This is a genomic window from Ensifer sp. B1-9 (assembly GCF_050474445.1).
In the GTDB taxonomy this organism is placed as follows: Bacteria; Pseudomonadota; Alphaproteobacteria; order Rhizobiales; family Rhizobiaceae; genus Ensifer.
Genome location: NZ_JBCHVG010000001.1, coordinates 54,604 through 111,100, shown reverse-complemented (window position 1 = coordinate 111,100; position 56,497 = coordinate 54,604). Strand labels below are relative to the sequence as shown.

Annotated in this window: 50 protein-coding genes (2 of these 50 running past the window's edge); 24 read left to right on the top strand and 26 right to left on the bottom strand. The window is 64.6% G+C overall.

Going from position 1 to position 56,497, the window contains the following annotated elements:
• The 14 genes from ACQ5BM_RS00525 to ACQ5BM_RS00460 form a co-directional block, all read right to left on the bottom strand.
• A protein-coding gene (locus ACQ5BM_RS00525; protein WP_429806490.1) for a TIGR01459 family HAD-type hydrolase crosses the window boundary here: on the bottom strand, positions 1 to 768 show its 5' portion. The gene continues 78 nt to the left of window position 1, outside the view; the window shows 768 of its 846 coding nt (coding positions 1–768); its start codon is at positions 766 to 768; its stop codon lies beyond the left edge, outside the window.
• Entirely contained in the window at positions 765 to 2,051 is a 1,287-nt protein-coding gene (locus tag ACQ5BM_RS00520) for an FGGY-family carbohydrate kinase (RefSeq protein WP_429806488.1), read from the bottom strand. The genes ACQ5BM_RS00525 and ACQ5BM_RS00520 overlap by 4 nt, the downstream gene beginning before the upstream one ends.
• Positions 2,048 to 3,100, bottom strand: a complete 1,053-nt coding sequence (locus ACQ5BM_RS00515; protein WP_429806486.1) for a class II aldolase/adducin family protein — start codon at positions 3,098 to 3,100, stop codon at positions 2,048 to 2,050. Before ACQ5BM_RS00515 ends, ACQ5BM_RS00520 begins: the two co-directional genes overlap by 4 nt.
• Positions 3,101 to 3,112: 12 nt before the next feature.
• Complete coding sequence (locus ACQ5BM_RS00510; RefSeq protein ID WP_429806484.1) at positions 3,113 to 4,627, bottom strand: glycerol-3-phosphate dehydrogenase; 1,515 nt, start codon at positions 4,625 to 4,627, stop codon at positions 3,113 to 3,115.
• A 30-nt stretch (positions 4,628 to 4,657) separates the two neighbouring features.
• Complete coding sequence (locus ACQ5BM_RS00505; RefSeq protein ID WP_429806482.1) at positions 4,658 to 5,320, bottom strand: class II aldolase/adducin family protein; 663 nt, start codon at positions 5,318 to 5,320, stop codon at positions 4,658 to 4,660.
• A 64-nt stretch (positions 5,321 to 5,384) separates the two neighbouring features.
• Complete coding sequence (locus tag ACQ5BM_RS00500) at positions 5,385 to 6,422, bottom strand: 2-hydroxyacid dehydrogenase (RefSeq protein ID WP_429806480.1); 1,038 nt, start codon at positions 6,420 to 6,422, stop codon at positions 5,385 to 5,387.
• The gene (locus ACQ5BM_RS00495; protein ID WP_429806478.1) at positions 6,419 to 7,996 is read right to left on the bottom strand and encodes an FGGY-family carbohydrate kinase; all 1,578 of its coding nucleotides are present in this window, start codon (positions 7,994 to 7,996) and stop codon (positions 6,419 to 6,421) included. Before ACQ5BM_RS00495 ends, ACQ5BM_RS00500 begins: the two co-directional genes overlap by 4 nt.
• Entirely contained in the window at positions 7,996 to 9,120 is a 1,125-nt protein-coding gene (locus ACQ5BM_RS00490) for an ABC transporter ATP-binding protein (protein WP_429806476.1), read from the bottom strand. Before ACQ5BM_RS00490 ends, ACQ5BM_RS00495 begins: the two co-directional genes overlap by 1 nt.
• Complete coding sequence (locus tag ACQ5BM_RS00485; RefSeq protein WP_429806474.1) at positions 9,117 to 10,235, bottom strand: ABC transporter ATP-binding protein; 1,119 nt, start codon at positions 10,233 to 10,235, stop codon at positions 9,117 to 9,119. Before ACQ5BM_RS00485 ends, ACQ5BM_RS00490 begins: the two co-directional genes overlap by 4 nt.
• A gap of 3 nt (positions 10,236 to 10,238) precedes the next feature.
• A complete protein-coding gene (locus ACQ5BM_RS00480) occupies positions 10,239 to 11,096 on the bottom strand; it encodes a carbohydrate ABC transporter permease (RefSeq protein ID WP_173517254.1) in 858 nt (285 codons plus the stop codon).
• Positions 11,097 to 11,106: 10 nt separating this feature from the next.
• A complete protein-coding gene (locus tag ACQ5BM_RS00475) occupies positions 11,107 to 12,030 on the bottom strand; it encodes a carbohydrate ABC transporter permease (RefSeq protein WP_429806471.1) in 924 nt (307 codons plus the stop codon).
• 325 nt (positions 12,031 to 12,355) lie between these two features.
• Positions 12,356 to 13,798 carry an extracellular solute-binding protein gene (locus ACQ5BM_RS00470; protein WP_429806469.1) on the bottom strand — a complete coding sequence of 481 codons (1,443 nt, stop codon included), beginning with the start codon at positions 13,796 to 13,798 and terminating at the stop codon, positions 12,356 to 12,358.
• Positions 13,799 to 13,919: 121 nt separating this feature from the next.
• A complete protein-coding gene (locus ACQ5BM_RS00465) occupies positions 13,920 to 14,888 on the bottom strand; it encodes a sugar-binding transcriptional regulator (RefSeq protein ID WP_429806467.1) in 969 nt (322 codons plus the stop codon).
• A gap of 274 nt (positions 14,889 to 15,162) precedes the next feature.
• Complete coding sequence (locus tag ACQ5BM_RS00460) at positions 15,163 to 15,933, bottom strand: helix-turn-helix transcriptional regulator (protein ID WP_429807638.1); 771 nt, start codon at positions 15,931 to 15,933, stop codon at positions 15,163 to 15,165.
• 220 nt (positions 15,934 to 16,153) lie between these two features.
• On the opposite strand from ACQ5BM_RS00460, the gene ACQ5BM_RS00455 reads away from it, so the two are divergent.
• The 5 genes from ACQ5BM_RS00455 (at position 16,154) to ACQ5BM_RS00435 (ending at position 21,197) form a co-directional block, all read left to right on the top strand.
• A complete protein-coding gene (locus tag ACQ5BM_RS00455) occupies positions 16,154 to 17,236 on the top strand; it encodes an ABC transporter ATP-binding protein (RefSeq protein ID WP_429806465.1) in 1,083 nt (360 codons plus the stop codon).
• Between the two features lie 66 nt (positions 17,237 to 17,302).
• Positions 17,303 to 18,463: a polyamine ABC transporter substrate-binding protein gene (locus ACQ5BM_RS00450; RefSeq protein ID WP_429806464.1), complete on the top strand. Its 1,161-nt coding sequence runs from the start codon at positions 17,303 to 17,305 to the stop codon at positions 18,461 to 18,463.
• A gap of 283 nt (positions 18,464 to 18,746) precedes the next feature.
• The gene (locus ACQ5BM_RS00445) at positions 18,747 to 19,613 is read left to right on the top strand and encodes an ABC transporter permease (protein WP_429806462.1); all 867 of its coding nucleotides are present in this window, start codon (positions 18,747 to 18,749) and stop codon (positions 19,611 to 19,613) included.
• Positions 19,613 to 20,431 (top strand): ABC transporter permease, encoded by an 819-nt coding sequence (locus tag ACQ5BM_RS00440; protein ID WP_429806460.1) that lies wholly within the window; start codon positions 19,613 to 19,615, stop codon positions 20,429 to 20,431. Before ACQ5BM_RS00445 ends, ACQ5BM_RS00440 begins: the two co-directional genes overlap by 1 nt.
• A gap of 4 nt (positions 20,432 to 20,435) precedes the next feature.
• Entirely contained in the window at positions 20,436 to 21,197 is a 762-nt protein-coding gene (locus ACQ5BM_RS00435) for an SDR family NAD(P)-dependent oxidoreductase (RefSeq protein ID WP_429806458.1), read from the top strand.
• A gap of 91 nt (positions 21,198 to 21,288) precedes the next feature.
• Here ACQ5BM_RS00435 and ACQ5BM_RS00430 read toward each other — a convergent pair whose 3' ends face one another.
• Together ACQ5BM_RS00430 and ACQ5BM_RS00425 are read right to left on the bottom strand one after the other, a co-directional pair.
• Positions 21,289 to 22,095, bottom strand: a complete 807-nt coding sequence (locus ACQ5BM_RS00430; protein ID WP_429806457.1) for a class I SAM-dependent methyltransferase — start codon at positions 22,093 to 22,095, stop codon at positions 21,289 to 21,291.
• 122 nt (positions 22,096 to 22,217) lie between these two features.
• Positions 22,218 to 23,846: a winged helix-turn-helix domain-containing tetratricopeptide repeat protein gene (locus tag ACQ5BM_RS00425; protein WP_429806455.1), complete on the bottom strand. Its 1,629-nt coding sequence runs from the start codon at positions 23,844 to 23,846 to the stop codon at positions 22,218 to 22,220.
• Between the two features lie 71 nt (positions 23,847 to 23,917).
• Between ACQ5BM_RS00425 and ACQ5BM_RS00420 the strand changes: the two genes are divergently transcribed.
• A complete protein-coding gene (locus ACQ5BM_RS00420) occupies positions 23,918 to 24,361 on the top strand; it encodes a cupin domain-containing protein (RefSeq protein WP_429806453.1) in 444 nt (147 codons plus the stop codon).
• A gap of 34 nt (positions 24,362 to 24,395) precedes the next feature.
• On the opposite strand, the gene ACQ5BM_RS00415 is transcribed toward ACQ5BM_RS00420, so the two are convergent.
• From ACQ5BM_RS00415 to ACQ5BM_RS00390, 6 genes are all read right to left on the bottom strand, one after another.
• A complete protein-coding gene (locus tag ACQ5BM_RS00415; protein ID WP_429806451.1) occupies positions 24,396 to 26,054 on the bottom strand; it encodes a urocanate hydratase in 1,659 nt (552 codons plus the stop codon).
• A gap of 162 nt (positions 26,055 to 26,216) precedes the next feature.
• Positions 26,217 to 26,546: a TfoX/Sxy family protein gene (locus ACQ5BM_RS00410; protein ID WP_429806449.1), complete on the bottom strand. Its 330-nt coding sequence runs from the start codon at positions 26,544 to 26,546 to the stop codon at positions 26,217 to 26,219.
• Positions 26,547 to 26,559: 13 nt separating this feature from the next.
• Positions 26,560 to 27,654 carry a DUF917 domain-containing protein gene (locus ACQ5BM_RS00405; RefSeq protein WP_429806448.1) on the bottom strand — a complete coding sequence of 365 codons (1,095 nt, stop codon included), beginning with the start codon at positions 27,652 to 27,654 and terminating at the stop codon, positions 26,560 to 26,562.
• Position 27,655: 1 nt separating this feature from the next.
• Positions 27,656 to 28,921 carry a Zn-dependent hydrolase gene (locus tag ACQ5BM_RS00400; protein WP_429806446.1) on the bottom strand — a complete coding sequence of 422 codons (1,266 nt, stop codon included), beginning with the start codon at positions 28,919 to 28,921 and terminating at the stop codon, positions 27,656 to 27,658.
• Positions 28,921 to 30,300 (bottom strand): dihydroorotase, encoded by a 1,380-nt coding sequence (locus ACQ5BM_RS00395; protein WP_429806444.1) that lies wholly within the window; start codon positions 30,298 to 30,300, stop codon positions 28,921 to 28,923. The genes ACQ5BM_RS00400 and ACQ5BM_RS00395 overlap by 1 nt, the downstream gene beginning before the upstream one ends.
• A gap of 29 nt (positions 30,301 to 30,329) precedes the next feature.
• Complete coding sequence (locus ACQ5BM_RS00390; protein WP_429806442.1) at positions 30,330 to 31,868, bottom strand: aromatic amino acid lyase; 1,539 nt, start codon at positions 31,866 to 31,868, stop codon at positions 30,330 to 30,332.
• Between the two features lie 276 nt (positions 31,869 to 32,144).
• On the opposite strand from ACQ5BM_RS00390, the gene ACQ5BM_RS00385 reads away from it, so the two are divergent.
• Positions 32,145 to 33,377, top strand: a complete 1,233-nt coding sequence (locus ACQ5BM_RS00385) for a LysR family transcriptional regulator (protein WP_429806441.1) — start codon at positions 32,145 to 32,147, stop codon at positions 33,375 to 33,377.
• 48 nt (positions 33,378 to 33,425) lie between these two features.
• On the opposite strand, the gene ACQ5BM_RS00380 is transcribed toward ACQ5BM_RS00385, so the two are convergent.
• Positions 33,426 to 34,397: a GlxA family transcriptional regulator gene (locus ACQ5BM_RS00380; protein ID WP_429806439.1), complete on the bottom strand. Its 972-nt coding sequence runs from the start codon at positions 34,395 to 34,397 to the stop codon at positions 33,426 to 33,428.
• Positions 34,398 to 34,505: 108 nt separating this feature from the next.
• Here ACQ5BM_RS00380 and ACQ5BM_RS00375 point away from each other — a divergent pair, with 108 nt between their 5' ends.
• The 9 genes from ACQ5BM_RS00375 (at position 34,506) to ACQ5BM_RS00335 (ending at position 46,823) form a co-directional block, all read left to right on the top strand.
• Complete coding sequence (locus ACQ5BM_RS00375) at positions 34,506 to 35,408, top strand: 3-keto-5-aminohexanoate cleavage protein (protein WP_429806438.1); 903 nt, start codon at positions 34,506 to 34,508, stop codon at positions 35,406 to 35,408.
• A gap of 185 nt (positions 35,409 to 35,593) precedes the next feature.
• On the top strand, positions 35,594 to 37,087 hold the full coding sequence (locus ACQ5BM_RS00370) for a carnitine 3-dehydrogenase (RefSeq protein WP_429806436.1): 1,494 nt from the start codon (positions 35,594 to 35,596) through the stop codon (positions 37,085 to 37,087).
• Between the two features lie 140 nt (positions 37,088 to 37,227).
• Positions 37,228 to 38,388 carry an acyl-CoA dehydrogenase family protein gene (locus ACQ5BM_RS00365; RefSeq protein WP_429806434.1) on the top strand — a complete coding sequence of 387 codons (1,161 nt, stop codon included), beginning with the start codon at positions 37,228 to 37,230 and terminating at the stop codon, positions 38,386 to 38,388.
• Between the two features lie 63 nt (positions 38,389 to 38,451).
• Complete coding sequence (locus tag ACQ5BM_RS00360; RefSeq protein WP_429806433.1) at positions 38,452 to 40,509, top strand: acetate--CoA ligase family protein; 2,058 nt, start codon at positions 38,452 to 38,454, stop codon at positions 40,507 to 40,509.
• A gap of 3 nt (positions 40,510 to 40,512) precedes the next feature.
• Positions 40,513 to 41,295, top strand: coding sequence for a carnitinyl-CoA dehydratase (locus ACQ5BM_RS00355; RefSeq protein ID WP_429806431.1), 783 nt, complete (start codon positions 40,513 to 40,515; stop codon positions 41,293 to 41,295).
• Between the two features lie 378 nt (positions 41,296 to 41,673).
• Complete coding sequence (locus ACQ5BM_RS00350; protein ID WP_429806430.1) at positions 41,674 to 43,263, top strand: ABC transporter substrate-binding protein; 1,590 nt, start codon at positions 41,674 to 41,676, stop codon at positions 43,261 to 43,263.
• The gene (locus tag ACQ5BM_RS00345; RefSeq protein ID WP_429806428.1) at positions 43,260 to 44,375 is read left to right on the top strand and encodes an ABC transporter permease; all 1,116 of its coding nucleotides are present in this window, start codon (positions 43,260 to 43,262) and stop codon (positions 44,373 to 44,375) included. The genes ACQ5BM_RS00350 and ACQ5BM_RS00345 overlap by 4 nt, the downstream gene beginning before the upstream one ends.
• Entirely contained in the window at positions 44,372 to 45,199 is an 828-nt protein-coding gene (locus ACQ5BM_RS00340) for an ABC transporter permease (protein WP_429806427.1), read from the top strand. Before ACQ5BM_RS00345 ends, ACQ5BM_RS00340 begins: the two co-directional genes overlap by 4 nt.
• Entirely contained in the window at positions 45,192 to 46,823 is a 1,632-nt protein-coding gene (locus ACQ5BM_RS00335) for an ABC transporter ATP-binding protein (protein ID WP_429806426.1), read from the top strand. Before ACQ5BM_RS00340 ends, ACQ5BM_RS00335 begins: the two co-directional genes overlap by 8 nt.
• Before the next feature lie 151 nt (positions 46,824 to 46,974).
• Here ACQ5BM_RS00335 and ACQ5BM_RS00330 read toward each other — a convergent pair whose 3' ends face one another.
• Positions 46,975 to 47,232, bottom strand: a complete 258-nt coding sequence (locus tag ACQ5BM_RS00330; RefSeq protein WP_429806425.1) for a hypothetical protein — start codon at positions 47,230 to 47,232, stop codon at positions 46,975 to 46,977.
• Between the two features lie 148 nt (positions 47,233 to 47,380).
• Here ACQ5BM_RS00330 and ACQ5BM_RS00325 point away from each other — a divergent pair, with 148 nt between their 5' ends.
• Entirely contained in the window at positions 47,381 to 48,811 is a 1,431-nt protein-coding gene (locus tag ACQ5BM_RS00325) for a LuxR C-terminal-related transcriptional regulator (RefSeq protein WP_429806423.1), read from the top strand.
• Between the two features lie 54 nt (positions 48,812 to 48,865).
• Here ACQ5BM_RS00325 and ACQ5BM_RS00320 read toward each other — a convergent pair whose 3' ends face one another.
• Positions 48,866 to 49,207, bottom strand: coding sequence for a hypothetical protein (locus ACQ5BM_RS00320; protein ID WP_429806421.1), 342 nt, complete (start codon positions 49,205 to 49,207; stop codon positions 48,866 to 48,868).
• 57 nt (positions 49,208 to 49,264) lie between these two features.
• Positions 49,265 to 50,050: a helix-turn-helix domain-containing protein gene (locus ACQ5BM_RS00315; RefSeq protein ID WP_376741660.1), complete on the bottom strand. Its 786-nt coding sequence runs from the start codon at positions 50,048 to 50,050 to the stop codon at positions 49,265 to 49,267.
• A 271-nt stretch (positions 50,051 to 50,321) separates the two neighbouring features.
• Here ACQ5BM_RS00315 and ACQ5BM_RS00310 point away from each other — a divergent pair, with 271 nt between their 5' ends.
• The 7 genes from ACQ5BM_RS00310 to ACQ5BM_RS00280 form a co-directional block, all read left to right on the top strand.
• Positions 50,322 to 51,926 (top strand): ABC transporter substrate-binding protein, encoded by a 1,605-nt coding sequence (locus ACQ5BM_RS00310; protein ID WP_429806419.1) that lies wholly within the window; start codon positions 50,322 to 50,324, stop codon positions 51,924 to 51,926.
• A 129-nt stretch (positions 51,927 to 52,055) separates the two neighbouring features.
• Positions 52,056 to 54,050: a CocE/NonD family hydrolase gene (locus ACQ5BM_RS00305; protein ID WP_429806417.1), complete on the top strand. Its 1,995-nt coding sequence runs from the start codon at positions 52,056 to 52,058 to the stop codon at positions 54,048 to 54,050.
• Between the two features lie 118 nt (positions 54,051 to 54,168).
• On the top strand, positions 54,169 to 54,663 hold the full coding sequence (locus ACQ5BM_RS00300; RefSeq protein ID WP_429806415.1) for an HPP family protein: 495 nt from the start codon (positions 54,169 to 54,171) through the stop codon (positions 54,661 to 54,663).
• A complete protein-coding gene (locus ACQ5BM_RS00295) occupies positions 54,660 to 55,226 on the top strand; it encodes a TetR/AcrR family transcriptional regulator (protein ID WP_429806414.1) in 567 nt (188 codons plus the stop codon). The genes ACQ5BM_RS00300 and ACQ5BM_RS00295 overlap by 4 nt, the downstream gene beginning before the upstream one ends.
• Positions 55,227 to 55,404: 178 nt before the next feature.
• On the top strand, positions 55,405 to 55,869 hold the full coding sequence (locus ACQ5BM_RS00290; RefSeq protein WP_429806412.1) for an SRPBCC family protein: 465 nt from the start codon (positions 55,405 to 55,407) through the stop codon (positions 55,867 to 55,869).
• Positions 55,862 to 56,014 (top strand): hypothetical protein, encoded by a 153-nt coding sequence (locus ACQ5BM_RS00285; RefSeq protein ID WP_429806410.1) that lies wholly within the window; start codon positions 55,862 to 55,864, stop codon positions 56,012 to 56,014. The genes ACQ5BM_RS00290 and ACQ5BM_RS00285 overlap by 8 nt, the downstream gene beginning before the upstream one ends.
• Positions 56,015 to 56,122: 108 nt before the next feature.
• Positions 56,123 to 56,497, top strand: partial view of a GFA family protein gene (locus ACQ5BM_RS00280; protein WP_429806408.1) — the 5' portion only. Its footprint extends 45 nt past the window's final position; 375 of the gene's 420 nt are visible here — the first part of the coding sequence; the start codon lies at positions 56,123 to 56,125; the stop codon falls past the right edge of the window.

The window sequence follows — 56,497 nt, the reverse complement described above, 5'->3', positions numbered from 1 at the left end:
GGCGTGCGCCAGAATCCCCGTCGTCACCAGCACGGAATGGAGCCCTGCGCCCGCCGCACCGGCAATGTCATGCTCGATGCTGTCGCCAATGGCGCAGACCCGCGTTGGATCGGGATGGCCAAGGAAATCGAGCGCTGCCGCATAGATGTCGGCAAAGGGCTTGCCGATCCAGCGCACGCTGCCGCCAAGCTCCTCGTAGAGCTCGGCGATACGGCCGGCGCCGAAGGCCGTGCCCGTCTTCGTCAGCATCACCTTGTCGGGATTGGTGCAGAGACAGGGAACGCCGCGCTTCGCCGCCGGTGCCAGCAGCGCCTCGTAATGGGAAAGCGGATAGACGTCGCCCTCGCTCGCGGCCAGAAGCACGAAGTCGGCGTCCGCCCCGCTCGCCGTGCGTTCGAGGTCGAGCCCCGCCAGCGGCGAGAGGTCACCGTCGCGGCTGATGAGCAAACACTTGCGCCGCCCGCCGCCAGCACCCTCGCCTTCCCGCTTGAGGATCTGCCAGGCGACCTCACCGGAGGTCAGGAACCAGTCCCAGCTCCCGGCGACGAAGCCGAGATCGACGAGGCGGCGGTCGTTTTCTGCCGAGCGTTTGCCCGAGTTGGAGAGAATGATGATGCGTTTTCCGGCGTCCTTCAGCCGCACCAATGTTTCGGCCGCACCCGGATAGGGACCGCGGCCATCGCGCAGCACGCCGAACTGGTCGATCAGGAAGGCGTCGTAGCGCTCGGCAATGGCGCTTAGCCTGTCGATGGCTTGGGCTTCCGTCACAGCACACCTGCCTTTCTGGCACCGGCCAGCGCCAGCCGCGCCGTCCCGGCGGCGGCCTCCTCGGAGAGAACCGGCAGGAAAGGCACGCCGAGCTTGCGCGCCCGGATCGCCGTCCAGGCCGCATTCTTCGCACCGCCGCCGACGCTGCGCAGCGACCGGAGCGCCGGCCCGCCAAGTGAGGTCAACCGCCGATAGGCAAGGCTTTCGACCCCGGCGATGCCTTCGAAGATCGCCTTGAGAAAGGTCGCGTCATCGGCCGGCCGCGGGCTCATCCGCGGCCGAAAATCCGGATCCGCGACCGGGAAGCGCTCGCCCGGTTTCACCAGCGGATAATAGTCGAGCCCGGTGTCGACGGACGGATCGATCTCGGCCGAAAGCGCTGCGATCCGCTCCGGCGAGAAATGTTCGGCCAGCACCACGCCGCCGGTATTGGATGCCCCGCCGGCCAACCACATCTCGCCGATGCGGTGACTGTAAAGCCCATATTCCGGCGCAAACAGCGGGCGATCCGAGAGCATCTTCACCGTCAGTGTCGTGCCGAGCGCACTGACGCCGTCACCCGGCTGATCGGCGCCCGTTGCCAGGAACGAGGCGCATCCATCCGTGGTGCCGGCAACGACCACGAGATCGGCCGATAGGCCGAAAGCTTCGGCAGCCATGGGACCGATCGCCGCGACCGGCGCTCCGGCTGGCATCACATCGGGCAGCAGATCGACACGTGCGCCCGTGCTCTCGATCCACTTCGGCCACGACCGCGATACCGGATCGTAGCCGGTCTTCAGCGCGTTGTTCTCGTCGGAGACGTCATAAAGCCCGGTGAAATGTCCGGCGAGCCAATCGGCCTGATGGATCACCCGGAAAGTGCCGGGCACGGACTGAAAGGCGAGAAGCTTGGCAAGGCCGGATGTGGCGCCGTGGGCGGCACTTTCACGTGGCGCATGGGCAGAAACCGCATCGTGAAGAGCACGATCGGCAACCGGGTCGTTGTACATCATCGGCGTCGCCAGCGGCGCGCCACTCTGGTCGACCGGCAGCATCGTGCCCGAGGTGCCGTCGATCGCGAGAGCACGAACCGTTTGCCTGTCGATGCCGCCGAGCGTTTCTTCGAGTGCCGCCTGCACCGCCTTCCACCAGCCGAAGGGGTCGCGATGGTCGTCGGAATAGGACGAGAGCTTCGCCGCACCGGATGCGACGACGACGCCATTCGAAGCCATCGCGACGGCACGCGCACCCGAGGTGCCGATATCGATGCCGACGACGAGCTTGCGATCGTCGCCGCTCATTGCAGCACCTGCCCGGCGCGATTGAGCTGCTGGCGATACTTTTCCGCGTCCCAGCCGAGAAGCTCCGCGTTTTCCGCTTCCGTCAGGTAGCGCAGCCGCGCGTCTGCGGGAATGCGTGCCGTCACATCGGCAAGGCACCGCGCCATGGCGAGGGCTCCGGCGGAAATCTCCTTCTGCACCAGCACGCCCTTGCCGGGGAAAAGCAGGAGTGGCGGCAGGCTCTCGCCGGCCGCACGCCGCTTGGCCTCGATCGAAAGGGCAGTCTCGCCGGGAGCGGCCACCACGCCGCCCTTGCCGAGGAAGATCACATGGTCGGGATAAAGGCTGCCGCCGGCGGCAAGCCTGCAACTGTCGAGATCGGCCGCGACCGCATGCAGAGAAGCATCTTCCGGCAGCCGATAGTCGCTATCGACGGCAAGCCGCGAAAGCGCCGCGAGATCGGCGGTCGGCGCCTGTCGCCTCGGCCTGGTCAGACGGCGCGTGATGTCGCTCAAAAGGCTCGCCGCATCCGCCACGGTTTCGGCCGCGACGACGAGACCATGGTTGCCGAGGACCAGCACGGAAGTATTGTCCTGCAGGCGTTCGGCGATTGCCTTGGCAAGCGGCAGTCCCGGCCGGGCGTAGGGCACGAAGACATGCGGGAAACCGGCAAGCCGCTCGGCGGCAATCGCCGCCCCGTTCGTCTGCACCGCCGTCGCGATCGTTTCGACGCAATGCACGTGCACCACCACCTTCTGTGGCATCAGCGCATGGACCGTCGTTTCGATCGAGGGACGCAACCCCGAGGGGTTGCGCCCGGCAATGACGAAATCCTGGGCCTTCTCGGTCGCCGGGTCGTTGCGCTCCAGCGCATCGAGCAACGGATCAAGCGCCACCGGCACCATGACGTCGCGCTGGCGGGCATGCGTCAGCCATAGGCCCGAGGCCTTGATCCAGAGCGTGCCGCCCTCCTTGATCGAAGTGTTGCCACCCGCCCCCTGCACCAGCAGCGGGTCCGATCCGACGCGGGCCGACAGATCGAGAAGCGCTTCGAATTCCAGACTTCGCATCCCGGTTCTCCTTCAGGCCGCCGCCTGCTGACGCTCAAGCCAATGGGTGAAGGCCTGTCGCTCGGCCGGCGTCATGTGCAGGCCGTGTTTGGTCCGGCGGTCGAGAATGTCGTCCGCCGTCCGCGCCCATTCGTTTTCGATGAGGAAACGCGCCTCGCGCTCGCGAAGGTGCGGGCCGAAGGCAGGCCCGAGATCCTCGAGCGCGGACGCGCCGGCAAGCAACGCGTGCGTCCGCGTGCCGTAGAGCCGCGCATAGTGCTTGGCGAGGTCGGCCGGCAGCCAGCGGTAGCGTGCCTTGAGATCGCCCAAAAATTGCTCGAAATCGGCATCCGCCATGTCGCCGCCGGGCAGATGCGACTTCGCCGTCCAGGCCGGCCCCATCTTCGGGAAGAAGGGCTTCAGCCGCTCCAGCGCATGTTCGGAAAGCTTGCGGAAAGTCGTGATCTTGCCGCCGAAAACCGAGAGCAGCGGCGCCTGACCGTTGGCCGCATCGACCTCGAAAATATAGTCGCGGGTGACGGCCGAAGGATTTTCGGCATTGTCGTCATAAAGCGGCCGGACGCCGGAGAAGCTGTAGACGATATCGTCCGATGTGAGCTGCTGCTTGAAGTAGCGGTTCACTGACTTCAACAGATAGGCGATCTCGTTGTCGTCGGCGGCCACGTCCTCGGGCCGCCCTTCATAGGGGATATCGGTCGTGCCGATCAGCGCCAGATCGTTCTGATAGGGATTGATGAAGATCACCCGCTTGTCCGGGTTCTGCACGAGATAGGCCTGCCGCCCCTCCCAGAATTTCGGCACGACGATGTGGCTGCCCTTGACGAGGCGCACGCTGCGGCTCGAATTCAGCCCGCCGATGCGGCCGATGACGTCGTTGACCCAGGGGCCGGCGGTGTTGACGACGCAGCGCGCCTTCACCTCGGTCTTCACGCCCGTGCGCGTATCGGTCATTTCGATATGCCAGAGCCCGTCGCGCCGGCGGATGGCGCTGCAGGCGGTGCGCGTCAGCACCCGGGCGCCGCGGGCGCGGGCGTCGAGCGCGTTCAGGACGACGAGGCGCGCGTCATCCACCCAGCAGTCGGAATATTCGAACGCCTTGCGGTATTCGCGCTTGATCGGTGCGCCCTCGGGCGCGGTCGCAAGGTTGAGGCTGCGGGTTCCCGGCAGGCGCTTGCGGCCGCCGAGGTGGTCGTAGAGGAAGAGGCCGAGCCTTACCAACCAGGCCGGCCTGTCCGCCGGATTGTGCGGCAGCACGAAGCGCATCGGCCAGATGATGTGCGGCGCGGATTCCAGGAGCACTTCGCGCTCGATCAGCGCCTCGCGCACCAGGCGGAACTCGTAATATTCGAGATAGCGCAGGCCCCCATGCACGAGCTTGCCCGAGCGCGAGCTCGTCCCTTGCGCCAGATCGTCCTTCTCGCACAGGAGAACCGAGAGCCCCCGCCCGGCAGCATCACGCGCAATGCCCGCGCCATTGACGCCGCCGCCGACGACGAACAGATCATATACTCCGGTCTCGGGATTCACGTCGTCACTCCTTCGAATTCACGTCGCACCTCAGGCAGCCTTCGTCTTGTCCTGCAGGCCATAGGTGGAGAAGCCCTCGATCACGCCGGCGATTTCCGCTTCCGGCAGGACCACCGGGCCGCCGATCAAGAGCGTGTGGTAATATTGCTTGGCGATCGTCTCGAGCTCGACTGCCGCCCACATCGCCTTCTCCAGGCTGGCGCCGGTCGCGATCATGCCGTGATTTGCCATCAGGCACGCCGTACGGCCCTCAAGCGCCCGCAGCACGCTTTCGGACAGCGCCTTGGTGCCGTAGCGCTCGTAGTCGGCAACGCGTACGTCGTTGCCGCCGAAGGCAGCGATCATGTAGTGGCAGGCCGGGATCGGCTTGCGGGCAATCGCCAGAATGGTCGAATACATCGCATGGGTGTGGACGACGGCGCCAACCTCCGACCGAGCACGCAGGATATCGAGGTGGAACGGCCACTCGACCGAGGGTTTCTTCGGCCCTTGCCAAACGCCGTATTCGCCATCGATCGGCATGGCGGCGATCATGTCCGCCGTCATCTCGCCATAGGGAATGCCCGAGGGCGTCACCAGCATCGTGTCGCCGTGGCGCACACTGATATTGCCCGACGTGCCCTGGTTGAGGCCGATGGCGTTCATATGACGGCAATGGTCGACGATCGACTGGCGCAGTTCGTGTTCTTTCATGGCGAGTCCTCTTGGATTAGAGCGGGATGCGGGCGGAAAACCGCACACATTTCCTCATCCCGCTCTAGCAGGGATGAACCGGCGGCAAGCCGGCGATGTAGCGGCGGACTTCCTCGGCGGCCATTTCGGCGGCGAAGGTGACGGTGCGCACCGAGGCGCCGGCGATATGCGGTGTCAGCGTCACATTCGGAAGCTTGAGCAGCGGCCAATCCTCCGGCACCGGCTCCACCGCGAAGGTCTCCAGCATCGCCGCCGAGAGATGGCCGCTCACCAGGTTTTCGTAGAGCGCGTCATAGTCGCAGAGCGGTCCGCGCGCCGTGTTCACGAAGATCGCGCCCGGCTTCATCTTCGCAAAGGTATCGGCATTCATCATGTTCCGGGTCTCCTCGGTCACGCGCGGATGCAGCGTCACGAGGTCGGAACGCGAGAGAAGATCGTCGAGCGCCACCTGCTCGACGCCGGCGTTGAGATCGTCGGCGGAAAGCTGCACATAGGGATCGTGCACCAGCACCTTGGTGCCGAAGGCGCGCAGCAAGCGCACCACCTTGGTGCCGATATTGCCGTAACCGATGACGCCGACTGTCATTTCCGAGAGCTCGCGGCCGGTGCGGTCGGCCCGGTAGAGATCGCCGCGCCATTCGCCCCTGCGCAGAGCCTCGTGGCCCGTGCGGATCAGCCGGGTCTCGGCGAGGATGGCGCCGAGCGTGAATTCGGCAACCGCGCTTGCATTGCGGCCGGGCGTGTTGACGACGCGCACACCCGCATCGCGCGCCGCTCCCATGTCGATGTTGACGGGGCCGCCGCGCGAGACGGCGACGAGCTTCAGACCGGGCAGCGCCTGGAGCATTCCCCGGGACAGAGGCGCAAGCTGCGTCACCAGGATTTCGGCGTCACCGATGAATTCGACGATATCCTCGGGCTTGCCGAGATATTCCTTCAGCCCGTCCATGCCTTCGACGGCATAACCGTGCTCCATCGGCACGTCCGGCCAGGGCAGTTCGAGCGTGCGGATGTCATGGCCGTTGCCGGTCGCCTCGACGATCTTGTCGCGGAAGACGTCCGGCAGCATGAACCGGTCGCCGATAATGGCTATCTTCTTCATTTCGGTCTTTCCTGTTGATTTCCGGCGTCAGCACCTTGGGAGAGTGCGTGCCACACGGGTCTGAGCGCTGTTCGCGACTGCTGGTAGGCGGGGAAGAGTTCGTCAAAACGGCGGGCAAGCGCCGGATCGGCGGCTTCCGCCGGTCGCTGATAGGGGGTGACCCAATCTCCGAGGCAATCGGCCATCGTGGGATAGATGCCGAGCGAGACGGCGGCGATCATCGCAGCACCCGCTGCCCCCGCCTCTTCCCGCTCGCTCGTCTGGACACTGGCGCCGAGCGCCGCTCCGAGGATGCGGCGGAGCGAGGCGCTACGCGCGGCACCACCCGTCAGCCGGATGCGCGCCGGAAGCAGCCCCATCTCGGCGTAACAATCGCGCGCCGCCATGGCGAGCCCGTCGAAAACCGCCTTCACCATGTCGCCGAAACCGTGGGTTATCGAGAGCCCGACGAAGGACGCTCTCGCCGTCGCGTCGACGAACGGCCCGCGTTCGCCGGCGTCCGAGATATAGGGCTGGAAGATCAGCGGCGTGCCCTTGGCATCGGCCAGCCAGCCATCGACATGAGCCAGCAGTTCGCTCTTCGATTTTTCGACCCCCATGCCCTTCAGCAGCCCGGATGCGACCGACAGGATCCAGTCGATATTGAGCGTCGCCGCCATGTTCGACTGCATCTGCGCATAGGTGCCTGCTATCGGCATGCACATGGTGTAGCCGGTCAGATCCCGATTCAGCCGCACGTCGTCGGCGCCATTGGCGAGCCGCATGTGCATGCCCGTCGAGCCGATGATCGAGCAGCCGGTATCAGTACCGGGATCATAGAGCCCGGCGCCAAGCGCGGTGCAGACGACATCGACGTAGCCAAGCACAACAGGCGTGCCCTCCGTGAGGCCCGTGATCCTTGCCGCTTCCGCCGAGAGCAGGTGATGGGTCGAAGCACCATCGACGATCTCGGGCAGCACATGCTTCAGCTTTTCGAGGCCGAGGAAGACGATGACATCGTCGTTGTAGGTGCGGGTGCGGAAGTCGCCGAAGCTGAAATTGGCCTCGGACGGATCGGTCGCCCGTTTGCCGGTCAGCTTGAAATAGAGCCAGTCCTTGCAATGGAACGTCGTGGCGACGTCGTTCAACATCTCGGGCGCATGGTCGCTCATCCAGCGAAGCTGCGGCCCCTGCTGGCAGGCGGCAAGGCCCGCGCCGGTGCTTTGAAAGCGGGCGATATCGCCACTGTCGGCGCGAAGCCGCTCCACCGTCTCGCCGGCGCGCGCATCAAGCCACAGCCAGCCCTTGCCGACAGGCGCTCCCGCCTTGTCGATCATCCAGGTGCCATCTCCCTGACCGGTGACCGCGATGGCGGCAACGCGGCCGGGGAGGTTTTCGATCTTGTCCGAGAGCTGCTTCAGCGTCGTTGCCGCGTCCGCCCAGGTGCGCTCGAGATCCTGCACGCTGCCGGCGCGGCCGACGGCCTCATAGACGTTCGGCAGCGCCGCCATGGCGAGCTGACGGCCGCGAAGGTCGAAGGCCACCGACTTGATGACCGAGGTGCCCGCATCGATGCCGATGAGGATGTCTCGCATCAGGCAAGCTCCTGTCCATGGCTGATCGCCCGGCCGCTCTCGCCATCGAAGACATGCAGGCTCGACGGATCGAGATGGATGCCGATCGGCGCGCCGACATCGAGTTCGGTGCGGTCGTGCTCGACCAGCACCATGGTACCGCCGGCGAAATCCGCGGCGATATGGGTTTGATCACCGAGCCACTGGTTGACGGCGACACGGCCCGTCACGCCGTCGGCGCTGCGGCGGACCGAATAGGGCCGGATGCCGAGCACCACCTTCTGCCGCTTGACCAGCGCATCGCGCACCGCATGCGAGAAGTCGGAGGCCGGGTATTCGAGCCGCACGCCGTCCTTGAGGCCGAAGGCGACCTTGCTCTCCGAGCCGGAAACGCTGGCCTCGAACACATTCATCGGCGGCTCGCCGACGAAGGTGCCGGTGAAGAGATTGGCCGGACGCTCCTTGATCTTCTGCGGTGTGTCGAACTGCTGCAGCACGCCGCCTTCCATGACGGCGATGCGATCCGCGAGCGCATTGGCCTCGGTCTGGTCGTGGGTGACGAGGATCGCCGTCAGACCGCGCTCCTTGATGTAATGCTTGATCCGGCCGCGCAGCAGCGCCCGAAGCTGCGGCTCCAGTTGCCCCATCGGCTCGTCGAGCAGATGCAGGTTGGCATCGCGGATCAGTGCCCGGCCGAGCGAGGCGCGCTGCTGTTGGCCGCCGGAGATCGAGCTCGGATAGCGCCCGAGAATGTCCTCGATTTCGAGCAGCTTGGCGATGCTCGCCACCTTCTCGTCGACGACGCCCTGCGAAAGTTTCGACGCCTTCAGCGCGAAGGCGATGTTCTCGCGCACCGTCAGCGGCGGATAGAGCGAATAGCCCTCGAAGGCCATGGCGACGTTGCGGCGCACCGGCGGCAGGGTCTGGACCTCTTTGGCGGCAAGCGAGATCGTGCCGCGCGACACCGCCTCGAAGCCGGCGATCATCCGCAAGGTCGAGGTCTTGCCACAGCCGGACGAGCCGAGCAGCGCGATGATCTCGCCCTTCCTGACATCCATGTTCAGCTTCTTTACGGCGTGCACGCCGTAGTCGACGGGGCCGTAGAACTTGTCGACGTCCTTGATCAAAAGAGCGGTGTCGGTCATGCCGCTTCTCCATTGCGCTTGGCTGCCAGGTCGGCGCGCGGCAGCAGAACGCCGCTCGCCTTGTCGAAAAGAAAGGCCTGGGTGCCATTGACGGCAATATGGGCCGGGCCGGCGGTGGGACCAGGCGTACCGGCCGGGCGCGACACCAGGATTTCGCGACCGCGGACGGTCAGCGCCAAGGTCACGGTCTTTTCGTTGAGAGGCGTTTCCGCCTCCACCGTGACAGGGATGGCGCCGGGTGCCGCGGCGTCGACGAAGCTGATCGTTTCCGGACGCAAGCCGAGAACGCACTGCCTGCCGACGACATCGCCACCATAATCGGCCAGCCGTACCCGGACATTGGAAAGCTCGACGAAGACGCCCTCGCCGCTGCGCTGCGGCGTAACATCGAGCAGGTTGATGGTAGGGTCGCCGAAGAGCCGCGCAATCTCGATATCGGCGGGCGAGTTGTAGATCTCCTGCGGCGTGCCGACCTGGCGGATGCGGCCGGCGGCCATGACCGCGATCCGGTCGCCGAGCGCCATGGCCTCCTTGTAATCCTGGGTGACGTATACGACCGTTGCCCCTTCGGCGGCCAAGAGCCGCGGCAGCTCCAGCCGCATCTCGAAGCGGAGCTTGGCATCGACGTTGCGCAAGGGATCATCCAGCAGAAGCAGCGGCGGCGAGCCGACCAGAGCGCGGGCAAGCGCCGTGCGCTGCTTCTGGCCGTTGGAAAGCGCCTTCGGGTGATGGCTCAGCACATGGTCGATCTTGAGGAGCTTGGCGACCTTCTGCACGCCGGCCGCGATCTTCTCCTTCGGGGATTTCGTTGCCGTCAGCGGGCTGGCGATATTGTCGAAGGCGCTCATGTGCGGGAAGAGCGCGAAGTTCTGGAAGGCCATGCCGACGCCGCGATGTTCCGCATCGACGTCGGTCATGTCTTCGCCGCCGATCAGCACCCGGCCCTCGTCCGGCTCGATGACCCCGGCCACCAATCTCAGCAGCACGGTCTTGCCGGCGCCGGAGGGGCCGAAGAGCACCAGCCGCTCGCCATCGGCGACGTCGAGCGTCAGGTCGTCGAGAACCGTCTGGCTCTTGTAGCGCTTGACGATATTCTTCAGTTGCAGCGTGGTCATGATTTATCCCTTCACCGCGCCGAGCGACAGGCCTTCGACGAGGTAGCGCTGGGCGTAGAGTGCAAGTGCGAGCGTCGGCGTGACCGAAAGCACGATGGCCGCGGCGATCTGCCCGTATTGGATGCCCGAGGACGTGACGAAGGCGAGCGCGCCCACCGTCACCGGCTGCTTGTCGGCGGAGGCCAGCACCAGCGCGAAGACGAAATTGTTCCACGCGAAGATGAAGGCGAGCAGGCCGGCAGCGGCAATGCCGGGTCCTGCCAGCGGCAGGGCGATCTTTCGGAAGGTCGCAAACCAGGAATGACCGGCGATGCGATAGGCATATTCGACGTCGGCCGAGATATCCTCGAAATAGCCGCGCACGATCCAGAGGATGAGCGGCAGGCAGATCAACTGATAGACCCAGATCAGGCCAAAGTAAGTGTTGGAGAGGCCGAGCCACTGGAAATACTGCGTCAGCGGCAGGAGGACCAGCAGCGGCGGCGCGAAGCGGAAGGATAGAAGCGTAAAGGCGATGTCTTCCGAGCCCCTGAACTTGTGGCGGGCGAAGGCATAGGCCGCGGGCACGCCAAGCACCAGCGAGACAGCGACGGAGGCAACCGACAGGAAGATCGAGTTGCCGAGATTGCTCATGAAGGCGATGTCGAGCGTACCGGCGGCCGTCTGCAGCTTGCCGGTGATCAGCGCCGCATAGTTCGAAAGCGTCGGCGTGAAGATGACCGAGGGCGGGATGGCGAGGATTGTCTCGTTCGTCTGGAACGACATCAGGAAGATCCAGAAGATCGGGAACATGAAGAAGACGACGACGAGCGTAAGGGCGAGACCGCGCAGGGCCCGTTCGAGCGGAGACATGGTTTCCATTGGAACCTCCTTACGCTTCGCCGCGAGCGCGTTCGCGCAGGCGCAGCCAGTTCTTGATGAAGACGTTGGACAGCGTGTAGGTGATCGCCCACAGGATGATCAGCAGCGCCGCCGAACGGCCGACATTGGTCGACTGGAAGAAATTGAGATAGGCCTCGACCTGGAAGACGGTAAGCGTGTTGCCCGGCCCCCCTTGGGTCATCGCATAGATGATGTCGAATTGCTGGATACTGTCGAGCAGCCGGAAGAGCGTCGCCGTCAGAATGTAAGGCGTCAGCATCGGCAGCGTAATGCGGAAGAAGACGAAGCTGCGCGGCACGCCGTCGAGGGCTGCCGCCTCGAAGGGCTGGGTCGGCAGCGAGCGCAGCCCCGCAAGCAACAGGATCATGATGAAAGGCGTATAGACCCAGATATCGACGAGCACGACGGTAAGCAGTGCCGTGTCCGGCGAGGACGCCCAGCGAAAATCATGCAGGCCGATGAGGCTTGCAAGGTAGCTGAGGATGCCGAAGCTCGGATTGGTCATCAGCTTCCACATCAGCGCGGCGAGCGCCGGCGCGATCATCAGCGGCAGGAGCAGCATGATCGAGATGAAATTGTTGACCGCCGAGCGGCGCTGCAAGAGCAGCGCAATGCCGAGACCGAGCAGCAGCTCCAGCGTCACGGTGATGCCGGCATAGAGCAGCGATACCTTGAGCGTGTTCCAGAAGGCCGGGTCGGTGAAGAAGTTGAGGTAGTTTTCGCCCCAGTTGAACTGACGGCTCCAGGGCTGGCTCAGCCGGTAGCGCTGGAAGGAATAGACCACCGCCGTGAAGAACGGGATGAGGATGCCGATGCAGACGAGCAGCGCCGGCAGGCTCAGCACATAGGGAAGCATCTTCCTGCTGATCCTGAAGCCGGAGGCCGGTCTGCGAAGGGTTTCTGTTGAAGCCATGTCGAGCTCCGTTCCTGAAGTCTTGAAGAAAGCACGCGGCACGCGGAAGCTCGAGCCCGCGCCAGTCCTCGGCATCTCAGGTTGTCTTTGGAGCTCGGCGCCTCGCGCCAGATCGGCTCCCACGTTTTGGCTTCCGACGACCGGGATCGTCGCAAGCCGGCCATGACAGGCATCTCGGGATGCCCGGCGCCACTGGAGCGCCGTGCGTTCGTACGAACGCACGAAGGACGCTCTAGCACTTTGATTCTAGAGCATCTTTCTGCCTCGCGTGGTTCCACTTGAGGGCAGAATGCTCTAGGGCGCCGGGCATCGCTTGGGAGGCCTATCAGCCGAGACCCGCCTCTTGGAGCTGGCGGTTGATGCTTTCTGCGAGCTGGTCGAGACCTTCGTCGACCGGCACCTGCTTGGCGACCATCTTCTGCAGCGTCGCCGCCCATTCGGTGGTGACGTCGAAGAACAGCGGCTGCGGCGTGAACTTGATGGAGGCGCCGGCGGCCGAAGCGTCGAACATTTCGACATAGCCCGGATAGCTCTTGTTCAGCTTCTCGCGGAAGATCTCGTCCTTCCAGATCGACTGGCGAACCGGATCGACGAAGTCCATCTTGGTGGCGCCGAACAGCGCATGTTCCGGACCGGAAGCCCATTGCAGGAAGTACCAGGTGGCGTCCTTGTCCTTGGAGAAGTTGGACATGGCGAGCGACCAGATCCAGATGTTCGGGGTCGAGGCCGTGGCTTCCGGGTTGGCGGCAAAGGCGGCATAGCCGAGCTTGCCGGCCATCTTGTTGTCGCCGCCGTTCATGAAGTAGCCCAGGCAATCGGCGTCGAAGATCATGGCCGAGGCGCCGGCGCCAAGGTCGGTGCCCACCTGGTACCAGGTATAGGTCGACCAGTCCTTCGGGCCGCTTTCCTGGATCATCTGCACGAACTTGGCGTGGTACGCCTTGGATTCGGCGGTGTTCATCGCCGCCGACAGCTTGCCGTCGGCCGAAACGTTCAGGTCCTTCTGGTTGAAATTGGCATAGCCCGACAGGAAGCCGGGATGGATCGTCGCCCAGGAGCGCGAACCACGCACGCCGATGCCGTAGATGCCGCCGATGTCCTTCTGCAGCTTGGCCGCGACCGCGATCATGTCGTCAAGGTTCTTCGGCAGTTCGACGCCGGCCTTGTCGAACATCTCGCGGTTATAGGTGATGTTGTTCTGTTCGAACGCCCACGGGATACACCATTGCTTGGCATCTTCCGAACCCAGCGCCCCGCCCGGCTGGCCGTTCCAGGCGCAGGAGTTCTTCACGCCGACGAGGAAATCGTCCCAATTGTAGTTGGGGTTGGTCTTGGTCGGATCCTTGATCCATTCGTTGAGGTCGGCGATCCAGCCGGCCGGACCATAGGTCCAGGTCATGTAGGCGCCGGTCATGAAGGCGTCGTATTCGGCCGAGCCCGACGACAGCGCCGCCGTCACCTTGTCGAAATAGACGTCTTCGGGAAACACGTCGTAGGTGATCTCGATGCCGGTCAGATCCTTGAAGGCCTGCAGGTTGGCGATCATCGCATCGGCGTAGGGGTGCTTGTTCAGAAGCAGCTTCAGCTTCTTGCCGGAATGGGCCTTCCAGTCGAAATCGGCGGCCAGCGCCCGGGTCGACATCATGTTGAACAACGTGCCGGCCGTGCCGGCCGTCAAGCCTGCCGCGCCCAATCCCTTGAGCATGCCGCGGCGGTCCACCTCCCCACGCAGGAACGCGCTGATGAGGTCCTTCTCCTTCTCGTACATTCGTCTTCTCCTCCGTTGCGGGTATGATTGCAGTGCCGGCTACCCCACCGGTATTCCTCCCTTTGAGACCTGGACGGCAGATCCTCCCTGCCCTCCCCATGGCCTCGAATGTCTCAGCGCCTCATGCGCTGCGGGCGGCCAGCGCCCGTGCGGTCCGCTCATCGGTGATGAGGCCGCTCAGGTGTCCGCTGCCAAGCACCGCGCGAATGGCCGGCACCTTGATCTTGCCGCCGGCAACGGCAACCGCGCGGCGGTTCTTCAGGTCCTCGCGGCTGAGCGTGAAGGTGCGGTCGGATAGCGCCGTTTCGACCGGCGCCCCATCCTCGTCGAAGAAGTGGCCGAGCAATTCGCCCATCGCCCCGCCCTTCTGGATCTCCTCGATCTCGCTGGTCTCGATCATGCCGGTCGAGACCAGCGACGCCTCGCGCTCGACGGTTCCGATGCCGACCATCAGCAGGTCGGCGGTCTTGGCGAGATCGAAGACCTCGCGCACGCCGCGCTGGCTGAAGAGCACGTCGCGATCCTCGACCGTGTTGGCGAAGAACGGCACCGGCATGACATAGGCTTCCGCGCCGGTGCGCTCGGCCAACCGGTGGATCACGTCATGCGGATTGGCCGAAAACTTGCGGGTCAGACCGCCGAGCAGCGAGACGAAGCGGGTGTTGCCGCTCGCCATGCGCGGCAGATATTCGACGCAGGCCGCGAGCGTACGGCCATGGCCGACGCCGACCAGCGCCGTTTCGCCGCGCTCGATCTCGCGCTTCAGGAACTGCGCGCCGGAAATGCCGAGCGCCTTCAGCGGCAGATCGTCGGAATCGAAGTCCGGCACCACCTCGCAATAGTCGAGGCCGTAGCGCGCCGAAAGCGCCTGTTCGAGTTCGACGCATTCGGAGACTTCGCCGTCGATATAGACCTTCACCAGCCCTTCTTGGTTGGCCTTCATGATCAGCCGATGGGCTTTCAGCGAGGTGAGACCCAACCGCTTGGCAACCTCGGCCTGGGTCAGGCCGCCGGCATAGTGCAGCCAGGCCGCCCGCGTCGCCATGCTGGTCTCGTCATCCCGAATGCCTGCGCCACCGATGATCGTCATTGTCTCCACCCGCGTCTCTTGTTGCGCTGCATGATATTTTTTGCACCGCGTGATATTTTTATCCGCTGATGAAAGAAATTTCATGACCTGAAAAAAATGTCAAGAGCGATCGACAAGGCGACCGTTCACGTTTGTGGAGGAGAGCGGATGGAAGCGCGCTGCCGCACGTGCGTGGAGCAGCGAGGAGCCGGTGAGGAAAGAGACTTTGGAATGGACGCGCTGACGGTCCGCGTCCCTCACCGGCGTGGCCGCCGGAGGTGCTGGAGCGCGCCCGCTATTGCCCGAGGTTTCTCAGATAGAGCGACAGCAATTGCGTCTGCGAGGAGATGCCGAGCTTGCGGTAGACGTTGCGGCGGTGGACCTTGACCGTGCCGGTGGAGATGCCGAGCCTGAGGCCGATCGATTCCGACGAATGGCCCTGCAGCACCAGTTCGATGATCGCGGATTCCCGTTCCGTCAGGTTCAGATGCTGCCAGACGCCATCGGCCGGCGGATGCGTCGCCTTGCGGCGGCTGCGGCCGTTTTTCGCCAGCGCCGCATCGAATCGCCGGCCGAGACCCGCCCAGTGGTGGCGTACGAGGCCGGCGACCAAGGGCTCGACCTTCTTCAGCAGCGCAAACTCCGCCGCGCTGAACGGCCCCGTCGCCTCACGCCGCATCAAGGAGAGCACGATGGTGATCTGCTCGTCGAGCGGCACGAAGAAGCCGACCTCCTCGGCAAGCCCCGTCTGCACGTAATAGGTGCGGTAGTATTCCGACGAGAAGAACCGGTCGGGCGCGAGCTCGCGCATCCGCCAGACGCCGGGCTTGCCCTGCGACGCCGCATGGTAGAACGGATCGAGCAGATAAGGCCCCGCCTGGTAGAGGCTGACGAAGAGCACATGGTCCTTGGCGTTGAAGGTGCTGTAGAGATCGATCGGCCGTTCCTTGCCGCGATAGGCGAAGACGACGACATAGTCGAAAGTCATCAGCGTCGACATCAACCGCCGATAGGTGGTGCCGACGGCCTCGTCTTCCAGCGGCGCGCCCGTCACCAGCGGCGCCATGACCTGAAAAAGTCCTTCGAGATCGACGCTCAAACCGCTCCCCCGGTCAATGCCTGCCGCTTCAGGGGTATACTCCTCACACAGAGCTTCTCACGTTGAAATACCTCTCTCGGGGTATATACCGGCAGGCCACGCGGTGACTAGGCTGCGTGTCAATGACGGTGGAGTGCCGGGACGGGAGATTCCTGGCGACATCCGATAACAACCGCAGGGAACAAACGTGACATCCGCTTCGACGAACGACATCGAATTCCGTTCGGTCGCCAAACGCTATGGCGCCGTGACGGCCGTATCGGACATCAATCTCGAGGTGCCGCGCGGCGCCTTCATGGCGCTGCTGGGCCCCTCCGGCTGCGGCAAGACCACGTGTCTGCGCATGATCGGCGGCTTCGAGCAGCCGAGCGAGGGTACGGTCTTCATCAGCGGCGAGCCGATGAACGGCGTGGCCGCCTACCGCCGCCCGGTCAACATGGTGTTCCAGCACTATGCGCTGTTCCCGCACCTCGATGTCGAGCAGAACGTCTCCTACGGCTTGAGGCAGATGCGGCCGCGCATCGCCGCCGGCGAGATCACCCGGCGCGCCCAGGAAGCGCTGGAAATGGTGCGGCTCGGCGGCTTCGGCAAGCGTCGCATCCACGAAATGTCCGGCGGCCAGCAGCAACGCGTGGCGCTTGCCCGCGCCATCGTCAACAAGCCGAAGGTGCTGCTGCTCGACGAGCCCTTGGCGGCCCTCGACAAGAAGCTGCGCACCGCCATGCAGATCGAACTGCAGACGCTGCAGCGCGATCTCGGCATTACCTTCGTGCTCGTCACCCACGACCAGGAGGAAGCGCTGTCGATGAGCGATTTCGTCTGCGTCATGAATGCCGGTCGCATCGTCCAGGTCGGGCCGCCGCAGGAAATCTACGACCGCCCGGCGAGCCTCTTCGTCGCCGATTTCGTCGGCAAGACCAACCGGATCTCAGCCACCGTCGACGGCAATGCCTCGGTCCGGTTTGCCAACGGCGCCCGCTTCGCCGCCCCGGCGGTCAACGGCACCAGGGGCGCTGCCATGGTGGCCTTGCGGCCGGAGGCGATCCACCTGACGCGCAATGGCGCCGCCAGCGCAGACACGCTCGCCGGCACCGTCACGCACCGCATCTTCCTCGGATCGGCGGTCGAATATTCGGTCGCGGTTGACGGGCTCGGTGACTTCCTGGTGACGGCCGACCGCCGCACGCTTGGCGACGGCGAGCTCGTCGAACCCGGTGAAAAGGTCGGCCTCGCCTTCGATCCGAATGCGCTGCACGTCTTTCCAGCCTGAAATCTCTTGCCGCCTAAAACCGGCGGCACCTTCGCATGTACGTCAAACGATAAAGGGAACAGCGTCATGAGCAAATGGTACAGAGAAAATGCCCCTATCACCGCCGATCAGCTCGCCGACGAACTGATGCGCCTGAAGCGCGGCTCGGTCACCCGCCGCCACTTCCTCGGCGTCACCGGCCTCGGGCTTGCGACCGCGGTGCTCGCGCGCCAGCCGGGCCTCTTCAATTCCACCGCCTTTGCCGGCGACCTCGGCACGCAGATGTCGATCGCCACCTGGCCGAACTACCATGACCCCGCGACCTTCGAGGCCTTCCAGGCGGCAACCGGCGTTGCCGTCGAGGTCAACGTCTTCGGCTCGAACGAAGAGATGCTGGCGAAACTGCAGGCCGGCGGCACCGGCTGGGACCTCTTCGTTCCCACCAACTACACGATCTCGACCTATGTGAAGCTCGGCCTCATCGACGAACTCGATCTTTCCAAGCTGCCGAACTACGACGCCTCCACCGAGACGGCCCGCTTCACCAACGAAGGCATCGTCGACAGCAAGACCTATGCCGTGCCGAAAAACTGGGGCACGACCGGTATCGCGGTCAACTCCGGCAAGATCAAGAAGCCGGTGACCAGCTGGAAGGACTTTTTCGAGATCGCCATGACCGAGGCCGACGGCCGCGCCATGGTCCACGACTACCAGCTCACCACCATCGGCAATGCGCTGGTCTCGCTCGGCTACTCCTTCAATTCGATCAAGCCGGAGGAACTCGCCAAGGCCGAAGAACTGCTGATCAAGGTGAAGCCGCATCTCTACGCCATCAACAGCGACTACCAGCCGTCGATGCGCGCCACCGATGCCTGGATGACCATGTGCTGGACCAATGACGGCGCCCAGCTCAACCGCGACATGCCGGAAATCCAGTTCACGCTCGGCAAGGACGGCGGCGAGATCTGGTCGGATTTCTACGCGATCCCGAAAAGCGCCGCCAACAAGGCGGCCGGTTACGCGCTGCTCAACTACCTGATGACGCCGGAAAACGCCGTCAAGGAACACATCGCCAACGGCGCGCCGACCACCGACAGCCGCGTTCTGAAGCTGCTGCCGGCCGACGTTACCTCGAACAAGATCGTCTATCCGGACGAGGCAGCGCTGACGCCGCTCGAATTCGGCGCCGCCGTCACCCTCACCGACCCCGGCCGCGCCGAGCTGATGGCGCGCTTCAAGTCGGCTTGATCTGCCATCCGGCTGCCCCACGCGGAAAGGGAGCGCCCATCATCGGCGCGGTGAGGAGAACGCCCCTCATCCGCCTGCCGGCACCTTCTCCCCGTTCTGACGGGGAGAAGGGACAAGCGGCAAGCCCCTCGCTCCCATCTCCCGCTTGGCATGCGTGGAGGCGAGCGGGAGCAACGAGTCCCCTTCGCCCCGCCTGCGGGGAGAAGGTGCCGGCAGGCGGATGAGGGGCCCTTCCCTTGCCGCGCGGGCCGAATTGCCATTGAAACTCAACGGATCCATTTTCATGACCGCGGCAACGAACACGAAGAGAAACCTGGTGACGGCGGCGCTGGTGGCGCCGGCCGCCGCCTGGCTGATGATCTTCCTCGTGCTGCCCTTCATCGCCATGCTGGTCTTCGCCTTTGGCGAGCGCGCACCGGAAGGCGGCTATCAGGCGGCCTTCACCTTTGCCCAGTTCGCCAACCTGCCGACGCGGGCGGCGGCTTTCTGGAACACGCTGATTCTCGCGCCGATCGGTGCGCTCGCCTGCCTGCTGATCGCCTATCCGGTTGCCTATTACCTCGCGGTCAAGGCGAACCCGCGCTACCGGCTGATCCTTGTCTCACTCGTCGTCGTGCCCTTCTGGACCAGCCTCTTGGTGCGCACCTATGCCTGGATGTACATCCTCGGCTCGCGCGGCATCCCGAACCTCTTGTCGATGATCGGCATCGAGGACGTGAGAATGCTGAACACGCCGGGCGCCGTCCTGCTCGGCATCGTCTACGGCTACCTGCCGCTGATGATCATGCCGATCTATGTCAGCCTCGAAAAACTCGACCGCCGCCTGCTCGAAGCCTCCGCCGACCTCGGCGCCAAGCCGGTCTCGACCTTCTTCGGCGTCACGCTGCCCCTGTCGCTGCCGGGCGTGATGACCGGCGTGGCGCTGGTGACGATCCTGCTGCTCGGCGAATATCTGATCCCGCAGCTCTTGGGCGGCGGCAAGGTGTTCTTCATCGGCAATGCGCTGGTCGATCTCTTCCTGCAATCGCGCAACTGGCCCTTCGGCTCGGCGATCGCCGTCACACTCGTTGCCGTCGTCGTCGTGGTGCTGATGGTGGCGATGCGCATCGCCTTCCGCGTCGCCGGAACAAGACAGGTGGATCTCGTCTGATGCGCGCCTTCATCTCTTCCGTCTATCTCTTCCTCTACGCGCCGATCGCGCTCGTCGTGCTGTTCTCCTTCAATGCGGGGCGCAATGCGAGCGAGTTCACCGGCTTTTCGACCGCCTGGTACGGCAAGGCGCTGACCAATACCTTTCTCGTCTCGGCGCTGCAGAACAGCCTGATGATCGCCTTCACCAGCGCCACGCTCGCGGCGGTCTTCGGCACCATGGCGGCGCTTGGCATGGAGCGGCTGGCGCCGCGCAACCGGGCGATCTTCGATGCGCTCTTTGCCGCAGCCATCGTCGTGCCCGGCGTCGTCATCGGCATCGCTACGCTGGTGGCGCTCGTCGCCGTCTTCTCCTTCGTCAATCCGGCGTTGGCAGCGATCTGGCCGGGTGAGCAGCCGCCGCAGCTCGGGCTCGGCTACGGTTCGATCATCGCCGCCCATGGCCTGTTCTCGATGGCGCTGGTGACGATGATCGTGAAGGCCCGCATCGCCAGCCTCGGCCGCGATATCGTCGAGGCCTCGAGCGACCTCTACGCGACACCGCTCACCACCTTCCGGCTGATCGTGCTGCCGCAGATCCTGCCGTCGATCCTTGCGGGCTTCCTCTTGGCCTTCACCTTCTCCTTCGACGATTTCATCATCGCCTTCTTCGTCGCGGGCTCGAAGACCACCCTGCCGATCTACGTCTTCGCCTCGATCCGCCGCGGCGTGACGCCCGAGATCAACGCGATCGCGACGCTGGTCCTCGTCGCCTCGCTGCTTCTGATCCTGACCGCCCGCATCCTGATGCGGGAGAAGAAAACGAAATCCGGGGAGTGAAACCATGATCCTGAAAGACCGGGTCGCGATCGTGACCGGAGCCGGCTCCGGGATCGGCCAGGCGGGTGCCTCAATCATGGCGCGCGAAGGCGCCCATGTCGTCGTCGTCGATCGCAGCCTTGCGGCCGCCAGCGCCACCGTCGATGGCATTGCCGTAACGGGCGGCAGCGCCGAGGCACTCGCCATCGACGTGACGGATGATGCAGCGCTCGCCGATGGCATCGCCGATATCCTCTATCGCCACAGCCGCATCGACATCCTGCACAACCATGCCGGCGCGCAGGTTGCGGGCGATCTGGAACAGGTCGAGATCCCGGGCTTCGACCGCTCCTGGAACCTCAACGTCCGCGCCCATTTCATGGCCGCACGCCTCGTCATGCCGTCGATGCGGGCCGCCGGCCGCGGCGTCATCGTCAACACGTCCTCCTCCTCAGGCGTGCTCTACGACCGCGAGATGATCGCCTATACCACGACCAAACACGCCGTCATCGCCATGACCAAGCAGATGGCCGGCGACTACGCCCGGCACGGCATCCGCGTCAACGCGCTCTGCCCGGGCTGGGTGGATACGCCCTTCAACGAGCCCTTCATCGCCCAAATGGGAGGCCGCGGCGCGATCGAAGCCTATATCCGCGAAAAGGTGCCGCTCGGCCGCTGGGCAAGCGTCGACGAGATCGCCGAGTCGATCCTCTTCCTCGTCTCCGACCGCTCCTCCTACATGACCGGCCAGATCCTCGTGGTGGATGGCGGCGAGACGGTGGTGTGAAGGTCAGGCGTTGAGGGATAGCCAGCGCAGTTCTGCCCCTCCGGGTGCTGACGAGCACAGGGATGAGGTTTGCGTGTGTAGCAGAACGCCGTCACGCCCCGGGAACGATACCCCGGCACGCCCAGGCCACCGACGCGAAGGACCGCAGGCCATCCGGCTGGCCGGCTTCGTAGGCGGCCCTCACGGCCGCGTCGACCTTCGCCCGCAGCGCCGGATCCAATGAGCCGACATATTTGCCGAGTGGTCCCTCGCCCGCAGCGATCGGCTGCCAAAAATCCTCGAACGACTGATAGTCCATCCGGATCAGGAGTGAGGTCTGCTCGACGTCCACGAGGCCATGTGCCTCAAAACTCTGCTTCATCTCGCCCGGCCGCATCATCGGCTGGAAACAATAGCGGCTGCGGACCTGAGCTGCCCTTTCATCCAGCATCGCGACCGTATCGAGCACCATCCGCATGCCCGACATACCGCCGAGATGATCCCAGACCGTAGCGGCGACCACGCCGCCCGGCCGCACGACACGGCGCATTTCGGCGACAGCCTTTTCCGCTTCCGGCACGAAATGCAGAACCAGAAGCGCCAGCGCCCGATCAAAATAGCCCTCCGGAAATGGCAGGTCGCAGGCATCAGCCTGCCGGATGTGGACCCTGGGATCGGTGTTACGCTGGGTCGCTGCCTCGACGAAGACAGGCGAAAAGTCGATTGCGGCAATCTCGCTGAGATTGGCCGCATGCGGCAATGCAAAAGTCAGACTGCCGGTGCCGCAGCCGACATCCAGCACCCGCTCACCGTCGGCAACGCCTGCGAAATCAATGAAGAGCGGCGCAAGCTGCCGGCTCCATCGCCCCATCAGTTGCTCGTAACCATCAGCACTCTGCACATTGAAGCTCGATGTCATGATCGCCTCCGGGCAGTGAGGCGTGCATTGTAACGTGGGGCAGGCGCGACACCAAGATACCGGCGTACCGCTTGAGCGCCGTAGCAACGGTGGGAGCAACAGTTGTCAGATCGCCTGCAAGGTCAGGAAGGTTGAGGCGTCGGAAACGGGTTACTCGGGATTTGTTGCAACAATTCCGCCAATCGTTGCTGCCAATGCGGATTGCGCTGTCTGAGCGGCTCTAAAGCGTCGCCTGACGCGTTCTCCATTTCGCTCATCAACGCGCACGATGATCGAGCCTCTGCAAGACGCCCAGCCGCCGCATAACAGCAGGCCAGCGTTTCATGGACCGGCCGCCATGCGGGGCGCACTTTTTGGGCCCTCACGGCAGCAGCGAGCGCGTTGGTTCCGTCGCCTGCAAACAAGTGGGCGAGCGCCAGAAAATTCAGCCAAACGAAGTTCTGCGGGTCGTTGGCGTTCAACATCAGACCGTGTTCCAGCGGCGCTATGGCACCAGACGCGCTCCCCCTAAACAGCTCCGCCATTCCCAGGACAAGGTGGCCAAGGGCGAAACTCGGACTGATCTCGATCGCCCTTTCGGCGGCAAGGACCGCCTGCTCAGGCGCATTCGCATACGCGCTGCAGATCGCCAGCGCATAGTGTGTGTACGGGTTCTTTTCGTCGAGCCGAACTGCCGCCAAGGCGGCGTCCAAACCCTCCTTGATGTCATCGGAAGGACGCTCGCTCCACCCGTAGGCGACGATGCCTGCGCTCACGCGACCAAGCCAGAGATGCGCTTCGGCAAGTTCGGGGTCAAGCCGACACGCCTCCCTGAACAGCTCTCGTGCAATCAGGTGGGTCTGCCGGCCAACCTGGTGGAAATACCAGGTCCCCTGCCGCACGATCTCCCACGCCGTCAAGTTCCCCGTGTGCCGCGCCGACGAGGGGAATGATGCCGTCTTCAACAGTTCCGGTTCAATCGCACCTGCAACCCTCTCTGCGATGGCGTCTTGAACTGCGAATGCCTCTTCCATTTCCAGGTCATACCGTTCGGCCCACACTTGGCTGGCCAAGGTGGTTTCGACCAGTTGCGTGGAGACCCGAAGACGGCCGCCGGAGCGGCGCACGCTTCCTTCGAGCACGTAATCGACACCCAGGTCTCGGCCCACCTGCTTGGCACTCACCGACTTGTGCTTGTAGACGAAACTTGAATTGCGCCCGATGACCCGAAACCACCGAAATCTCGTGAGCGCGGTGATCACGTCTTCGGTGATACCATCGACCAGATACGACTGTTGCGTGTCACTGCTCAAATTTGCAAACGGTAGGACCACGATCGATGGTCTGCCCGGGTTCGCGGGCGAACCTGGCAACGCAGGCGGCGCATCAGCGGCAACCGCATGCAGGCTTTTCACCCGGGCGGCAAAACGATACCCCGCACGCGGCACGGTGGCGATCCATTCGTTCCCCTCCGGTCGCGGGCCCAGCATCTTGCGCAAGGCAGCGATCTGAACCGAGAGATTGCTCTCCTCAACGATAGCCTCCGGCCAGGCTGCCTCCATCAGCGCGGACTTGCTCACGACCTGCATCGACGCTCGCACCAGCGCGTGCAGCAGCAACAAGCCCTTATGGCCAATTGCGACCCGCCGCCCTTCACACGTCAGGGCGCCAAGCTGCATGTCGAGGATGAATGTCCCGAACGCGAACAGTTGCGGCTCGACGCGATCGTCCACGACGTCTTCGGAAGAATTCGGAACTTTTCGCCCTCCCATTCAGGACTCCAGCCGGTCTTCTTGCGATCCTTTTGCGCAGGTCACCAGACTACCACAGAGGAGACCGAAACATGACGATTTCAAAAGAACGAACCGACGCGCGTCCAGGCTTCTCGCGGGGCAAGGCCCTCGTGTCCAAAGGGGACGCCGGTTACCGCGCTGAACAGGGGCCCGATTACATGCCCGGAATTAGTGCGGAGTCGGTTGGCTCCACGACACTGTGGCTCGGTATTGCTACGATCCCGCCTGGAAAGCGCACCAAGGCGCATGTGCATGAGCGCCACGAGACTGCCTTCTACATGTTGAGCGGTGAAGAGTTGGAACTATGGAGTGGCGATCAACTCCAGCACCGGGATGTGATGCACCCAGGAGATTATCTGTACATCCCTGCCAATGTGTTGCACGTAGCCGTCAATCGAGGTGCCCAGCCAGCCGTTTTTGTCGGGGCGCGCAACGAGCCAACCGCGCAGGAGAGCGTTGTTCTCTATCCTGAAATGGATTCCAGAGTGCCGTGACAGGTGTGAGACAACTTGGCAAAGCCGCAGGTCCTCACACCTTCACGTGCCCGATGCCCTTGGCGGCGATCTCCTCCAAACTCTCGTCATACCCCGCATCGGCATAGCGGATGACGCCGAGCGCGGTGTCGTTGGCGAGCGCATGGTCGAGCCGCTCGTCGGCGGCCATTGTGCCATCGGCAACGACCGTCACGCCGCAACTCGTCATGTAGCCGGCATAGCCGCCACCGCCGGAATGCACGACGACGAGATCGGCCATGGACGAGCAGAGCAGCATCGCGTCGAGAAGCGGCCAGTCGGCGATCGCGTCCGAGCCGTCCTTCATCCGCTCGGTCATGATGTTGGGGTGCGCCATGGCGCCGGCGTCGAGATGGTCGCGGGAAAACGCAACCGGCCCCTTGAGCTCGCCGGATGCGACCAGCTCGTTGACGCGCCGCGCCAGCGCCGTGCGCTCGCCGTGACCGAGCCAGGCGATGCGCGCCGGCAGGCCCTCGAACGGGATATGCTGCCGCGCCAGCCTGATCCAGTTGGTGATGATTTTGTTGTCCGGGAACATTTCCAAGAGCAGATCGTCGATGCGGGCGATGTCGCTCTCTTCACCCGACAGTGCCATCCAGCGGAACGGGCCGATGGCGCGGGCAAAGAGCGGGCGCAGATAGGCTTCGGTGAAGATCGGGATGTCGAAGGCATTGGCAACACCGCCCTCGCGCGCCTGGGTGCGAATGAGGTTGCCGTTGTCGAAGACCTCCGCGCCCTTTTTCTGGAAGTCGAGCATCGCCTTCACATGCTCGACGATCGAGGCGCGGCTTGCCGCCATCAATTGCCCCTGGCCGTCGTCGCGCAGCGATTTCACCTGCTCAAGGCTCATGCCCTTCGGCACGTAGCCATAGACGAGATCATGCGCCGAGGTCTGATCGGTCACCACGTCAGGCACGATGCCGCGCCGCGCGATCTCCGGATAGATCTCCGCCGCATTGCCGACGAGGCCGACGGAGAGCGCCCGCTTCTCTTTCACCGCCGCGTCGATCATCGAGAGCGCCGCGTCGAGATCGGGCGCGATCTCCTGGAGATAGCCGATCTCCCGGCGCTTCTTCCCCCGTTCCGCATCGATGTCGACACAGAGGATCGCCGCCCCCGCCATGCGGCCCGCAAGTGGCTGCGCGCCTCCCATGCCGCCAAGCCCCGCCGTCAGCACGAAGCGGCCGGAGAGATCGCCGCCGAAACGGCGCTCGGCAATGCGCATGAAGATCTCGTAGGTGCCCTGGATCACGCCCTGACTGCCGATATATTGCCAGGCGCCGGCCGTCAGCCCGCCCCAGCAAATCAGCCCCTTGCGCTGAAGCTCGTAGAAAACCTCGGCCTTTGCCCATTGCCCGACGATGTTGCAATTGGCCATGATGACGAGCGGCGCCTTGGCATGGGTCTTCAAGAGGCCGACCGGTTTGCCCGACTGGATGATGAGCGTCTGGTCCTCGTCCATTTCGGTGAGCGTCCTGACGATGGCGCGATGCGCCGGCCAGTTGCGCGCCGCCTTGCCGAGCGCGGCATAGACGACGAGATTGTCGGGATCCTCGCCGACCGCAAGCACGTTTTCGAGGAGCCGCAGCAGCGCTTCCTGCCGCCAGCCCTTGGCGCGCAGCTCCGGCCCGCCGGGGATCGGAAAACCAGGATGACGGGGATTGGCCTTGGGCATCGTCTCGTTCCTCTTTGTCGTCTCGGCAGGGTCGTTGTCCCCACTCATTCATGGCGGCGAGAGGTCGCTGCTCCCTCTCTCATGGTGGCAAAGATGGCCGCTCTTCACTTGTGATGGCGAAGTTGGCTGCCCTTCAATGCTCAGGGCGGAAACTCGCCCCTTCTATTTCGGCGGCAGCGTCTCCACGAAAGCAATCGCGCCATCGATCAGACGCCGGCGCAGCGCATCGTCGCCATAGGCATCGGCACCTGCACGTACCCAGCCGTGCATCGCCCGCCCGTTCATCACCATCAGCTCGATATCGGGAAGCGCGAGCGCCCAGCCGTCATTGCCCTTGCCGAGCCTGACGAGCAGCGAGCCCTCACGTGCGCCGAGCAGCAAGTTGCCGCGAAGCAGATAAGCCCAGCCGCCGAACATTGCCTTCTCCGAAAGCCCGGATCGGTCGCCGAGTTCTTCCCGGATCAGCTCTTCCAGTCCTGCATCGCGCGCCATGACATCGCTCCCATCAATTTCCGGAAAGCGCGTAACGGGCGAGCTCGATGCCCATCGCCTTTTCGACCGACGGATAGACCGTTGGGTCGAGCACGCTGGAGGACAGCGGGATCACCGTCTTCGGCACATGCAGCACGAAGATCTTCATGCCGACTTGAAGCTGCCCGACACTTAAGGGCTCGCCCTCCGACGCCAGCGTGGTGATGACGTCGGGGAAGGTTGCCAGCCGCCGGCCTTCCGCAGAGTCAACCGCCATATATTCGTTCATCACGTGCAATACCGTGGAGTCGGCGCCCTTCCCCAGCGTCACCGTGCCGATGTCGAAGGCTTCCTTGGTATAGACAACCGATTTGTCGGTGATCGTGCCTTCGGCAAGGATTGCGCCATTGGTGGTCTGGACGATCGCATCGATCACCGCGCTGCCGCCCTTCGCTTCGGCCGCGATGATCGCCTCGCCGAGCCTGAGCGCCAGCGAGATGCCACCGAGCGCCGCATTGGCCTTCACATAGGACGCCCTGACCGGATTGCGGCAGGAGGCAATGAAGCCGCCGGACATGTCCGAGGCGGTGCGCAGGACAGGTGAGACCTTGGCGGTGGCGCCGCGCACCACAAGCTCGATGTAGCGGTTTTCCTCGCGGTTTCCGCCAACGGCCGTCTGGATCATCGGTTCCGGAGATCCGGCAAGGCCGATCGAGCCCATGTCGCCGGTCGGGTGCGCGCGGATGTCGCCGACGGCATCCACCACCTTGGTGCCGAGGATCGCCGAAGGCAGCCAGCCATTCAGCGTCGAGGACTTGCCGTTCTGGCCGATGATCAGGCCCGAAAGCTTCTCGCCAAGTGCCTCCTGCAGAAGTTGCACGGCCTTGACGTAGTCGACGCCGCGCATCTCCCAGGGCGTGGTCGAAGCGGGCGCACCGATCGCGGCCGCCGTCGCCACCCAGTCGTTGGCGTCGAGTTCGTCGATCGAGACGAGCTCAGGCTTGCCGATCGAGACCGCGGCATATCCCAGCATGCGGCCATGATCGGCCCAGCCGCCGCCGCCCGCCGCATAGACGGAACCGCCCTTGACCGCCGCCTCGACGTCCTTCTCCTTCAGTATCCGGCCCATCTCACACCTTCTCCTGCAGTTTCTTGTCGAGCCTCTTCACCGCATCGAAGAGCACGGCGGCGCCGAGCGCGATATCGTCGTTTTCGGCCCATTCCTCCGGCGCATGCGAGCGCCCGCCGAGGCACGGAATGAAGATCATCGCCGAGCGGGTGATACGCCCCATCCAGGCGGTGTCGTGGCCGGCGCCGGACGCCATGCGCCGGTGTTTGGCACCGATCGCGTCGCAGCTTTCTTCGAGCGTTGACAGCAACAGCGCATCGCCCGGCGTCGGGGGGTTGTCGGAAATCACATTGGCAGGCGCGATCGCAACGCCCGATGCCTCGGCAACGCCCTGGCAAAGCGGCCCGAGTGCGGCGAGGAACCGCTCCATCTGCGGGCGCAGCTCGGCGCGCGCATCGATCAGCAGCCGCGCGCGGGACGGCACCACATTGGCGGCATTCGGCTCGATCGAGAACTCGCCGACCGTGGCCGTGAAGTGCCCGTCGCCTCCGGAAAATTCCGTCGCCAGTTTCTCGATCTCCAGCACCAGCCGGGAGGCCGCGACCAGCGCATCGCGGCGATGCCCCATCGGCGTCGTGCCGGCATGGTCGGCCTGTCCCTCGACGATGATCTCGATGCGGGTGATTCCGGAGATGGCGGTGACGACGCCCACATCGAGCCGCCCGGCTTCCAGCACCGGACCCTGCTCGATGTGCAGTTCCAGGAAGGCCTTGATGTCGGAGCGCTTCGAGCCCGAAAGGCGGGAGGGATCACCACCCACTTCGACGATGCCCTGCCGCAGGCTCAAGTCTCCCTGCGTGCGGCTCAGCCAGCCATCCGGCAGCACGCCGGCCATGCCGCGGCTGCCGACGCAGGAGACGCCGAAGATCGACACTTCCTCGGCCAGGAAATCGACGATCTCCAGATCATGGTCGAGCTCGATGCCGTTGTCCGTGAGCGCCCGCGCCACTTCGAGCGCTGCCGCCACGCCGGCGATGCCGTCGAAACGGCCGCCATCCGGCACCGTATCGGAATGGGAGCCGACAAGGATGGTGCCGAGCGCCGATTTGCGCCCCTTGCGCCGGCCGATCAGATTGCCGGCGGCATCGATCCGTGTTTCGAGGCCAGCCGCACGAAAACGTCTATCGAGAAAGGCGCGGCCTTCGAGGAACAGCGGCGTGAAGGCGCGGCGCGTATGGGGCCGGTCCGGCTCGGTGATGCCGGCCAGCCCGTTGACGATGCCGGCGATCCGGCCGGCATTGACAGGCAGGTTGATGCGGGTCGTCATCATCGCGCCTCCTGGAGCACCAAGGTCGCAAGCGGCCGGACGAACTGGCCGGTGCCCGGCTCGGCCAGCACCGCGCGGCCATCAAAGACAAGCTGCCCCCGGAGATAGGTCGCAGCCACCCGCCAGGGCAGGCTCATGCCGTTATAGGGCGACCAGCCGACAACGTTATGACCGCTTGCGTCGGCGTCATAGATATAGGGCTCCGGCGTCATGACGATGATATCGGCGTCCTTGCCGGCCTCCAGCGCCCCCTTCTGGTGGTCGATACGGAAATGCCGCGCCGGGTTGAGCGCCATCAGTTCGGCCGCCCGCGTCAGCGGAATGCCGCGCTCCAGCGCCCCCATGACGAAGAGCGGCACCATGACTTCCAGCCCCGGCACGCCCGACGCGTTGGCCAGCATGTCCGGATTGGTCTTGCGGTCTTCCGACCAGCTCACATGATCGGTCGAAACCATCGTCACCCGGCCATCGGCCACGTGCCGCCAGAGCTTCTCCACCTCCGCGCGCGGGCGGATCGGCGGGTTGATCTTCGCCTTGCCGCCGAGACGGCGAACATCGTTCTCCTCGTCGAGCGTCAGGTAATGGATGCAGCACTCGATCGTCGCGGCGTGACCCTGCGCGCGGTAGGCGGCGGCGATCTCGTAGCCGCGCCCGAGCGAGCAATGCACCACATGCGCCGGACATCCCGTGGCCGCGCCGGTCTCGTAGATCTGGTTGGTGGCAAGCAGTTCCGTCAGCGGCGGACGCGACAGGCCATGGGCGCGATAGTCGGTGATCCCGGCCGCCTTCACCTTGTCGATCGCGGCACGCACCGCCTCGTCGTCCTCGTTGTGCACGCCTGCGGCAAGCCCGGTCGGCGCGATCGCGCGGAAGCAGTCTTCGAGAAGGGCGGCCGGAATGCGGGGAAAGCGCTTCGGATCGGTGCCGAAGGTGGAGAACTTGAACGCGGCGACGCCCGCTTCCACCATCTCGCCGATCCGCGCCGCGCCCTCTTCCGGGTCGACGGTGCCATAAAGCGCGAAATCGACGCGCGCCTGCGGGCCCGCATGGTCGATCTTGCGGCGCACGGCCTCGGCGGAGCAGACGAGATTGCCCTCGTCATAGGGCATGTCGACGATCGTCGTGACACCGCCGGCGGCAGCCGAGCGCGTCGACCAGACGAAATCCTCCTGATTCTTCTGCGACAGCGAATGCACCTGCGCATCGACGGCGCCGGGCAGGATCAAGGCATTGCCGAGATCATGCCGCTCGCGTGCCGCCGGTGCCGCGCCCTGGCCGACATGCACGACCTTGCCGTCGCGTACCGCCACGTGGCCGCCCTCAACGATCCTGTGCGGAAGAACAACGGTGCCTTTCAGAACGAGATCGAAATCGGACATGCTGTTCTCCCAATTGGATCAGTCTTCGATCACTTGCCGAGCGCGAAGAAGTCGTCGAACTCCGGCATCGGCGCGGTGGCGACGAAGGAGCGCAAGAGATCGTGACAGGTGAAGGCCTCCTGTAGCGCCTCGATCTCCTTCGAAAGCGGCCGGTCCTTGAGATAGATCGCGGTGACCGACCGGGTCTGGTCATAGGCGCGCTTGACGATCCCTTGGGGCTGGTCGCCGACGAGGTCGATCGCCTGCGCCGACAGCATCGCCTCGATCGCGGCAAGCTGGCGGAGATCCCGCACCTGCGTTTCCATGCGCTCGACGATCAGCGGCAGGAAGGTCGCTTCCTCTTCGAGCCCGCCAGCCACAACGATCGACTGCGCCGACAGCGGCACGGCGAGCGACTGCACGCGCATGTAGAGCTCGACCGCGAGCTTCATCAGCGGGCCGAGCCCGGTCGCCACTTCGCCGGGCGCCACCAGATTGACCGAGAGATTGCGGCGGCCGCCATTCGACAGGAGGATGCAGCGGTTCAGCACGTTGCGCGCCACATGGGAAAAGGCGACCTGCGCCGCCTCGATGTAGAGCGTCGTCGTCAAAGGCAGCGATGCGCCGGAAGAATGGACCTGGCCACCGAGCACGACGGGATTGTCGTCGGAAAGATAGGTCTGCTCCACCAGCCGGCCGGCGGCGACCAATAGCGTATCGACGACGGCGCCGAAGACCTGGGCCGTCATGCGCAGGCTCAAGGGGTCGTGGATTGCCGTCGGCACCGGCCAGTCGGAGATGCCGGATTGGCCATAGAGCCAGGAGCCGACCAATGCCTCGCCGCGGGTCGAAAGCGTCGCCGCCACCCGCCATGGATCGGCGGACGCACCGAGCGCCAGCGACGACATCACGCCGGTGACGAGCAGCACCCGGATCGCCGCGGCAGCCTCGCGCAGCACGTCGGCGGCCGCGGCAAAGGCGATGGCGTTGACGCTGAGCGCTGCCAGCGCGTCGCGCGGCTGCATGACAAACGGTTCCAGGCCAGCCTCGGCAAGCGCCGTTTCCGCCGAGACGAGACGCCCCTGATAATAGGCCTCGCCGACGCCGGTCAGCACCGAGGCGATCTGCCCCATCAGGCCGATGTCGGCGCAACCCATCGAGCCATGGCGGCGCACGGCCGGAATGATGTCGTGTTCGGAAAGTGCCAGGAAAGCCCGGAGCAGCTCCGGGCTGCAACCGGTATGGCCGCGCATCGCGGTGTTGACGCGGATGGCGATCGCCATGCGCACGATCGCCGGCGCGAAGAACTCGCCCGTGCCGAAGTGGTGCGCGCGCACCAGCGAATTGTTGAACTCCGCAAGATCACCGGCGGTCCAGAGCCGGTCCTTCATCGAGCCGACACCGGTGTTGGAGCCATAAACGGGAAGCCCCATTGCGATGCGGTCGGCGATCACCTTGTGGGCTGCGGCCACGCGCTCCATGCCGCCGTCGTCCGCCACCGGCCGCGCCCTTCCCGCCCCGATATCCTCGAGCGTCGCGAAGTCCAGCGGTTTCCCGCAGAGAACGATGGTTTTGACCTGATGCAGCATGCCGACACGAACCTTTCCGCGCGGCGCGCCTCGACATCGAGGCTGCGCGGATGCCTGGATTTTCACGCAACCGCCGCTCGCAAACGCCCGGCTGCTTCATGCATGCTATGCGCTTATCGCCCGCTCGTGCTATATCCCAAATCTTGAACGGGCGATGCCGAATGATGAACACAGCATCGGCGCATGCGGCTGCACGTGATCGATTCTAAAGGTAGAGCGGCATGCGGGCCGAAAACCGCGCACAGATTTCCTCATCCCGCGCGAGAAGGACCACCAATGGACCTCGCAACGATCGTAATCGTCGATGCGGTGCTTAGCGAAGGCGGCATTCGCGCCGCTGCCGCCCGCTGCGGCCGGGCACCCTCAAGCGTCAGCGCCGCGGTCAAGAGGTTCGAGCAGGCGCTCTCCATGCCGCTTTTCCGGCGGGAGGAGAGCGTAATCGTGCTGACGCTGGAGGCCCGCGCCCGCGCCCCTGCTGTCCGTGAGGCGACGGCGAAGATCGCCGTGATCCTCGATGCGGCGGGAAGAGAACCCGCCGACCCGGTGCCGCCGCTCGGCCTCGTCGCGCTCGACCGCTTCGTCCGGATCGCCCGCTCCGGCAGCATCCGCGCCACGGCAAAGGCGCTCGGCCTCGGTCAGCCGCAATTGACCCGGCAGATCGCCGATCTCGAACGCCACCTCGGCTGCCGCCTGTTCGAGCGCTCCCACAGCGGCATCCTCTGCACCGCAACCGCCGAGCGCATCATTCCACTCGTCGAGGCGCTGCTCGATATATGGGCGCGGCTGACGCACGCATCCGCCGATCGCTTCCGCCGCGATGTCGCCACCTGGCGGCTCGGCGCCGTCATGCCGCTCGGTCCCGAAAGCGAGATCGCCCGCATGCTTGCGAGCCTGACCGCCAACTGGCACCGCACGCGCCCACGTCAGCCGCTGTTCATTTCCAGCACCACGGCCGACGACCTCCTTGCCGGCCTCCGCAGCCGGCGCTTCGATGCCGCCCTGCTCGATCTCGCCGAGATCCCCACCGATTGCGACGGACGGCTGGTGTCGCAAACACCCTTGGTGCTCGCAGGCCCCGCCGCGGCGCTGTCCGATCTCGGCGGCGACCTTCCGCGACTGCTCGCCACCTGCCCGATCGCCGTGCCCAGCGTAAGGAGCGGTCTGCGCCGCGAGGCCGCCCGTTTCCTCGACGACACGCTCAGCGAGACCGAACGGCGGCGCACAGTCCTCGTCGAGGTCGACTCCATCCCGGTCATCATCAACCTCGTCGGCCAGCACGGCTATCTCTCGGTACTGCCGGAATCCTCGCTTGCCCGCGTGCACCGCCCGCCCGCCATGATCCGGCTCGGCCCGGCATACCGGCAGTCTCTGACACTCGTCTGGCCGCGTGGCACTTTTGCCGGCGAGATCGGCGAGTTGATGGTTTCGATGATGCGAGCGCCGGCACAGGCCTCGGAACGGCCGTCCTCGACGGAATCACTTTCCGACCTTTCCTCGCCAAACGCCTGAAACGAATCTGCAAATCACCCTTCTTGAATCACTTCATGAAGTGCGACCTCAAGTCTTCAGCTTCAGCCGTCTGCGGGTTTCGCTCGGGCTTTCGCGATAATGCGCCCGGTAGCTGCGCGAGAAGGAGGACGACGAGTTGAAGCCGGAAATCGCTGCGATGTCGGCAAACTCCAGGCGCGTCTCGATCACCTTGCGCCGGGCGGCGTTGAGACGGAGCGCCAGGTAATGCTCGTGCGGCGCGACCCCCATCGTGTCGCGAAAGAGATCCTGCAAGTGGCGCGTGCTGACACCGATGCGGCGGGCGAGCCGCACCAGCGTCAACGGCGCCTCCACCGTTTCCTCCATCAGTTTCACGGCGGCGCCGACACGCGGATCGAGGATACGCATGTTGCCGATCGCCGGCATCTGCAGCAGGTCGCCACGGGTGCGCTCCTGCTCGTAGATGAAGAGCCGCGAGACCTCGAGTGCCAGGGAATAACCGTGCGCCCGGCGAATGAGCTCCAGCATCAGGTCAAGCGTCGGCAGCGAACCGCCGGTGGTGATCCGCTTGCCGTCGATGACGAAGCGCTCGCGCACCATCGTCACCTGCGGGTAAGCAGCGGTGAAATCCTCGAAATCCTCCCAGTGGGTGGTCGCCTTGAAATTGTCGAGCAGGCTGGTCTCCGCGAGCAGCCAGGACCCCGATTCGATGCCCGCCATCAGCTCCCGGTGCCGAGCGGTCTGCGAAAGCAGCATCTTCAGTTGCGAGGTGGCGCTGCGCTGCCAGTTGTAGCTCGACAGGATGAAGAGCGGCGAGGTTTCGCGCTGCGGCCGGAAGATGCCCGAGACCGGAATGGGTATGCCGCTCTTCGTTTCGATCGGCGCGCCATCGGGACTATAGATCGTCCAGTCGTAGAGCGGCCGCCCGGCGATGCGGTTGGCGGCACGCATCGGCTCGATCACCGAGGCGACAAGGATCAGATTGGTCTCCGGCAGCACCAGGATATCGACGTGCTGCACCTGCGAAACGTTCCGATCCATACCCAAACTTCTCCACCCCGTCACCGATAATGTATAAGATGGAGCCGATAATGAAAAGCAGTGCCGCCTTTCTTGGCTCGTAATGGGCTCAATAAAAGGGAGACAGCAATGCCGCTCAGCATGAACCGCGAGGTATTCATCACCTGCGCCGTCACCGGCTCGGGAGACACCGTTTCAAAGTCCAGCCATGTTCCGATCACGCCGAAACAGATCGCCGAAGCGGCGGTCGAGGCGGCCAAGGCCGGCGCTGCCGTGGTCCATTGCCACGTCCGCGATCCGGAGACCGGAGCGCCTTCCCGCAGGCTCGATCTCTACAAGGAAGTGACCGACCGCATCCGCTCCGCCGATGTCGACATGGTGCTGAACCTCACCGCCGGCATGGGCGGCGACCTCGTCTTCGGCAATGTCGAGAGCCCCTTCCCGGTCAACGAGAAATTCACCGACATGGCCGGCGCCACCGAGCGCGTCGCCCATGTGGCGCAATGTCTGCCGGAAATCTGCACGCTCGACTGCGGCACCATGAACTTCTCGCTTGGCGATTACGTCATGACCAACACGCCATCGATGCTGAGAGAAATGGCCCGCCAGATGACCGCGCTTGGCGTCCGCCCCGAGATCGAAGCCTTCGATACCGGCCACCTCTGGTTTGCCAAGCAGCTCGTCGAGGAAGGCCTGATCGAGGATCCGGTGCTGATCCAGCTCTGCATGGGCATTCCGTGGGGCGCGCCCGACGACCTCAACACCTTCATGGCTATGGTCAACAACGTGCCTGCCAACTGGACCTTCTCGGCCTTCTCCATCGGCCGCAACGCGCTTGCCTATCCGGCAGCGGCGATCCTTGCCGGCGGCAACGTCCGCGTCGGCCTCGAAGACAACCTCTACATTGGCAAGGGCCAGCTCGCGACCAACGGCCAGCTCGTCGAAAAGGCGGTCGGCGTCATCGAAGGCATGGGCGCCAAGATCATCGGCCCCGACGAAGTCCGCAAGAAGCTGAAGCTGACGAAGCGCTGAGTCGAGCTGGCAGTCCCGGAGAGTGCCCCTCATCCGCCTGCCGGCACCTTCTCCCCGCAAGTCTGGGAGAAGGCCGCAAGCCGAAGGGGCTCAGCCCCCTCTCCCCGCGGGCGGGGGGGAAAGCTGGTCCTCGGGTTTAACCCGAGGAGAGGGGCAGTTTGCAATTTTAGAAGTCGAGGTGAGGAATGACCGAAATCAAGAGAGCAGCCTGCGTCGGCGGTGGCGTTATCGGCGGCGCCTGGGTGGCGCGCTTCGCGCTGGCGGGCATCGATGTGAAAATCTTCGATCCGCATCCGGAAGCCGAGCGCATCATCGGCGAGGTCATGGCAAATGCCGAACGCGCCTATGCCATGTTGACCATGGCGCCGCTGCCGCCGAAGGGCAAACTGACCTTCTGCAAGAGCATCGAAGAAGCCGTTGAAGATGCTGACTGGATTCAGGAAAGCGTGCCGGAGCGGCTGGAGCTGAAGCGTGGCGTCATCACCAAGATCGATGCGGCGGCGCGCCCGGATGCATTGATCGGCTCGTCCACGTCGGGCCTGCTGCCCTCCGACCTGCAATCTGAGATGCACCACCCCGAGCGCATGTTCGTGGCGCACCCCTATAACCCGGTCTACCTGTTGCCGCTCGTCGAGCTCGTCGGCGGTAAGAAGACGACGAAGGCGACGATCGAGCGCGCCATGCAGGGCGTCGAGCAGATCGGCATGAAGGGCGTCGTCATCGCCAAGGAGATCGAGGCTTTCGTCGGCGACCGCCTGCTCGAAGCGCTCTGGCGCGAGGCGCTGTGGCTGATCCAGGACGACATCTGCGATACCGAGACGCTCGACAACGTCATGCGCTATTCCTTCGGCATGCGCTGGGCACAGATGGGCCTGTTCGAGACCTATCGCATCGCCGGTGGCGAAGCCGGCATGCGCCACTTCCTCGCCCAGTTCGGCCCCTGCCTCAAATGGCCCTGGACGAAGTTCACCGATGTCGTCGACCTCGACGACGCGCTGGTGGAAAAGATCGGCGCCCAGTCGGACGCACAGGCAGCCGGCCGCTCGATCCGCGAGCTCGAGCGCATCCGCGACGAAAACCTCGTCGGCATCATGCATGCGCTGAAAGCCGGCAATGGCGGCGAAGGCTGGGGCGCCGGCAAGCTGCTTGCCGATTTCGAAGCCAGGCTCTGGGCCAACGCCAGGAAGCCGGAAGCCGATCTCGGCGACGTCAAGCCGCTACGCATCGTCGACACCAAGGTGAGTGCCGCCTGGGTCGACTACAACGGCCACATGACCGAGCATCGCTATCTTCAGGTCTTCGGCGACACGACCGACGGCCTGCTGCGCCTGATCGGCGTCGATCTCGACTATGTGCGCGACGGCCACAGCTACTACACCGTCGAGACCCATATCCGGAACCTCGGCGAGGCCAAGCTCGGCGACGCGCTCTATTCGACCTGCCAGGTGCTCTCCTCCGACGAGAAACGCCTGCACATCTTCTCGACGATCTACAATGCGCAGACCAACGAAGCCGTCGCGACCGCCGAACAGATGGCGCTGCATGTCGACAGCAAGGCCGGCAAGGCGGTGCCCGCACCGGAACATGTGCTGAGCAGGCTCCGCGCCATTGCCGAGGCGCATGCGAAGCTGCCGGCTCCGGAAGGCGCCGGACGCTTCGTCGGCCAGAAGCGCGCCTGACCGCAATACCGGCAGGCCATCAACAGGCAGCTTCGCCGTCCCGACGGCGCAGCCGCAAACCGCAGCCGAGGCCCGCATGAGGAGGTGGGCCAAGGCTCCGGCCCGGACGTCAGCGGCGCGAAAACGAGGGGAACAACACAATGAATTTCGCACTGACCGAAGAACAGCAGATGATCGTCGATACGGTCAGGAGCTTCGTCGAAACGGAAATCTATCCGCACGAGGACGAGGTCGAGCGCTCCGGCGTGGTGCCGCGCGAGCTTGGCCAGGAAATCGCCCGCAAGTGCAAGGAGATCGGTTTCTTCGGCTGCAATTTTCCGGAAGAAGTCGGCGGTGCCGGCTTGGACCACACCTCCTTCACGCTGGTCGAGCGCGAGCTCGGCCGCGGCTCCATGGGCCTGACCGTCTTCTTCGGCCGGCCCTCGGGCATTTTGATGGGATGCAATGCCGAACAGCGCGAGAAATATCTGATCCCGGCGGTCAAGGGCGAGAAATTCGATGCGCTTGCCATGACCGAGCCGGATGCCGGCTCCGACGTGCGCGGCATGAAATGCTTCGCCCGAAAGGACGGTGACGACTGGATCGTCAATGGCACCAAGCACTTCATCAGCCATGCCGACATCGCCGACTTCGTCATCGTTTTCATCGCGACGGGCGAAGAGGATACGCCGCGTGGGCCCAAGAAGAAGATCACCTGCTTCCTCGTCGATCGCGGCACACCCGGCTTCGAGATCCGCAAGGGCTACAATTCCGTTTCCCACCGCGGCTACAACAACTGCATCCTGACCTTCGACGATTGCCGCCTGCCCTCCGCACAGATCCTCGGCGAGGTCCACAAGGGCTTCGACCTCGCCAACGACTGGCTCTATGCCACCCGCCTGACGGTGGCGGCAACCTCGGTCGGCCGGGCACGGCGCGCCTTCGACTATGCGCTGAACTACGCCGCCGAACGCAAGCAGTTCGGCAAGCCGATCGGCGCCAACCAGGGCGTTTCCTTCAAGCTCGCCGACATGATTACCGACATCGACGCCGCCGACCTGCTGACGCTTTCCGCCGCCTGGCGGCTCGACAACGGCCTGCCGTCGAACCGCGAGATCGCATCCGCCAAGGTCTTCGCCACCGAGATGCTCGCCCGCGTCACCGACGAGGCGATCCAGATCTTCGGCGGCATGGGCCTGATGGACGACCTGCCGCTCGCCCGCTTCTGGCGCGACGCCCGCGTCGAGCGCATCTGGGACGGCACCTCCGAGATCCAGCGCCACATCATCAGCCGCGATCTGCTCAGACCGTTGGGGGCGTGACGGGATGAGGGTCGAAGTTCCGCAGCTTACCCCCCTCTGCCCCGCCATCGCGGGAGGCGCCGCATGACGCGCTCCCTCGACCGCCTGATCCGCCCGCTGACCATCGCCGTCTTCGGCGGCAAGGAAGCCCGGCGCGTCATCGAACAATGCGACAAGATGGGTTTTTCCGGCGAAATCTGGCCGGTGCATCCCCGTGAGGCCGAGATCCTCGGCCGCAAGTGCTACCGCTCCGTGGCGGAACTGCCCGCAGCGCCGGATGCCTCCTTCGTCGGCGTCAACCGGCAACTGACGATCGACATCATCCGCGATCTCGCCGCCCGCGGCGCCGGCGGCGCCGTCTGCTACGCCTCGGGCTTCCGCGAGGCGGCAAGTGAACTCGACGACGGCAGCGACTTGCAGGAGGCGCTGGTCGCCGCTGCCGGCGACATGCCGATTGTGGGGCCCAATTGCTACGGCTTCATCAACATGCTCGATGGCGCCCTGCTCTGGCCGGACCAGCATGGCATGCTGCGCGTCGAGAAGGGTGTCGCGATCCTGACGCAGTCCTCCAACATCGCCTGCAACATTTCGATGCAGACGCGCGGCCTGCCGCTCGCCTACGTCATGACCGCGGGCAACCAGGCGCAGACCGGTCTTTCCGACATCGCCTGCGCCGTGCTGGAAGACCCGCGCGTCACCGCCGTCGGCCTGCATATCGAAGGCTTCGACAGCGTCGCAGCACTCGAACGGCTGGCGACCCGGGCGCGCGAACTCGGCAAGCCGGTCGTGACGCTCAAGGTCGGCAAATCCGAAGCCGCCCAGCTTGCGACGGTGTCGCACACCGCCTCGCTTGCCGGCAACGACCGCGTCTCCTCATCTCTCCTTGCCCGTCTCGGCATCGGCCGCGTCGATACGTTGCCGGCGCTCTTGGAAACGTTGAAACTGCTACATGTCGCGGGGCCCCTCGACAGCCGCGACATCTCCTCGATGAGCTGCTCCGGCGGCGAGGCCTCGCTGATGGCGGACGCCGGCGAGCGCTACCGGGTGAACTACCGGGCGCTGCGCGACGAGCAGCGCAAGCCTCTCAAGGACGCGCTCGGCGAGATGGTGACGATCGCCAACCCGCTCGACTACCACACCTTCGTCTGGGGCAACCGCGAGAAGCAGGCGACCGCCTTTGCCGCCATGATGAAGGGCGGCTACGCGATCAACCTCGTTGTGCTCGATTTCCCGCGGCTCGACCGCTGCGACGCCGCCGACTGGGAAACCACCTGCCAAGCGGTGATCGAAGCGGCAAGAACGACCGGTGCCCGCGCCGGCATCGTCGCCAGCCTCGGCGAGAACATGCCAGAGGCGACGGCGCTTTTCCTGATGAAGGCGGGCATCGTGCCCTTCTTCGGTATCGAGGAGGCGCTGGATGCGATCGAGACGGCCGCCGACATCGGCGCCGCCTGGGCGAAACCCGCCTCGCCCCGCCTGCTCGATGGCAGCGGTGTCGCCGGCGGAGACGCGATCACGCTCAGCGAATATGAGGCCAAGGTGGAGCTTGCCGCTTCGGGTCTGAAGGTGCCGGAAGGCAGGACGGCCGCGACCGCCGAGGAGGCCGCTACGGCTGCCGAGGCTCTTGGTTTCCCCGTCGTGCTCAAGGGCCTCGGCGTCGCCCACAAGACCGAAGCGGGCGCGGTGAAGCTCAACCTCGCAAGTCGCCAGGAGGTCCTTGCGGCGGCAAGCGGCATGGCCGGTGTCGCCTCGGGCTACCTCGTCGAGAAGATGGTGGGCAAGCCCGTCGCCGAACTCATCATCGGCGCCATGCGCGACCCTGTCGCCGGTCCCGTACTGACGATCGGCGCCGGCGGCATCCTCGTGGAACTGCTCGATGATTCCGCCATCCTGACGCTGCCGACGACGCCGGAAGCGATCCGCGAGGCGATCGGCGGGCTCAGGATCCGCAAGCTCTTGGACGGCTATCGCGGCGGCCCGACCGCTGATTTCGCCGCCCTGACGGAGGCTGTCGCCGCCGCGGCATCCTACGTCGTTTCAAACGCCTCCAAGCTCGAAGAACTCGATATCAATCCATTGATGGTGTTGCCAAACGGCCAAGGGGCCGTGGCCGCCGACGCCCTGATCCGCCGGAGGAAATGACCCATGACCGGACCGATCCGTACACGCCGCGAAGGCGGCATTCTCGAAGTCACCATCGACCGGCCAAAGGCCAATGCCATCGACCTTGCGACCAGCCGGGTGATGGGCGAGATCTTCCGCGACTTCCGCGACGATGACACGTTGCGCGTCGCGATCATCACCGGGGCGGGAGAAAAATTCTTCTGCCCGGGATGGGACCTGAAGGCGGCCGCCGGCGGTGACGCGGTCGACGGCGATTATGGTGTCGGCGGTTTCGGCGGCATGCAGGAGCTGCGCGACCTCAACAAGCCGATCATTGCCGCCATCAACGGCATCTGCTGCGGCGGCGGCCTTGAGATCGCGCTGTCGACCGACATGATCCTTGCCGCCGAGCACGCGACCTTCGCGCTGCCCGAGATCCGCTCCGGCACCGTCGCCGATGCCGCATCGATCAAGCTGCCGAAGCGCATCCCCTACCACATCGCCATGGACATGCTTTTGACCGGCCGCTGGCTCGATGCGGCCGAGGCCAACCGATGGGGCTTCGTCAACGAGATCCTGCCATTGAGCAAGCTTATGGAACGCGCCTGGGAGCTCGCCCGCCTGCTCGAAAGCGGACCGCCGCTGGTTTACGCGGCGATCAAGGAAGTGGTTCGCAACGCCGAAGGCGAGGCTTTCCAGACGACCATGAACAAGATCACCAAACGGCAGTTCAAGACGGTCGACATCCTCTATTCGAGCGAAGACCAGCTGGAAGGCGTGCGCGCCTTCGCCGAGAAGCGCGACCCGGTCTGGAAGGGCCGCTAAAGGCGGATGAATGTGTGCGGTTTTCCGCCGCTTTGAACAGACGCCGCCAGGCATGGCGGCGCAGGCAACAGAGCCGGGCGACCGGTAGCATGACGTGGCAGGATGCGCGCACGAGAGCGCGCGCCAGGAAACACGCCGCCATAAGCCAAGTTTATGGAAATAAATTGTAATTTAGGGCGTTACAAGACGAGTTCCAGAGATTACGCTTATCGATCTGAACGAGGGACGCCCCTGGCCGAGGGAAGGAGAACAAGCCACCGAAAGAACAAGAAACGGCCGCTTTGGGCCGATCCGAAGCCATCGATACAATGGCTGTACGCAGCAATCTCTAACCAACCACAACGAACGGCGAATGCCGACAGAGAAGGGAACAGGGGAATGAGCGATTACAAGGATTACCTCACACGACAGGTCATGCTCGGCAAGATGAACCGGCGCGAGTTTCTCGGCCGCGCGGCTGCTGCCGGCATTCTCGCCTCAACGGCAGGCACGCTGTTTGCGACCAGCGCGGCGGCGCAGGAGCCGAAGCGCGGCGGCCACCTGAAACTCGGCCTCGAAGGTGCGGCTGCAACCGACTCGAAGGATCCGGCCAAGGCGCTTTCGCAATTCATGTTCGTCGTCGGCCGAAACTGGGGCGACATGCTGGTCGAAAGCCATCCGACGACCGGCGCGCCGGTGCCGGCTCTTGCCGAATCCTGGGAGCCGTCGGCCGACGCCTCGACCTGGACCTTCGCCATCCGCAAGGGCGTGAAGTTCCATGACGGCAAGGAACTGACGCTCGACGACGTCATCAAGACGCTGCAGCGCCACACCGACGAGAAGTCGGAGTCCGGCGCACTCGGCGTGATGAAGTCGATCAAGGAAATCAAGGCCGACGGCGACAAGCTGGTGCTGGTGCTGACGGAAGGCAATGCCGACCTGCCGCTGCTTCTTTCCGACTACCATCTCATCATCCAGCCGGGCGGCGGCGTCGACGCTCCCGACGCGATGATCGGCACCGGTCCCTACAAGGTGACGAGCTTCGAGGCGGGCGTTCGCGCAACCTTCGAGAAGAATGCCGACGACTGGCGCACCGACCGCGGCTATGTGGACTCGGTCGAACTGATCGCCATGAACGATGCGACGGCGCGCATCGCCGCTCTCTCCTCCGGCCAGGTGCATTATATCAACCGCGTCGACCCGAAGACCGTCAGCCTTCTGAAGAAGGCGCCGACGGTCGAGATCCTGAACACGTCCGGCCGCGGCCACTACGTGTTCATCATGCATTGCAACACCGCGCCCTTCGACAACAACGACCTGCGCATGGCGCTGAAATACGCGATGGACCGCGAAACCATGGTCCAGCGCATCCTCGGCGGCTACGGCAAGGTCGGCAACGACTTCCCGATCAACGACACCTATGCCCTCTTCCCGGAAGGCATCGAGCAGCGCGTCTACGACCCGGACAAGGCGGCCTTCCACTACAAGAAGTCCGGCCACAGCGGTCCGGTGCTGCTGCGCACCTCCGACGTCGCCTTCCCGGGCGCGGTCGATGCGGCCGTGCTCTACCAGGCAAGCGCCAAGAAGGCGGGCATCGAGATCGAGGTCAAGCGCGAGCCGGGCGACGGCTACTGGACGAACGTCTGGAACGTGCAGCCCTTCTCCACCTCCTACTGGGGCGGCCGCCCGACCCAGGACCAGATGTACTCCACCGCCTACCTTTCGACGGCCGACTGGAACGACACCCGCTTCAAGCGTCCGGATTTCGACAAGATCCTGCTCGAGGCCCGCTCGGAACTCGACGAGGCCAAGCGCAAGGACATGTACCGCACCATGGCGATGATGGTGCGTGACGAAGGCGGCCTGATCCTGCCGATGTTCAACGACTTCGTGAACGCCGCCACCAAGCAGGTGAAGGGCTATGTGCACGATATCGGCAACGACATGTCGAACGGCTATGTCGCGACCCGAGTGTGGCTGGACGCATGACGATGGAAAGCGGACCGCTCACTGGTCCGGTTCCGACGGATGGGACCGCGGATGCATCGCATCCGCGGCCTGCCGAACTTACCGGAGTACCAGCAAAACCCAAGCCTGCCGCCGATGGTGAAATCGCCGGCACCTTCTGGCGGCGCTTTACCTTCCGTCGCCCTCTCGCGGCGCTGATCCTGCAGCGCCTCGGCTTGAGCGTCGGCCTGCTCTTCGCCGTATCGCTGATGATCTTCGGCGGCATCGAGGCGCTTCCCGGCGACTTCGCCACCACCTATCTCGGCCAGTCGGCAACGCCGCAGGCGGTCGAAAACATCCGCAAGGACCTTGGCCTCGACAAGCCCTGGACCGAACGCTACGTCTCCTGGCTCGGCGGCGCCCTGCAGGGCGATTTCGGCACCTCCTGGGCGAGCAAGAACTCGGTCGGCGAACAGATCAGCAAGCGCCTCGGCAACTCGCTGTTCCTCGCTTTCTTTGCAGCACTCATCTCGGTGCCGCTCGCCGTCGGCCTCGGCATGCTGGCGGTACAGTTCCGCAACCGGCTGCCCGACAAGATCATCAACGTCATCTCGCTCGCGGCCATCTCTCTGCCGGAGTTCTTCGTCGGCTATCTGCTGATCATGTTCTTCGCCGTCAAATACGGCATCGCGACCTTCCCCGCGACCGTCTATGACAGCATGAGCTTCACCGAACGGCTTTCGGCGATCGCGCTTCCCGTCGCGACCCTCGTTCTCGTCGTGCTTGCCCACATGATGCGCATGACCCGGGCTGCGATCCTCAACGTCATGTCGTCGGCCTATGTCGAGACGGCGGAGTTGAAGGGCCTCGGCATGTTCCGCATCATCGCGCGGCACGCAGCCCCCAATGCGGTGGCGCCCGTCATCAACGTCATCGCGCTCAACCTCGCCTATCTCGTCGTCGGCGTGGTCGTGGTCGAAGTCGTCTTCGTCTATCCCGGCATGGGGCAATACATGGTGGATGCGGTGACCGTGCGCGACATGCCGGTCGTCCAGGCCTGCGGCCTGATCTTCGCCGCCTTCTACATCTTCCTCAACATGGCGGCCGACATTCTCGCCATCATCGCCAATCCGAGACTGAGGCACCCGCGATGAACCTGAGATCCATCCCCTTGAGCGCCTGGATCGGCATCGCCGGCATCGCGATTGCGATCTTCTGTGCCATCTTCGCACCGGTCATCGCTCCCTTCGGCGAGCGCGACGTGGTCGGCGACGTCTGGCTCCCCGCCGGCGGCGACTTCCTGCTCGGCACCGACAATCTCGGCCGCGACCTGCTTTCGCGTCTGATCTACGGCGCCCGCACCACCATCTTCGTGGCGCTGGCAGCAACCGTGCTTTCCTTCTCGCTGGGCATGCTTTTGAGCTTCACCGCGGCCGTCGTCGGCGGCTTCACCGACCAGCTCTTCTCCCGCTTCAACGACCTGATGATGGCGATCCCGACGCTGATCTTCGCCCTCGTCGTTCTCGCCGTGCTGCCGCAGCATCTGTGGATCCTGATCCTCGTCATGGCGGTGCTCGACAGCACCCGCGTCTTCCGCATCGGCCGTGCCGTCGCGCTCGATGTCGCGGTCATGGAGTTCGTCGAGGCCGCGAGGCTGCGCGGCGAAGGCTCGCTCTGGATCATCTTCCGCGAGATCCTGCCGAATACGCTGTCGCCGCTCTTGGCCGAATTCGGCCTGCGCTTCGCCTTCTCGATCCTGTTCCTCTCCACCCTCTCCTTCCTCGGCCTCGGCATCCAGCCGCCGGCCGCCGACTGGGGCGGCATGGTCAAGGACAACAAGGACGGCATCATCTTCGGCATCTCGGCGGCGCTGATCCCGGGGGCGGCGATCGCCACGCTCGCGATCTGCGTCAACCTCGTTGTCGACTGGCTGATGAAGAGAACCTCCAGCCTCAAGGGAGGACGCGGCGATGCCTGAGTTGCTCTCCGTCAAGAACCTCAAGATCGAAGCGACCAGCTATCCGCCGGGCGAACCGCCCAAGGTCGTCACCCTCGTCGAGGGCGTGTCCTTCGATGTCGAGAAGGGCAAGGTGCTCGGTCTCATCGGCGAATCCGGCGCCGGCAAGTCGACCATCGGCCTTTCGGCGCTCGCCTATGGCCGCGGCGGCGTGCGCATCACCGGCGGCCAGGTCCTGCTCGACGGCAAGGACATCCTGACGCTCGAAAAGAACGGCATCCGCTCGATCCGCGGCGCCCGTGTCTGCTATGTCGCGCAATCGGCAGCCGCCGCCTTCAACCCGGCCCACCGGCTCGGTGACCAGGTGATCGAGGCATCGCTCCGCCACGGCATCATGAGCCGCGAGGAGGCGAAGAAGCGGGCGCTCTATCTCTTCCGGGTGCTGGGCCTGCCCAATCCGGAAACCTTTGGCGACCGCTATCCGCACCAGGTCTCCGGCGGCCAGCTCCAGCGCGCCATGACCGCCATGGCGCTCTGCCCCAACCCGGAGCTGATCGTCTTCGACGAGCCGACGACCGCGCTGGACGTCACGACCCAGATCGACGTGCTGGCCGCGATCAAGCACGCGATCGAGGAGACGCATACGGCGGCGCTCTACATCACCCACGATCTCGCGGTGGTCGCCCAGATCTCCGACGACATCATGGTGCTGCGCCACGGCAAGACGGTGGAATACGGCAGCACCAAGCAGGTGATCGAGGCGCCGCGGGAAGACTATACCCGTGCGCTCGTCAGCGTGCGGCAAACCAAGCGCGACGAGGCAACCGACCAGACCGGGGCGCAGTTGAAGATCGAGCATATCAGCGCCGGCTATGCCAATGGCTTCAAGGTGCTGCACGATGTCTCGATGCACCTGCCGAAAGGGCAGACGCTGGCGATCGTCGGCGAAAGCGGCTCGGGCAAATCCACCCTTGCCCGCGTCATCACCGGCCTCTTGCCGCCGACCGAGGGGCGCATCTCCTTCGAGGGCAAGGAACTGCCGCGGGCCTTGAAGGGCCGCAGCAATGACGAGCTCCGGCGCATCCAGATGATCTACCAGATGGCCGACACGGCGATGAACCCGCGCCAGACGGTGCGCGACATCGTCGGCCGGCCGCTCTCCTTCTACTTCGGCATGCACGGCCAGAAGAAGACGGAGCGGGTCAAGGAGCTGCTGGACCAGATCGAGATGGGCAGCCGCTTCCTCGATCGCTATCCGGCCGAACTTTCCGGCGGGCAGAAGCAGCGCGTGGCGATCGCACGCGCCTTGGCTGCCAAGCCGGAGATCATCCTCTGCGACGAACCGACCTCGGCGCTCGACCCCCTGGTGGCCGAAGGCATCCTGAATCTGCTTTTGAAGCTTCAGGAGGAAACCGCTGTTTCCTATGTCTTTATCACCCACGACATCGCCATCGTCCGGGCGATCGCCGACAGCGTCGCGGTCATGCACCGCGGCCGCCTCGTGCGCTTCGGGCCGAAGTCGAAAGTGCTGTCACCACCCTTCGACGACTATACCGACCTGCTTCTGAAGTCGGTTCCGGAAATGGAGATCGGCTGGCTGGAGCGCGTCCTGAAGACGCGAAGGATGGAAAGCGCCGGAAACTGACGCGGCGGCCGAAAACGCGCCTTGCCTGTCGTAGAGCGCAATATGAAGGGAAGCCGTCCGCGTACAGGCGATCGGCTTCCCTGCCCCCAATGCTCGGCTGAAGGGTCCGCCGCATCACGGCGGACGCTTTCACGCTTCGCGTCAGCTCCCGTCAATGCTCCCAGAAATGCTTCTTGACCTCGGCATCGACCTGTCTTTCGGTCATGCCGATATCATCGATCAGTTCCGGCGCATCGACCGCCATATGGGCAAGCTGATCGCGGTAGTGCTGGCGATCGTCCCACATGGCAAAGAGACGCTTCGGGTGAAACCACTTGGTGATGCGGCCATCGCCGGGCTCGGACGTCTGTTCGACGTCCTCGGATACGGCGTGGTAGAAGTCGGACATGCCTGACAGAAGCTTGCTCATTGTCGTCCTCCCACGTGATGTTCAGCGCAAACTCTAGCCTCATAGAGCTATGCGGCAATCGCACATGTGCGGTGTTTTGCTTCCAGCATTTGTAGTATTTTGCTGGAGCCGCAGCAGAACGAACCGGTGGAACGACAAGGAGGCAGGTATGGCCCGCATCCTGACGCCTCGTTTTGTGCCTGCGGCCCTGTCGGATCGCGAGCGCGCGGTCGCCGAACGCTTTGCCGCCGGCCTGACCTATCGCCAGATCGGCGAAGCGCTCTGCATTGCGCCCTCGACCGTGCGCAGCCATCTTGCGACGATCTACGGCAAGCTCGGCGTTCGCAACAAGATCGAGCTGGCGTCGGAGATAGCCGGGCCAGCCGAGGGACGGACCGCGGCAGCGACAGAGCAAGGACCACCGGTGCTCGCCCTGTTCCCGATCGAAAGCCTCAGCGAGGAGCAACGTTGGCACCGGTTTGCCGACGGTCTTTCGTCGGATATTTGCGTCGATCTCGCGCGCTACGCCGATCTGCCCGTCGTCGCCTTTCACACCATGAAGCTGCTCGGCAATCGTTCGGAAAGTTACGATGACCACGTCCAGACGGTCGGCGCGACCTACGCGGTGACCGGCCAGGTGCGCGCCGACGACCGACAGGTGCGGCTGACGATCCAGCTCTCGGAAACGCGCTCCGGCATGATGCTATGGAGCGAACGCTACGACCGGCCGATCGGAGACATCCTCGCGCTTCAGGACAATTTGACCGAGTGTGTCGTCAACGCGCTGGCAGGCTGCTTCGGCAAGCTGGCCGCGCTCGGACGCAATGCCAGCCGCAGCAAGACGCCCTCGAACCTGCATTCCTACGATTACTATCTTCTCGGTGTCGAGCAGCTCAACCGGTTCAGCGCGGAGGGAAACGCCGCAGCAATCCGCCTCCTCACGCGGTCGCTCGAGCTGGACCCCGCACGGGTAAGGGCCTGGATCGAACTGGCCTATGCCTATTCCGTCCAGGCTTGCAACGGCTACGGCAGCGACCTTGGCACGACCATCGGGAACTGGCGATCGGCGGTCGAACAGGCCCTGCAGCTCGATCCGACGAACCCCTTCGCCCACACCTGCCTTGGCGACCTCAAGGCATGCATGGGCGATCTCAAGGGTGCGGCCGACGCCCAGGCACTGGCGTTCCAGCACGGCAAACACAGTGCCGACACGCTGGCGCTTTTGGCCGGAAGCAAGGCTTTGGTGGCCGGAGATCCGGACGAAGCGATAGTGTTGATCGAAAAGGCGCTGTCCCTCAATCCGCTGGCGCCGCCCTGGTACTACGGCATGCGCGGCCGCGTCCTTTTCGTCACCGGACGCCACGCCGAGAGCCTTTCGGCGCTGGGACGCAGTTCGCAGGAATCGCCGAACACCCTCATGTTCCAGGCGATGGCCCAGGCTTTTGTCGGACAATCGTCCGAAGCGGCGAGCTCTGCGCTAAGGCTCAAGACCGAGTTCCCGCTCTTTTCGGTCGACCGGTTCATCGCCGGCTACCCGGTCACCAATCCTCCGGCACTGCAAGCGGTCCAGGAAGGATCCCGGCTGGCGATGTTCAACTAGAGAACAGCAAAGGCGTGGCACGCCGGCACGGCTCCGGCCGAACAGTACGCAGCGTTACTTCTGCCGGCAGTCGACGTCGCCCACGCGTTGCGCCGCCTCGCCTTCAAAGGTCACCGTCGCCTCGCCCTTTGCCGAGCAATCGCCCATGGGGCCGCTTCCGGCGCGGAAATGCACGACCGGCTGGCCCTCGATCATGATGCTCGGCACAACCTCGTAAAGTTCCGGTGGGCAGTTGGCGACGTCGGAGAGCCTGAGCGCCGGCTGGCCGCCGATCATGACGCTGGAGGCGCCCGAAAGCGCACAGGACGGGATCGGGGCCCCCGCCTCCTCGGCCATCGCCGACGGAGCCGGCAAGGCGGACCAAAGGCAGGCGATGACGGCCATTGCAGATTTCATGATCCCCTCTCCCTGGGTCCGCGTCAGCGAAACCTATCACAAGGCCGCGCCCCCGCCTCAATATTCGGTGGGTACGGTCAAGAGCTCGGCATCGGGCGTATCGAGAAAGGCGCGGACGGTCTGGGGCATATGGCGCGAGCCGAAGGAAAGCACGCCGCAACGCGAGAGCATCTGGCGCAGGTCCGGCTGCTGGCCGAGAGAGCGCCAGATCATGCGCGAGGCATAGGGCAGGTTCTCCTTGCGCCAGGAGACCCCCATGGTGGTGCCGCGCAGATAGACGCGCTGGTGCACTTCGAACGGCAGAAGGATCGTCTGCGCCAGCATCGGCTCCCGCCCGATGCTGCGCTCGGCGATGAAGATGCGGTTCCGCCAGAAGGTGACGAGCCCCACATATTTCGAGAATTGCTGGATCTCGTTTATCGGGTCACGGATGCGCTCGATCGACTTCACCCGGATCGAACCCGCCTCCTCGTAGATCCGGGCCGAGGAGCAGACGACGAGCCCCGGCCAGGACGGCGAGACGTGATAGGTCTGATAGTAGCCGATGTGACGCCGGAGGCCGACGATATCGCCCGGGAAACCTTCGAGCAGCAGGCCGGCATCCGAACGATCGCGGTCTGGCCGCACCATCCGGGCTTCGAACTGTTTCGGGGTGAGCGAAAAGTCTTCGGCAGCGAGCCCGAAGAAGCGGGCGATGCGCGCGACATTGTGCGGCGACGGCCGCGCCTCGCCGCCGATATAGCGGTTGAATTGCTGCCGGTTGATGCCGATCTCGCGGCAAATCTGCGAAATCGAACGCCGTGTCGCGCAGGCAAAACGCAGATTGGCCGAGAAGATTTCGATGTCCTGCACGCCATTCCCCCAACATGTGCTCCCGTCGCGCCGACCGATGTGGCCCAGAGAGGTCGAGGGATAGCGTAAAAGAGCGTAAATCAGCGTCAAGTCGCGAAATTGTGCGCGATCCCGCAGGCGCTAGGTTTTCCCTACAGCGCCACGCGTCTTGAGACGCGCGAAGATCGCTGCAGCACCTTGATCTGCTGCATGTTTTTGTCCTTCCATCGGCAGCGATTGTAGGAACTTGCAGGAGAACATCATACAAAAAGGGAACCTGGAAATGACCGACTTCACGAAGCGACCCGACGGCCTTCTTGTCCCGACTGGCCTCGCCCCGGCTGGCATAAGCCGGCGCGGCTTTCTGGCGGGCACGGCAGCGATTGGCCTTGCGGCCGGCCTTGGCGGCACGCTGACGGCCAAGGACGCGCGTGCCGAGGAGCCGAAGCGCGGCGGCCACCTGAAGCTCGGTCTCAAGGGCGGTGCCACCACCGATTCGCTCGACCCTGCCGCCTATAGCGGTTCCGTCTCCTTCGTCATCGGTCACCTCTGGGGCGACACGTTGGTCGAGTCCGACCCGAAGAGCGGCGCGCCGCTGCCGGCTCTTGCCGAATCCTGGGAGCCCTCGGCGGACGCGTCCGAGTGGACCTTCAAGATCCGCAGCGATGTCAGCTTCCATGACGGCAGCAAGCTGACCGTGGCCGACGTCGTCGCCACGCTGAAGCGCCATGCGGACGAAGGCTCGAAGTCCGGCGCGCTCGGGCTGATGCGCTCGATCAAGACGATCGAGGAAAAGGCCGGCGCGCTGGTGCTGACGCTGACCGAAGGCAATGCCGACCTGCCGCTGCTGCTCACCGACTATCACCTGATCATCCAGCCGAAGGGCGGCGTTGACAATCCGGCCTCGCCGATCGGCACCGGTCCCTACAAGCTTGCAAGCTATGAGGCCGGCCTGCGCGCCACCTTCGAGAAGAACGGCGATGACTGGCGCTCCGACCGCGGCTTCGTCGATTCGGTCGAGATCATCGTGATGAACGACACGACGGCGCGCATCGCGGCGCTTTCCTCGGGCCAGGTCCACTTCATCAACAACATCGATCCGAAGACGGTGCCTCTCCTGAAGCGGGCGCCGCGCGTCGAGATCCTGCGCACGGCCGGCAAGGGCTTCTACAGCTTCCTGATGCATTGCGACACCGCCCCCTTCGACAACAACGACCTGAGGCTGGCGCTGAAATACGCGGTCGACCGCCAGGCGATCCTCGACCGGGTGCTCGGCGGCTTCGGCACGCTCGGCAACGACTACCCCGTCAACGGCAACTACGCCCTGGCGCCCGAGGGCATCGAGCAGCGAGCCTATGACCCCGACAAGGCCGCCTTCCACTTCAAGAAGTCCGGCCACGACCGGCCGATCCTTCTGCGCACCTCCGACGCCGCCTTCCCCGGAGCGGCCGATGCTGCGGTTCTCTTCCAGGAAAGCGCCAAGAAGGCCGGCATCGAAATCGAAGTTAGGCGCGAGCCGGAGGACGGCTACTGGACCAATGTCTGGAACGTGCAGCCCTTCTGCGCCTCCTATTGGGGCGGCCGACCGACGCAGGATTCGCGCTACTCCACCTCGTACCTCTCGACGGCCGAATGGAACGACACGCGCTTCAAGCGCGCGGATTTCGACAAGCTCCTGCTCCAGGCCCGCTCCGAGCTCGACGAGACCAAGCGCAAGGAGATGTACCACACCATGGCGATGACGGTGCGCGACGAAGGCGGCCTGATCCTGCCCGTCTTCAACGACTATGTGAACGCCGCCTCGGCCTCGCTGAAGGGCTTCGTCGACGACATCGGCAACGATCTTTCCAACGGCTACGTCGCCAGCCGCGTCTGGTTCGACAGCTAAGCAATTCCAGCGAAAGTGCAACGCGGTTTCGCGTCAGGAATTGCGAAAGGCAATGGAGCAGTTCGAGTGAAAGTGGCGCGCGCTTTCGCGTCCCGAATTGCCCGAGAGAACAAAGAGATAGTTAGAAACATGTCCGAACGTGAATTCACCTTGATCGAGAACGAATGGATCCGGCTGAAGGACGGCACCCGGCTCGCCGCCCGCATCTGGATGCCCGCCGGCGCCGAAGCCGATCCGGTACCGGCCGTGCTTGAATACCTGCCCTACCGCAAACAGGGCGGGACGAGCCTGCGCGACGAATCCACCTATCCGGTCTTCGCGGCCGCCGGCATTGCCGGCGTACGCGTCGACATTCGCGGCTGCGGCGAAAGCGATGGTGTCATCGACGGCGAGTATACACCGCGCGAGCTTGCCGACGGCTGCGAGATCATTGAATGGATCGCCGCGCAGCCCTGGTCCAACGGCAAGGTCGGCATGATGGGCATCTCCTGGGGCGGCTTCAATTGCCTTCAGGTCGCCGCACTCAAGCCGCCGGCGCTGAAGGCCGTCATCTCCATCGCCTCGACGGTCGACCGCTACAATGACGACATCCACTACAAGAACGGCTGCCACCTCTCGGCACAGCTTTCCTGGGCAGCGACCATGCTCGGCTATCAGTCGCGCTCGCCGGACCCCGCAATCGTCGGCGACCGCTGGAAGGAAATGTGGCTGGAGCGGCTGGAGAACGAACCCTTCTTCATGGAGGAATGGCTGGCACACCAGCGCCGCGACGCCTTCTGGCAGCACGGCTCCATTTGCGAGGATTTCAACCAGGTCGAGATCCCGGCGCTCGTCATTGCCGGCTGGGCCGACGGCTACCGCAACACGCCGCTGAAGGCGGTCGAGGGTCTTGGCGATAAGGCGAAGGCGCTGATCGGCCCCTGGGTACACAAGTATCCGCACTTTGCCTTTCCGAAGCCGCGCGCCGATTTTCACGGCGAGGCGATCCGCTGGTGGAACCGCTGGCTGCGCGACGAGAAGAACGGCGCCGAGGATGGGCCGCAGGTGCGCGCTTATATTCTCGACGGTCCGCGCCCGTCGCTCCGGCGCGACAGCGATCCCGGCCGCTGGGTGGCGAAGGATGCCTGGACGTCCCCGGAAATGCAGCTCTTCGGCGTCTCCCATGACGGCAGGCTGACGCCGTCTGCCGGCGGAACCGGTATCGGCGAGATCTACCTGAAATCGCCGCTCGATACCGGTACGGCCTCCGGCGAATATTTCACGCTGAAGCCCGACGCCGAAATGGCCGGCGACCAGCGCATCGACGACGCCGGCTCGCTCACCTTCGAGACGGCACCGCTGCTCGAAGCCGCCGACTATCTCGGTCAGCCGGCGCTGACGGTCGAGGTCACCTGCCAGGCGGCAACCGCCAATCTCGCCGTCCGCCTCGTCGATGTGCATCCGGATGGAACCGCGACCCGCGTCGCCTTCGGCGTGCTCAACCTGGCGCATCGCGACGGCAACGCCCAGCCGCGGCCGATGGAGCCGGGCCGCAAGACGCGGATCACGCTGGTGCTCGACGCCTGCGGCTATCGCTTCCGCGCCGGCAACCGTATTCGCGTATCGCTCTCCACCTCCTATTGGCCATTGATCCTGCCATCGCCCACGGATCCGGGCCTGACGATCGATACATCAAGCCTGTCGCTGGCGCTGCCGCTGCTTGGCGCGCACAAGGAGATTGTCGTGCCCGAGCCGGCAAATCCGGACCCGCTACCGAAATATCGCGAACTGACGCGCGGCAGCACCAGCCGGACGGTCGAGCGCGACATGACCCACGGCATGACGCACTACCGGATCTACGAGGACACCGGCCTTTCCGAACACCCGGATACGGGCCTCGCCACCCAGGACATTCGCGACGAAACCTGGTCGATCGCGCCTGACGATCCGCTTTCGATGATCGGCACCTCGACCTGGACTTGTGTCGCCAAGCGCGACGGCTGGTCGGTGCGCACGGTCTCGACCTCGACGCTCCATTGCACGGAGGGCGAATGGGTCACCGAAGCCGAGGTCGTCGCCTATGAGGGCGAAAACCGCATCTTCGAGAAGCATTTCAAGAAGCGGATCCGTCGCGATCTCATGTAGAACGCGCAAGGAAGCGGCGTGCGGTGGGCCGCCGCCACGCCCGGTTCCGAGCCGCCTGCTTGACACCGTCAAGAAAGAACTGTACCGATCGGTAAACAATTTACCGATCGGTACAGTCATGCGTCGTTTCTTCTCGCGTCATCAGCCTTCCGTTCACATCTCCCGCGGCCTGATCGCCGGCATCGGCGGCCTTGTCGCCATCGCCGCCGTCGGCGCGCTCACCAATCTCGTCGGCCATCCCATGCTGATGGCGCCGTTCGGAGCAAGCTGCGTGCTGATCTTCTCCGTCACCGCCAGCCCGCTTTCGCAGCCGGCCAATGTCGTCGGCGGCCATTTCGTCGCCACTCTCGTCGGTCTCGTTCTGAGGACTGTCTTCCCCAACGAATGGTGGGCGGTGGGGATCGCGGTCGGCGTGGCAATCGCGCTGATGGCGGCGCTGCGCATCACCCACCCGCCGGCGGGCGCCAATCCCCTCGTCGTCTTCTCGGCCGACCCCGGCTTCGAGTTCCTGCTCTTCCCGGTGCTGACCGGCTCGCTCATCCTCGTCGCCGTCGGCGCGCTGTTCCACCGCTTCGCCAAGGTCGAATATCCGCTGGTGAGGAAACCGGCATGAGCCGCACCGTCGCCGAGCGCCAGGACGTTATCGCCATGTTGGCCGAGATCTTCCGCGAGCATGGTTATGACGGCGCGAGCCTCAGCCTGATCACCGACAAGACCGGCCTCGGAAAAGGCAGCCTCTACCACTTTTTCCCCGGCGGGAAGGAAGAGATGGCCGAAGCCGTGCTTGGCGACATCGCCGCCTGGTTCCGCACCCACATCTTCGACGCGCTGCGCAACACGGAAAATGCCGAGCAGGCGCTGGAGGCGATGTTTGCCGCCGTCGACAACTACTTCCGCCAGGGCCGCAGGCTCTGCCTGATGGGCGTGATCGCGGCCAGCGGCGCCCATGACCGCTTCGCGCGCGAACTCAAGGGCTATTTCTCCGACTGGCGCGCCGATCTCGCCGTCACCCTCGAGCGCAACGGCGCCCCGGGGGCCGAGTGCGCAGCCCTCGCCGAGGAGATCATTGGCGGTATCCAGGGTGCGCTGATCCTTGCCCGAAGCCTCGACGATCCCGGCGCTTTCGGCCGAGTGCTCGCTCGGCTGCAGACCCGGTGCCTGCCGGCCTTATCGTGAAAAGCGAGATACGAGCGAGAAGCCGCCCGCGTACCACCCATTCGCACCGATTGACAAAAATCAGATCACCACTTGAACTTGCCTTGACAAGCGCCTTTGCGCACGGATATTAACCGATGAGTTAAATAACTCGAAGGTTAAGGACGGGTGCATTTGGGGCGCCCAGCGAGGAGGACTCATGGCAGCGGCGACCGCGAACCCAAGGCGCAAGGAAATCGGCCTGGAGATCGTGCGCGACTTCGAGGCGCCTGTGGGCCTTGTCTTCAAGGTCTGGTCGACGCCCGAGCACATGCTGCGCTGGTGGGGTCCACGTGATTTCACGCCGCATTCGGTCAACATGGATTTCCGTCCGGGCGGCGCATGGCGCGCCTGCATCCGTTCGCCCGAAGGCCGCGACTACTGGATGGGCGGTGTCTATCGCGAAGTGCGGGAGCCGGAGAAGCTCGTCTTCACCTTCGCCTGGGACGAAGAGGGCGAGCCCGGCAGCGACACGCTCATCACCGTTTCCTTTGCCGATATCGGCGGCAAGACCCGGCTGGTCTTCCAGCAAACACCATTCGAGACCATCGACGAGCGCGACTCGCACCAGGAAGGCTGGGGCGAGTGCCTCGACAGGCTCAGGGACTATGTCGAACATGGCTGAGATCGCAAATCTGCAAGACACAAGCGGGCTCGGCCCGAAGGCAACCCGGCGCGAATGGATCGGGCTGGCCAAGGCAGGCGATGGCGACACGGGCGGCGACGCGGCGCTCGTCGATAAGCCGGCGCCGTCGGGCAATATCGGATAACACGCCGCAGCGACGGCCGCCGCGGCAGCCATAGCAATTCAGTGTCGACCGGCGCCGGCCATCCCGCCGGCGAACGATGACACGCGCCCAATCTCAGGGAGGAAACCGATGAAAAAGCTCTATCGCGGCAGTTGCCATTGCGGCGCCGTCACCTTCGCATGCCAGCTCGATCTCGCCGAGGGCATCCGCCGCTGCAATTGCTCCTTCTGCGCCAAGACACGGATGCAGAAGGCCTTCGCCCTTCGAGAGGAATTCGAGATCACCGCCGGCAAGGACAGGCTCTCGGCCTATCGCGCCGAAAACTCCAACTGGCGCGAGGGCGATGTCGATCACTATTTCTGCAGCCGCTGCGGCGTCAGGCCCTTCTCGCGCGGCTATCTCGAGGATTTCCTCGGGCATTTCTACGCGGTCAACGTCGCCTGCCTGGATGGCGTCAGCGACGCGGAACTTGGCGCAGCGCCACTGATCTACGAGAACGGCCGT

What these genes read in the sequence shown, in the direction of transcription:
- ACQ5BM_RS00520 (WP_429806488.1), bottom strand. Translation starts at nt 2,051, where the DNA reads ATGAGCGGCGACGATCGCAAGCTCGTCGTCGGCATCGATATCGGCACC.
- ACQ5BM_RS00515 (WP_429806486.1), bottom strand. Translation starts at nt 3,100, where the DNA reads ATGCGAAGTCTGGAATTCGAAGCGCTTCTCGATCTGTCGGCCCGCGTC.
- ACQ5BM_RS00505 (WP_429806482.1), bottom strand. Translation starts at nt 5,320, where the DNA reads ATGAAAGAACACGAACTGCGCCAGTCGATCGTCGACCATTGCCGTCAT.
- ACQ5BM_RS00500 (WP_429806480.1), bottom strand. Translation starts at nt 6,422, where the DNA reads ATGAAGAAGATAGCCATTATCGGCGACCGGTTCATGCTGCCGGACGTC.
- ACQ5BM_RS00495 (WP_429806478.1), bottom strand. Translation starts at nt 7,996, where the DNA reads ATGCGAGACATCCTCATCGGCATCGATGCGGGCACCTCGGTCATCAAG.
- ACQ5BM_RS00490 (WP_429806476.1), bottom strand. Translation starts at nt 9,120, where the DNA reads ATGACCGACACCGCTCTTTTGATCAAGGACGTCGACAAGTTCTACGGC.
- ACQ5BM_RS00485 (WP_429806474.1), bottom strand. Translation starts at nt 10,235, where the DNA reads ATGACCACGCTGCAACTGAAGAATATCGTCAAGCGCTACAAGAGCCAG.
- ACQ5BM_RS00480 (WP_173517254.1), bottom strand. Translation starts at nt 11,096, where the DNA reads ATGGAAACCATGTCTCCGCTCGAACGGGCCCTGCGCGGTCTCGCCCTT.
- ACQ5BM_RS00475 (WP_429806471.1), bottom strand. Translation starts at nt 12,030, where the DNA reads ATGGCTTCAACAGAAACCCTTCGCAGACCGGCCTCCGGCTTCAGGATC.
- ACQ5BM_RS00470 (WP_429806469.1), bottom strand. Translation starts at nt 13,798, where the DNA reads ATGTACGAGAAGGAGAAGGACCTCATCAGCGCGTTCCTGCGTGGGGAG.
- ACQ5BM_RS00465 (WP_429806467.1), bottom strand. Translation starts at nt 14,888, where the DNA reads ATGACGATCATCGGTGGCGCAGGCATTCGGGATGACGAGACCAGCATG.
- ACQ5BM_RS00460 (WP_429807638.1), bottom strand. Translation starts at nt 15,933, where the DNA reads ATGGCGCCGCTGGTGACGGGCGCGCCGCTGGAAGACGAGGCCGTCGGC.
- ACQ5BM_RS00450 (WP_429806464.1), top strand. Translation starts at nt 17,303, where the DNA reads ATGAGCAAATGGTACAGAGAAAATGCCCCTATCACCGCCGATCAGCTC.
- ACQ5BM_RS00445 (WP_429806462.1), top strand. Translation starts at nt 18,747, where the DNA reads ATGACCGCGGCAACGAACACGAAGAGAAACCTGGTGACGGCGGCGCTG.
- ACQ5BM_RS00440 (WP_429806460.1), top strand. Translation starts at nt 19,613, where the DNA reads ATGCGCGCCTTCATCTCTTCCGTCTATCTCTTCCTCTACGCGCCGATC.
- ACQ5BM_RS00435 (WP_429806458.1), top strand. Translation starts at nt 20,436, where the DNA reads ATGATCCTGAAAGACCGGGTCGCGATCGTGACCGGAGCCGGCTCCGGG.
- ACQ5BM_RS00430 (WP_429806457.1), bottom strand. Translation starts at nt 22,095, where the DNA reads ATGACATCGAGCTTCAATGTGCAGAGTGCTGATGGTTACGAGCAACTG.
- ACQ5BM_RS00425 (WP_429806455.1), bottom strand. Translation starts at nt 23,846, where the DNA reads ATGGGAGGGCGAAAAGTTCCGAATTCTTCCGAAGACGTCGTGGACGAT.
- ACQ5BM_RS00420 (WP_429806453.1), top strand. Translation starts at nt 23,918, where the DNA reads ATGACGATTTCAAAAGAACGAACCGACGCGCGTCCAGGCTTCTCGCGG.
- ACQ5BM_RS00415 (WP_429806451.1), bottom strand. Translation starts at nt 26,054, where the DNA reads ATGCCCAAGGCCAATCCCCGTCATCCTGGTTTTCCGATCCCCGGCGGG.
- ACQ5BM_RS00410 (WP_429806449.1), bottom strand. Translation starts at nt 26,546, where the DNA reads ATGGCGCGCGATGCAGGACTGGAAGAGCTGATCCGGGAAGAACTCGGC.
- ACQ5BM_RS00405 (WP_429806448.1), bottom strand. Translation starts at nt 27,654, where the DNA reads ATGGGCCGGATACTGAAGGAGAAGGACGTCGAGGCGGCGGTCAAGGGC.
- ACQ5BM_RS00400 (WP_429806446.1), bottom strand. Translation starts at nt 28,921, where the DNA reads ATGACGACCCGCATCAACCTGCCTGTCAATGCCGGCCGGATCGCCGGC.
- ACQ5BM_RS00395 (WP_429806444.1), bottom strand. Translation starts at nt 30,300, where the DNA reads ATGTCCGATTTCGATCTCGTTCTGAAAGGCACCGTTGTTCTTCCGCAC.
- ACQ5BM_RS00390 (WP_429806442.1), bottom strand. Translation starts at nt 31,868, where the DNA reads ATGCTGCATCAGGTCAAAACCATCGTTCTCTGCGGGAAACCGCTGGAC.
- ACQ5BM_RS00385 (WP_429806441.1), top strand. Translation starts at nt 32,145, where the DNA reads ATGGACCTCGCAACGATCGTAATCGTCGATGCGGTGCTTAGCGAAGGC.
- ACQ5BM_RS00380 (WP_429806439.1), bottom strand. Translation starts at nt 34,397, where the DNA reads ATGGATCGGAACGTTTCGCAGGTGCAGCACGTCGATATCCTGGTGCTG.
- ACQ5BM_RS00375 (WP_429806438.1), top strand. Translation starts at nt 34,506, where the DNA reads ATGCCGCTCAGCATGAACCGCGAGGTATTCATCACCTGCGCCGTCACC.
- ACQ5BM_RS00370 (WP_429806436.1), top strand. Translation starts at nt 35,594, where the DNA reads ATGACCGAAATCAAGAGAGCAGCCTGCGTCGGCGGTGGCGTTATCGGC.
- ACQ5BM_RS00365 (WP_429806434.1), top strand. Translation starts at nt 37,228, where the DNA reads ATGAATTTCGCACTGACCGAAGAACAGCAGATGATCGTCGATACGGTC.
- ACQ5BM_RS00360 (WP_429806433.1), top strand. Translation starts at nt 38,452, where the DNA reads ATGACGCGCTCCCTCGACCGCCTGATCCGCCCGCTGACCATCGCCGTC.
- ACQ5BM_RS00355 (WP_429806431.1), top strand. Translation starts at nt 40,513, where the DNA reads ATGACCGGACCGATCCGTACACGCCGCGAAGGCGGCATTCTCGAAGTC.
- ACQ5BM_RS00350 (WP_429806430.1), top strand. Translation starts at nt 41,674, where the DNA reads ATGAGCGATTACAAGGATTACCTCACACGACAGGTCATGCTCGGCAAG.
- ACQ5BM_RS00345 (WP_429806428.1), top strand. Translation starts at nt 43,260, where the DNA reads ATGACGATGGAAAGCGGACCGCTCACTGGTCCGGTTCCGACGGATGGG.
- ACQ5BM_RS00340 (WP_429806427.1), top strand. Translation starts at nt 44,372, where the DNA reads ATGAACCTGAGATCCATCCCCTTGAGCGCCTGGATCGGCATCGCCGGC.
- ACQ5BM_RS00335 (WP_429806426.1), top strand. Translation starts at nt 45,192, where the DNA reads ATGCCTGAGTTGCTCTCCGTCAAGAACCTCAAGATCGAAGCGACCAGC.
- ACQ5BM_RS00330 (WP_429806425.1), bottom strand. Translation starts at nt 47,232, where the DNA reads ATGAGCAAGCTTCTGTCAGGCATGTCCGACTTCTACCACGCCGTATCC.
- ACQ5BM_RS00325 (WP_429806423.1), top strand. Translation starts at nt 47,381, where the DNA reads ATGGCCCGCATCCTGACGCCTCGTTTTGTGCCTGCGGCCCTGTCGGAT.
- ACQ5BM_RS00320 (WP_429806421.1), bottom strand. Translation starts at nt 49,207, where the DNA reads ATGAAATCTGCAATGGCCGTCATCGCCTGCCTTTGGTCCGCCTTGCCG.
- ACQ5BM_RS00310 (WP_429806419.1), top strand. Translation starts at nt 50,322, where the DNA reads ATGACCGACTTCACGAAGCGACCCGACGGCCTTCTTGTCCCGACTGGC.
- ACQ5BM_RS00305 (WP_429806417.1), top strand. Translation starts at nt 52,056, where the DNA reads ATGTCCGAACGTGAATTCACCTTGATCGAGAACGAATGGATCCGGCTG.
- ACQ5BM_RS00300 (WP_429806415.1), top strand. Translation starts at nt 54,169, where the DNA reads ATGCGTCGTTTCTTCTCGCGTCATCAGCCTTCCGTTCACATCTCCCGC.
- ACQ5BM_RS00295 (WP_429806414.1), top strand. Translation starts at nt 54,660, where the DNA reads ATGAGCCGCACCGTCGCCGAGCGCCAGGACGTTATCGCCATGTTGGCC.
- ACQ5BM_RS00290 (WP_429806412.1), top strand. Translation starts at nt 55,405, where the DNA reads ATGGCAGCGGCGACCGCGAACCCAAGGCGCAAGGAAATCGGCCTGGAG.
- ACQ5BM_RS00285 (WP_429806410.1), top strand. Translation starts at nt 55,862, where the DNA reads ATGGCTGAGATCGCAAATCTGCAAGACACAAGCGGGCTCGGCCCGAAG.